The following is a 56206-nucleotide window of genomic DNA, read 5'->3' as shown; positions in this document are numbered from 1 at the left end:
GAAATCACCGAGAACGTGGCCATGCACCCGCTCCTTGTCGCCGGGATGGCCGATGCCGAGACGCAGGCGGCGGTATTCCTTGCCGCAATGGGCGTCGATCGATTTCAGGCCATTATGGCCGCCATGGCCGCCGCCGGTCTTGATGCGCGCGCGGCCTGCAAGCAAATCGAGTTCATCATGGATGACGATAATGTCTGCCGGTGCAAGCTTGAAGAAACGCATGGCCTCGCCGACGGATTCACCCGACAGGTTCATGTAGGTGAGGGGCTTCATCAGCAGAACTTTCTCACCGCCTATTTCGCCTTCGGAAATCTCCGCCTTGAATTTCCGCGCCCAGGGCGAGAAGGAAGGCAGGCGCTGCAGCGCATCCACGGCCATGAAGCCGATGTTGTGACGGTTTCCCGCATATTGGGCGCCGGGGTTACCAAGGCCTGCGATGATCTTCATGGGGCATGTCCGCTTTTTTGCCTGACGATGCTGTTGTCACCACCCCGAAATGTTCCGGCTGTCAATCTTTTTATGGATTTTTTGGATGTGGCGAGCGGGCGCTCAAGGGCTGACGAGTTTGTAGCGGTCGAATATGCTCTGTTGCGTTCCATCGGCGATCAGTCTGTCCAGGCGCGCCTGCAATTTTGCAATGACCTCGTCTGGAACGCTTTTGTTGCATGCAAGACCCAGCTGTTGCCGCGCCAGCGTTATCACTTCCCTGAACGTGCCTGGGGGTTGGCTTTTGAAAGTGCTTTCCGACATGGGCATCAGGTCGATGCGGCCTGCGTTCAGCTTGTGAAGCGTGATCTGGAAATCAGCACCGACATCCACATGCTCGAAACCGAGGTTGCCAAGAAGGACCTCGGTGTAGTCGCCACGCTGGGTGCCGACCCGGTATTTCCTCGCGTCTTCCAGACTGGAGACGTTGATATCCGCATTCTGGCGCGCCACGAGGATGTTGCGGTCGCTATGGATCGGCGAGACCCATTTGAATAGTTTTTCCCGTTCGGACGTTCTCGCCGTGGCAAAGACGCAATGCATGGCCTTCGTTGTGGCCAATGCGATTGCCCGCGCCCAGGGCATGACGGCAACCTCGTAATCGGTGCCGGTATCCTCAAGTACGATCCTGAGCTGGTCGATATAAACGCCCGCCACGCTGCCGTCGTCGTTTTGCAGATTATAAGGCGGGTAAACCTCGGTGGTCAGGAAAAGCTTGGCTGCGCTGGCCGGGCCGGCAAGAGCAAGAAAGATCAGACAAAAGCGGATCAATCCCATGGCTGCTCCCACCCGTTTACGCCTGTCGCGCCGCGGCGCGGTCTGCGCCGTTATCCGCATTCAATGCAGCTATCAGCCGTTCGATGGGCTGCGGTCGCGCAAAATAATAGCCCTGTCCGTAATCCGCGCCTATCACTGTCAGAAGCTCCTTCTGCTCTTCCGTCTCGACGCCTTCGGCGATGACGGAGCAATTCATCTTGTGTGAGATTGCGGCGATACCCTCGACCAGCATGCGGCTGCGCTGCCTTATCTCCACCGTGTCGTCGCAGATCGAGCGCGTGAAGGACTGATCGATCTTGACGATGTCGACCGGAAAGCGGCTGAGATAGCTCAGCGACGAATAACCCGTGCCGAAATCGTCCAGCGCGATGCGGCAGCCCAGCTGGTGAATGGCATTGAGGATCGCCCGGATTTGCGGATCGTCCTTCATGATGACCGCCTCGGTTATCTCAATAATCAGCCGTTTGGGAAGAATGCCGTAGCGGTGAAGGACGCCGGCGATACGGGTCGGCAATCCCGGTTCGAACTGCAGCGGCGAAAAATTCACCGCCACATAGGATTGCTCCATGCCGGGCAGGTGCGACAGTCTGGCCAGATTGGCGATTGACTGGTCGAGGATGACATTGCCGATGCGATGGATGGTGCCGTTTTCTTCCGCAAGGCTGATGATCGTGGCGGGAGAAAGCAATCCCTTTTCCGGATGGTTGAGACGCAACAGCGCCTCGAAACCCGCCGTCTGGCCCGTTGCAAGATCTTGAATCGGCTGGAAATAAGCCTCGAACCAATTGTCGGAAAGCGCCTGCGCGATATCCCGTTCCAGTTCCGCATGTTCGCGCGCCCGGTCCATGATCGAGCTGTCGAAGATCTGCGAGCCGTTCTTGCCCGTTCTCTTGCGGGTATACATGGCCATGTCGGCATTCTGCAAAAGTTCGGACGCGCTTGCGGCATGCAGCGGGTAGATCGCCATGCCGATGCTGGCGCTGAGACGGATGCTGTTGCCTTCGATCTCGAAGGGCGTGTCCAGCATGGTGCAAATCCGCTCGCAGAACAGCTGGGCGCGCTCCTCCACCTTGTCGCCGGCAAGCAGGATGGCGAATTCGTCGCCGCCCAGACGCGATGCGCTGTCCAGCGGTGTCAGCAGTGGTTCGATTTTCAGCGTGAATTCCCGCAGAACCGCATCGCCCGCCGCATGGCCGAGATTGTCGTTGATGGCCTTGAACCGGTCGAGGTCTATGAAAAGGCATGCCAGTTCGCTGCCGTTCCTGTCTGCGTCACGGATCTGCACGTCGAGAATGGCCTCGAAACCCTGGCGATTGAAGAGGCCGGTCAAATGGTCGGAAATAGCCTGCTGGCGGTTGCGCTTTTCCGACTGGCGCAACTCCGTCACGTCAGTCATGACGCAGAGATATGTGCCCTGATGTGCGTTGCCGGAATTAAGGGCTTTTTCAAGGATGAGGGCGTCCATAACGCTGCCATCCATGCAATGAAAACGCACCGTGATACCCGCATGTGCGGCGTCGGGCGAATGTTGCGCCGCCTTGCGCTGCAGGAAAAGGGACCGGTCATCCGGGTGGATGAGGTCGGCGAAATTCAGGCCGAGTATTCTGGCCCGATCATAACCGGTCGCCTGCACCCAATAGTCGCTGACCGCGGCAATCCGGTCGTATCTGTCAAGCGAGAACAGCATGGCGGGTGTGCGATTGTAGATTTCCGTCTTCCGCTCATGGGCATGCTTGATTTCCAGCTCTTCCTTTTCAAGCTGGGTCTGCATTTCGTTGAAGCTTTTTGCCAGCCTGCCGATCTCGTCCTTCGAGCGCCAGTCGACATGGTGGCGGGAGCCGACGCGGCGTGTCGCTTCTATCGCTGCCGCCAGCCGCATCAGCGGGCGGATGACCATGAAGCGGTTGCCGGCGATGGCCGCAAGAACGGTGGTGAGAATGGCGAGAATGAAAATTGTGATGAACGCCAGTTCGGTGCGGCTGAGAGAGGTCAGAAGACCGATATCGTCGTAATAGACTGTCAGTTGCCCGACGGTGACGACACCGTTTGTGGTTTTGTAGGTCACTTCGCGGGTCGTGGAGGCTGCATCCTGAATGATGTCGCTGCCGGCCGTCTGGATGATGTCTAGCTGGCCAGAGGTATCCTTGACCTCTACCATGCGGATTACGGGGTCGGAGACGAGGGTGCCGGTAATCTGATTTATGGTGTCGTCGTCGAGATCCCATAGCGGGCGGGCAAGCGCCTGCGCATTGGTTGACAGCAGGATCTCAAGGTGATTGCGCTGGCTACGGATAGCCTCGTGATAGGAGAGGGTCAGCAAAAGGGTGAAAAGCGGGGCGACCACTGTGAGAAGTGCACCGGAAACAATCGCGATAAAGCGACTTTCGACGGAATGAGCCATGTTCTATTGCAGTACCCTCTACCCCAGATAACTGCGCCCCGTTTCCGCCCCGTCCGGAGAGACATCCTTGAGGTTTTCGGCAACGGCCTTGTATCCTCACTGTATTTCTTCAACCCGTCCGGTGTTTTCACGATAACGCAATGGGCATCGTTTCATGGAATTGTTAATTCACGCTGAAACGGGACCGGCATCCTGCACGCGGCGAGAGGTTTTTGCTTTTAAAGTTCATAAAAACTAAAAGGCCCGTTCCGAAAAACGGAACGGGCCTTTTAGCTCAAATCTGTCTGGCCTTATGGCCGCAGATTATTATTCAGAAGCTTCGCCGGCTTCTTCTTCTTCTTCAGCAACGCCGCCAGCCGGAGCAACGATCGTTGCGATCGTGAAGTCACGGTCGGCGATTACAGGCGAGATGTTCTTCGGCAGCTTCACATTCGAAATGTGAACGCTGTCGCCGATCTTTAGACCGGAGAGATCAACCGTGATGAATTCCGGAATGTCGTTGGCCGGGCAGTGGAATTCCACCGTGTGGCGAACGATGTTCAGAACGCCGCCGATCTTGATTTCCGACTTTTCTTCGTTTTCGAAGTGAACCGGAACTTCAACGTTGACGAGCGTGTTGCCCGAAACGCGCAGGAAGTCGACGTGCATGGTGAAGTCGCGGACCGGATCAAGCTGGTAGTCCTTCGGCAGGACCTTGATCTTCTTGCCGTCGACGTCGATTACCGCCACAGTCGTCATGAAGCCGCCAGCGTGGATACGCTTGGTTACTTCGTTGGTCGACAGAGCGATGGAAATGGGGGCCTGCTTGTCACCATAGATGACAGCGGGAATCAAACCGTTGCGGCGAAGTTCACGAGAGGACCCCTTACCAACTCGTTCGCGCGCCTCGGCCTTGAGCTCATACGATTCTTTGCTCATGGCAATTCCTTTCGAGGTTATATGGAGAGTTCATGCCCGCAGGCGCTGAACTGGAGAGGCTAAAAGCCATCTCGCCCGCGTTGCCTCCAAGGGTGTCTACACGGGTGCGGGCGCTATAATACAAACGGAAGACAAAGACAAGAGCGGCCGTTTTCCACGGATGCTATGCTGTGATTTTATTAGACTTGTCTAATTCACTCGTGCATTGCAACTTTTAATATATGCTTATCCATTCATATAAACCGGCTGCAAACTTGGCAAGTGATAAGGCTGCCTGGAATTCCAATTGCGTAGATGACAATGCTTAAAGTTCTCCAGTGCCTTACCGTCGATCATGACTTCCGATACACCACAGCAGCGGTCCTCGTCTGCATGCTGGGAAGCTTCGTCACGATGCGTCTTTTCTCGAGGGCGCGTCAGGCGAGGGGTTGGCAAAAGGTCAACTGGCTGTTTCTGGCTGGTGTCAATGGTGGGTCGGCGATATGGACCACCCATTTCGTGGCGATGCTGGGTTATGTCGCTGCCGGGGAGGTGGGGTACGATCCCTATCTGACCGGGCTTTCGCTTCTCATCGCCATTGCCACAACGACAACCGGCTTTGCCATTTCCGCCTATGGCGGACGCACAGCGCTGGTGGAAGCGGGTGGTGCGACAGTCGGTCTCGGTATTGCGGCCATGCATTATACCGGCATGGCTGCCTATCAGATCCAGGGTATGATTTTCTGGAACCAGACCTACGTCATCGCTTCGCTGGTGCTCGGGGCTGTATTCGGCGCGCTCGCGGTCAATCGCATCGCGCGCCCAGTCAACCGGTTTTGCCAATATAGCTCTGTTGCGTTCCTCATCCTGGCCATCGCCTCCATGCATTACACCGGCATGGCCTCGATGTTGTTCGAGTTCGATCCGCGCATCGTCATTTCGGAAAGTCTGCTGCCGCCCGCCATCATGGGTGGGGGCGCCATCGCCGTGACGCTTCTCCTGCTGGCGCTCGGGCTTTCCACCTATGTCATCGACGCCCAGTCCACCCAGCAGGCGGTCGCCCGCTATCGTCATCTTTCGTTGCACGATCCGCTGACGGGCATTCCGAACCGCGCGGCATTTATCGAACATCTCAACCGCCGCACGCGCCATCTCTCCATGGGCGCACACACGGCGCTTTTGTCCATCGATCTCAACCGCTTCAAGGAAATCAACGACGTTCACGGCCATGCGGCGGGCGATGCCGTGCTGCGCGCCATTGCCGACCGCGCAAGTTCCGTTCTGAAAGCCGGGGAGTTTCTGGCGCGTATGGGCGGGGATGAATTCGTGGCGATGACCCATTCCTATTACACCCGCGCCGATGGTGCGGAATTCGCCCAGCGGCTGATCGAGCAGATCAGCAGGCCGGTCGAATGGAACGGGCAGACATTTTCGGTCGGCGCGAGTGTGGGCATATCGGTGCGCAATACCGGCGCCATCGACGCCGACACGCTGATGGCGCAGGCCGATGTCGCCATGTATAGGGCAAAAGGCGGGAATTCCGACACGATCTGCTTTTACGACAAATCCATGGATGAAGCCGCACGCGAACGCAACGCGCTTGCCGTGGCCATGCGCAGCGGTCTCGCCAACAGCGAGTTCGAGCTTTATTACCAGCAGCAGAATGATACCAAGAGCGGCAGCATCGTCGGTTTCGAGGCACTGTTGCGCTGGAAACATCCGGAACGCGGTATGATCTCGCCCGTCGAATTCATTCCGATCGCGGAGCAGACCGGCTTTATCGTCGAATTGGGCGAATGGGTTCTGCGCGAAGCCTGCGCGCAGGCGGCTCTCTGGAAAAAATCGCTTTCCATCGCCGTCAATGTCGCCCCGCAGCAGCTTGCGGACAATGATTTCCCCGAGAAGGTCGAGAAGATTCTTAGGGAGACGGCGCTTGCGCCTGAGAGGCTTGAGCTTGAAATCACCGAAGGCAGCATCATCGCCGACCACCGCCACGCGTTGATCACGATCCGCAAACTCAAGGCGCTCGGCGTCAAGATCGCCATGGACGATTACGGCACGGGCTATTCCTCCCTCTCGACCCTGCAGAGCTTTCCCTTCGACAAGATCAAGATCGACCGGGCCTTTATCGATGGCCTGTCGACCAATGTTCAGTCGGAGGCGATCGTTCGCTCCACGCTCATTCTGGCGCATAGCCTCAATATTCCGGTGCTTGCGGAAGGTGTCGAGACCAAAGCCCATATCGAGTTCCTTCGCCGCGAAGGCTGCCTGCAGGTGCAGGGCTTCTTCTTCGGCAGGCCCGGTCCCTTGACCTCCATCGCCAATCTCGTCGACGACACGTTCCTCTCGACGGAGGACGAGCCGGAGGTCACCACCACCGGCCAACGCTATTTCAAGGCGGTATGATATCAGGCGCAGCCCGCGGTTGCGCTGACGGATGCGGGTCGCAAAGTTTTTAGTTGAAACGTGAACGCTTCCAGCGCACCATTGCCGAAAAGCTTTGGGAGGAGCGAATGCCGACAGACATCGCCCATGCGGACCGCGTGTATGAAACAGCGCGCCAACGTTCCGCAGCCGCAAGTTCTCCGATCATCGCCTCATGGCGCCGTTGCATGGTCACGCACCGTCTTGCGCCGGAGGAAAACCGCAAGCCGATCTTTCTTACCGACGTCGAATTCCGCCGTGCACGCGAAAGTGCGGCGGGCCTGATTGCCGAAAGCACGGATGAACTCGACCGTATTTTTCACAGTGTCGGCAAATCCGGCTGCTGCCTGCTTTTGACAGACGCCCAGGGCGTCGCGCTGGAGCGCCGGGGTGCTGCCGGTGACGATCGTGATTTCCGGGCGCTCGGTCTCTGGTCCGGCGCCGTCTGGAGCGAAGCGAGCGTCGGAACCAACGGTATTGGAACGGCACTTGCCGACGAGCGTTCGGTGGTGGTCTATCGCGATCAGCATTTCTTCACATCGAACACGGAACTGTGCTGCACCACGGCCCCGATCCGCGACCATACCGGCCGGGTGACGGGCGCTCTCGATATTTCCACGTGCCGCGACGACATCAACGAAATGACGTTTTCTTTCGTCACGCAGGCGGTGCGGGATGCGGCCCAGCGTATCGAGGGCAATCTCTTCCGCCGGGCCTTTCCCGGCGCGCGCATCGTCGTGGTGCCTACGGGTTTCAGTCCGGCACTTTCGTTGCTTGCCGTCGATCAGGACGATCTCGTGCTTGGGGCGACGCGCGCGGCGCGCCTTGCGCTGAAGCTCGATGACCATCGCATTGCGCAGGGGCTGCCCGCCGCCGATGTCTTGCAGGAACAGCGTCACGACGGCGGTTCCGATCTTGAGGAGGCGGAACGTTCGGCTTTGCGCCGGGTTCTGTCGCGCACCAATGGCAATGTCACGCAGGCCGCGTCCCTGCTCGGCATTAGCCGCGCCACGCTTCATCGCAAGATGAAGAAATTCGACGTGCATTGAGGCTACCCGAGAGGATACCCGCTCAATTCAGCGGGATCGGAGCGGGTTTGTCGCAGATGTGAGACAATGTGCGCTGCGGAACCGCGCGGTGCCACTACCCGCCACGATCATCTAGGCCCACCTTCCTGTCATGCGGTCCGTCGCGGATCGTTTTCATCAGGGAGGATGAAATCATGAATATTCAGGTTCAGCACAAAGCTGGCGAAGCGCCCTTCAAGCTGAAATACGGAAATTTCATTGGCGGCAAATGGGTGGAGCCGAAATCCGGCCGCTACATGGACAATCTGTCGCCGGTAACGGGTCACAAGATTTGTGAGGTTCCGCGCTCCGATGCGGCCGATATCGAACTCGCACTGGATGCCGCCCACCAGGCGCGGGAGAAGTGGGGCAAGACGAGCGTTACCGAACGTTCCAACATCCTGCTCAAGATCGCCCAGCGCATCGAGGACAATCTGGATCTCATCGCACGGGCCGAAACCTGGGATAACGGCAAGCCGCTACGCGAGACCACCAATGCGGATATTCCGCTGACGATCGACCATTTCCGCTATTTCGCGGGCTGCATCCGCGCGCAGGAAGGCACGATCGGCGAAATCGACAATGACACGGTCGCTTATCATTTCCATGAGCCTCTCGGTGTCGTCGGCCAGATTATTCCGTGGAACTTCCCGATCCTTATGGCCGCATGGAAACTTGCACCGGCACTCGCCGCCGGCAACTGCGTGGTACTGAAGCCGGCGGAACAGACGCCTGCTTCTATTCTGGTGGTGATGGAGCTTATCGAAGACCTGCTGCCGCCGGGCGTGCTCAACATCGTCAACGGCACTGGTGTTGAAGCGGGCAAGCCGCTGGCGCAGAGCAAGCGCATCGCCAAGATCGCCTTCACCGGCTCCACCCCCGTCGGCAAGGAAATCATGCGTTATGCGGCCGACAATGTCACAAACATCACGCTGGAACTGGGCGGCAAGTCGCCGAACATCTTCTTTGCCGATGTGATGAATGAAGACGACGCCTTCCTTGACAAGGCGCTTGAAGGTTTCGCCTTCTTCGCGCTCAATCAGGGCGAAGTCTGCACGTGCCCGTCGCGTGCGCTGGTGCATGAATCGATCTACGACCGCTTTATGGAAAAGGCGATCAAGCGCGTTCAGGCCATCAGCCAGGACGACCCGCTCAATCCGTCGACCATGCTGGGTGCGCAGGCCTCGCAGGAACAGTTCGACAAGATCATGCGCTATCTGGATATCGGCAAGAAGGAAGGCGCAAAGGTTCTGACCGGCGGTGACCGCAAGACGCTCACGGGCGATCTTAAGGACGGTTATTACATTCAGCCGACGGTCTTCGAAGGCAACAACAAGATGCGGGTTTTCCAGGAGGAAATCTTCGGTCCTGTCGTTTCGGTCACCACCTTCAAGACGGTGGAAGAAGCGCTCGAAATCGCCAATGACACGGTTTACGGTCTTGGCGCTGGCGTCTGGAGCCGCGATACCAATATCGCCTATCGCGCTGGTCGTGGCATCGAAGCGGGCCGCGTGTGGACCAATTGCTACCACGTCTATCCGGCCGGTGCCGCCTTTGGTGGTTACAAGCAGTCAGGCATTGGTCGCGAGACCCACAAGATGATGCTCGATCACTACCAGCAGACCAAGAACCTGCTCGTATCCTACAGCCCGAACAAGGTTGGCTTCTTCTGAGTTCCTCCCCGGAAGCCGGCGACGGATCGTCCTGATTTCCGGCCGCCGGCGAGTTCCCAGGGGCTTCGGTCCCTGGGAACCCGGATGAAGTTCAGCAAAATAAAAGGCCGGAGGTTTTGCCTCCGGCCTTTTTTTACTGCGGACTATGCCGCGTCACGCTGGTCGCGGTTTCGGGTGGCACCTACGGAGAACTGGCCCACCTGTTCGGTCAGGCCATCAGCTTCGCTTGCGAGCGAGAAGGCCGCAGCCGTCGTTTCCTCCACCATCGCCGCGTTCTGCTGCGTTACATGGTCGAGTTCGTTGACGGAGGCGTTGATTTCGCCGAGGCGGCCGGATTGTTCGCGCGAAGCTGTGGCGATTTCACCGATCTGATCGTTGACCGACTGGATGCGTTTCTGGATCTGCTCGAGGCTTTCTCCGGTTTTCAGCACCAGTGCCACGCCGCTTTCCACATCGCCCGCAGAGGTGGCGATGAGCGTCGTGATATCCCGTGCGGCAGCCGCCGATTTCTGCGCGAGTTCCCGCACTTCCTGTGCCACGACCGCAAAGCCCTTTCCGGCCTCACCGGCGCGGGCGGCCTCAACCCCGGCGTTCAGCGCCAGAAGATTGGTCTGGAAGGCAATCTGGTCGATGACGTCGATGATCTGGCGGATCTTGGACGACGACGTCTCGATACGCTCCATGGCGACGATTGCTTCTTTGACGACAGCGGTGGATTTATGGGCATCCTGCATGGTTTCCGCCGTCGTTCCGACTGCGACGTCGCAGCGGGAGAGGGAAACGTTGACGGCCTGCGTCATGTCTCCAAGTGCGGCGGCTGCTTCCTCTAGGGCGGCCGCCTGGCGTTCCGTGCGTCGCGACAGATCTTCCGATGCGCTTTTCAGCTCGCCGGAGCCGGAGCGGATGGCATTGGCGCTTTCGCCGATGCTTGAGATCGTCGCATCCAGCCCCGCTATGGAGTTGTTGAAATCGACGCGCAGATGGTCGAGCGACGGCACGAAGGGTTTTTCAATGCGAAGATCGAGCCTGCCCGCAGCAAGATTGGCAAGGCCGGTCGCAAGCGCATCGACTGCTTCTTCCAGTTCCTTTGCACTTCTTGCCTTTTCCATCTCACGCTGGGCACGTTCCTCGTCCAGTTCTTCGCTTTTGCGATGGGACTCGGTTTCCATGCGCTGCTTGTCGAGAATGCCCTGGCGGAAGGATTCCAGTGCGCGCGCCATGGTGCCGATTTCGTCACCACGGGAAACGGCCTTGATCTCAATATTATGGTCACCACCGTTCAGACGTTCCATCAACCCGGCAAGGCCGGTCAGCGGCTTGGTCAGGCTGGCGGAAACGAAAATGCCGATGAGTGTCATGACGGCAAGCACCGCAAGTGTTGCAAGCGTTGCCCAGAAGGCGAGATCATTGGCCGCTGCCAGCACCTTGCCCTCCTGCTGGCCGATGGCCAGAAGATGCTTCTGTCCGAAAACGGAGACCGGACGATAGGCGTAGAAGATGCTGCCCGCAGGGGTCTTCGCCATGACCGTTCCGGCTTCGCTGGCACCTGTAAGTGCCGCGAGACTTTCGGAAACGGCGACACCAGCCCCACCGGAGAGCACGCCCGCGCGAAGTTTGCCTTCAGCGCTCAGAAGAACGGCGTCGTCGATGGACTTGCCGGTTTCCTCAGGTGTTACCACCGCACCGATACGGTCTGCGGAAATGCGCATGATGACGGCGCCCTTGCGCTGCAACTGGCCCCAGTTCGAGACCGCAAGCGGCATGCCGATCAGGGCCGAGTCATTGGTGCCGCCATCGCTGAACCCAGTTGTGCTGATGACACCGTCCTTGCCGGCCTCGATGCGGTCGAACAATTCCTTGATCGTGCTGTTTTGCGGTTCCGTCACATTGGTCAGGAAGTTCTTGCCCTTGGTCACGGAATAGATAATGAGGCCTGCCTTGTCGATGACGTAGATGTCGCTGACCCGGGTGTTGCGCCAGACGCTGGCGATGGCCGCGTTGATCGTGGCGTGGCGAATGGCATAGAGCAGCCGCAAGCCTTCACCGTTGAAGGAGGCGCGCTCCTCCTCGGATACGCCCTCGCGGCGGAATGCCTGAATGATCGCATCCTTTTCCGTCGGTACGACCGTGGTCATGGTTTCCAGCGCCTGAGCGATCGCAGCGTTCTGCGACAGCTCGGAAATGCTTTGTTCGACGCGCAGCGTATAGGCATCAAGCTGTTTGGACTGGTTTCCCGCAACCGTCTCGAGCCTGATCTTGCTGGCGTCGATCAGGCCGGACTTGCCCATTTCGTATGACAGCAGCCCAACGGCCAGGCACGAAACCAGCGTCGCGCCCGTGACGAGCGCTGCGAATTTGGCCTTGATTGACAATGATTTAGCTTTGACAGCAGTCGGATTTGCACCCGGCATCCTGTTTCCTCCCCCCAAAAGAACGTTGCGGTACCGTCGCAACAATTGTTTACGGTCGCGTTAAGCTTGGCGGGGAATTGTATGATTATTTCCCGCATACCGTGAAAAAATCCAAGGCCCTGGCCGCCATTCTCCGTAATAAAACTGCAATGGAACAGGCGCATACCGTGCGAAGTTCAACGGCTGTTCATATTCATGCAAGCTTTTCGCGCTCCTGCTCTTGCCACTATCGACGATGTTTGCGGAACACCCGCGGCTGGATATGACGGAGCCCCTTTGAGATCGATCCCGGATTTCGCGGTTATCGTACCCATGCACAATGAGGAAGCGAGCGTTGAAACGCTTGTCGCTGAGATCGTTGCTGCCTGCCAGCCGGTCGGTCCGTTCGAGATTATCGTGGTGGACGACGCATCTTCCGATCGCACGGCGGATGTGGCGCTTTCGCTTGCCGGGCGTTATCCGATGCTGCGGCTGGTGCGGCATGACCGGCAGGGCGGGCAATCGGCTGCGATCCATAGCGGTGTGCAGGCAGCGCGCGCGCCGGTTGTCTGTATGCTTGACGGAGACGGGCAGAACCCGCCGGACAATCTGCCGGCGCTTCTTGCGCCGCTTCTTGCCACGAACGCGCCGAGCCGGCTTGCGCTTGTGGCCGGGCAGCGCGTCGGCCGGCGCGATACGCTTGCAAAACGTCTTTCCTCCCGCTTCGCCAATGGCTTGCGGGCGCGGATATTGAAGGACGGCACGCGGGATACCGGCTGCGGCCTCAAGGCTTTCCGTCGCGACGCCTATCTCGCCTTGCCCTATTTCGATCACCACCACCGCTATTTTCCGGCGCTCTTCAATCGCGACGGCTGGCAGGTTGCCCATGTCGACGTCACGCACCGGGCGCGCCTTCATGGCAATTCCCATTACACCAATATCGGCCGCGCGCTTGTCGGCATCCACGACCTGATCGGCGTTGCCTGGCTGTTGCGGCGGCGCAAGCGGGCAAGTTGGGCCGAAACCTTCAAAACGGAGACATCGCCGTGAACGCACCGGCCTTATGGTCCATGCTGCATGTGAACAGCTGGAAGGAATTTCTCTGGGTCTGCACCGGCTTTATGGGCCAGATGCTGTTTACCATGCGTTTTCTGGTTCAATGGATTTCGTCGGAACGGGCGAACCGCTCGGTCATTCCGGTAGCCTTCTGGTATTTCTCCATCGTCGGCGGCCTTGTGCTGCTATTATACGCGATCTGGCGTCGCGATCCCGTTTTCATTCTGGGACAGGCCTCCGGCCTGTTCATTTATGCCCGAAATCTCTGGTTGATCCATGCAGAACGCCGCCAGCATGCATGAGGCCGCAGCTCTGCCTTACGCGCAGGCGAATGAACAGCGCCAATGGATGACGTTTGCGCTTGCGGCAATCGTGCTCGTCACCGTGCTGCGCGTCCTCGGGCTTGCTTTCAACCGCACCGATCTTTTCGTTGATGAGGCACAATATTGGCTGTGGGGCCGGGAGATGGCGTTCGGCGCCTATTCCAAGCCACCGCTGATCGGCTGGATCATTCGCGCCGCCACCACTCTGAGCGGCGGCGAGAGCACCTTCGACGTCCGGCTCGCCGCGCCGGTCATCCATGGCATAGCGGCCGCGGCGATCCTTGCGCTCGGGCGCATGATCTATGATGCGAAGCTCGCCTCGCTGGCTGCCGTCATCTATCTGACGCTGCCCGCCGTGACGCTCGGCAGTCTGCTGATCTCGACCGATACGCCGATGATGCTGTTCATCGTGCTGTCGATGATCTGCGTGCGCAAGCTTGCGGAAGCACGCGCTGCCGGTGTGTCCGCGATGCTCTGGAGCATTGCGCTCGGTCTAAGCTTCGGCCTCGGGCTGATGTCTAAATATGCGATGATCTATTTTCTGCCCTGCTTCATCGCTGCCGGCTGGCTGTGCGTGGGCTGGCGCATCCGTTGGCGTGACGCCGGTATTGCTGTAGTTGTCTGCGCCGCAGTCGTCGCTCCCAATCTGTGGTGGAATGCCGCACATGATTTCATGACCGCGCGCCACACGGCGGACAATGCCAACTGGCATGGCGTGAAGCTGAAAATCGGTCCGGCGCTCGAGTTCTTCTTCTCGCAGGCGGGTGTTGTCGGGCCGTTCGTCTTCATCGGCATGATCGTCGCGACGTTCAGGGCCAAAACCGCTGAAACCCGGGCGCTTGTCGCCCTTTCGGTGCCGATCGTGCTTCTGATAACGGCACAGGGGCTGATGTCGCGGGCGCTCGCCAACTGGGCGGTGGGGGCTTATGCCGCGGGCGTGCTTCTGGCGGTGCCTGTCCTGGCATCCCGGCGCTGGCTTACCGTCTCCACCCTTGTGCTCGGCGGCATCGTTGCCATCGCACTGCCGTTGATGACGATTGCCGGAACGGAATTGCGCTTGCCGAATGGCGACCTGGCGATGAAGCGTTATCTCGGCGGCTCGGAGCTTGTGTCGACCGGCCTTTCAAGGGCACGAGAGGCGGGGGCGGATGCAATCGTCGCTGCAGATCGCTCCATTCTGGCCGAGCTTTTTTATCAGCTGCGGGACGAAAAGCTGCTCATGCCGCGCGCTCTGCCTGAAACCGGCGTTCCTTCCAGCCACTACGCGCTTCTTTACCCGCTGAAAGCCGGAGAGGCGACAAATCCCGTCTATCTTGCGAGGGCGGACAGCCTGCCGGGCTGTCTCAATGGCCAGGCGCCGCTGTCGACCTGGGTTGCCGGGCCGGGCTCGTTCGAGGGCAAGGAAATCGGTCTCTGGCGTCTGCCGCCACAATGCATCCCGAGGGTTGCCGATGGACAATGATCTTTCGCATATGCGGATCACGATCTGGGTTACGTTCGCCACATTGGCGCTCGTCATCCTGTTCGCGACCTTCCCGTCCATCGACCTCGAGTTTTCTTCCCTGTTTTTCTCGCCCGAAGCGCGCCTGTGGGCTGGAAGCCTGCCGGTTCCGGAATGGTTTCGCGATACGTTGCGGGAGTTAACGGAACTGGCCGCACTTCTGGCCTTCATCGTTCTGGTCGGCAACATCAGGCTGGGGGCGCTGCAGCGCACGGGCTGGCGCGTCTGGGCCTTTCTCTGCGGGCCTGTGGTGCTCTGCGCCGGGCTTCTGGTAAACGGGGTGCTGAAGGCCAATATCGGCCGCGCCCGCCCGTTCAGCGTCAGCGATTTCGGTGGACATCAGCTTTTTACGCCGCCTTTCCAGTTCAGCACGCAATGTTATTCAAACTGTTCGTTTTCCTCCGGGGAAACGGCGCTCATAGCGAGCTTTTTCCTGCCGCTCTGCGCGCTTGTCTGGAACCGCCTGCAATGGGGCGGGCGTCTTTTCATGGGCAGCACTGCCGCCGGCGCCATCATCCTCATGTCCGGTCTGCGTATTGCAGCTGGCGGGCATTTTCTCAGCGATGTGGTGATGTCCGTGCTGTTTTCCGCACTGACGACGCTGTTCCTTTACCGGGCGCTGGCAATTGCCCGTCATCGTCATCTATTTACCGGCGATGCCGTTACGGCCGATGCCATCAGCCTTTGGCGCAATGGCAGCCATGCTGTTCGCACCCGCGCTCGGCGCTGGTGGCCGAAAATCAAGGCCGCCGCCACACGGCTGCAACGACCGCCGGATGCGGGCACGGCATCTTCCTGAATGGTGCAGATGGAGTGCTGCGATCTCTGCGGATGCTGAGATAGCTGGCAAAATTGATAAGCTTTCTTCTCATCATGCCAATCTTTAACCAGCATCCAGCCACGGCGCAGACGCGCCGTAAGAAAGGATCTCACGCGATCAAAGACTTGATCGCACTGGACCCCGGACTAAATCCGGGGTGACGGTATGCGGATGCAGTGATTTTGCAGATGTGCGAGAGAAACGATTGCTTCAGTCGAACAGGCCGGAAACCGACTGTTCCTGCGCGGTGCGGTTGATCGCTTCGCCCAGAAGGCCTGCAGTGCTGATCACACGGATATTGTGCGCGGACTGGACGCTGGTGGTCGGCTGGATGCTGTCGGTGATGACGAGTTCGCGCAGCTTCGATGAGGCCACGCGGGCAACGGCGCCGCCGGAAAGCACGCCGTGCGTGATATAGGCAGTGACGCTGGTTGCGCCCTTTTTCAACAGCGCTTCGGCAGCATTGCAGAGCGTGCCGCCGGAATCGATGATATCGTCGATCAGGATGCAGTCCTTGCCGGATACGTCGCCGATGACGTTCATGACTTCGGATTCACCCGGACGGTCACGGCGTTTGTCGACGATGGCCAGCAGACAGTCCAGACGCTTCGACAGGGCGCGGGCGCGCACCACACCGCCAACGTCGGGCGAAACGACCATGACGTTGTTGGTGTCGTAGTGGTCCTTGATATCGCGGGCCAGAATGGGCGCTGCGAAGAGGTTGTCGGTCGGAATATCGAAAAAGCCCTGGATCTGGCCGGCGTGAAGATCGAGCGTCAGAACGCGGTCGGCGCCGGCTTCGGTGATCAGGTTGGCGACGAGCTTGGCGGAAATCGGTGTGCGGGGGCCGGCTTTGCGATCCTGGCGGGCGTAACCGAAATAGGGAAGTACTGCCGTGATGCGTTTTGCCGAGGAGCGGCGCATGGCATCGATCATGATGAGCAGTTCCATCAGATGATCGTTTGCCGGAAACGAAGTGGACTGGACGAGAAAAACGTCCTCCCCGCGTACGTTTTCACTGATTTCTACGAAAATTTCCTGGTCAGCAAACCGCTTTACGGTGGCATTTCCCAAGGGAACGTTGAGATACTTGCAGATCGCTTCGGCAAGGTGCCGGTTCGAATTGCCTGCGAAAACCTTCATTGCGCCCGCCTGTTTCCATGCAATCGCCTTGCGCCACGGGAAAGTGTCTGCCGTAACCAAGCGTCGTTCAAGGGGAGGAACATCCGGCTGAAAAGCCTTTGCCGGATACGCCTTGTTGCCATGCGCGCCTTAATAGCGTTGTTGCTTCCGATTGCAAGAGGACTCCGTGCTTTCGCAATGATTTTCATGAAATCTCTGTGACTTCTCCCGCCGTTTCATCTCATCCCCTTTGAGACTGCTTCCATGACGAATACTCGTTGAGCGTTTTTGCGGCGATATCCTGCATGACCCTGTCGGTCGCGGCGGCCCAGGGATCGCTGCCCTTGGCTGTCACCGTTTCCTGCCCCTGCAGGCGATGGAGCCTGACACCATTGGCATCCAGAACGTCCCAGACGTAGATGATGTTGACCTTGCTGCCATCGGCGAAGGCGGAGAAATATCCCTTGAGGATGTTCTCTGCCGAATTGTCGTTCGAGGCGCGGATTGTCAGCCCCTTTGCCCGCGCCTCGGCGCCCAGTTGCCGCGAAAGCGGCGTGACGGCCTGAACGGGCGCGCCGATGATCGGCAGGAAGCGGATGGTGTTGCCGGAAGCGGCGGGGGCAAGTGCAGCCGTCTGCTGTGGAGGCGGCGGCTGGGTGCTGGCGGGTGAGTGGCCTGCAGATTGTCCGGTAGACTGGGTCTGACCAAGAGGTTCGCCGTACTCATTGCCGTTGGAAAGCGCCTGTGCCTGCGCCTGCAGGGAGTTCTGCGGTGCGTAAGCGGGCACGGAAGAGGCGGTTGCCGGTGCGCCTGCGGGCGCGCGGTCGGCGGCGGCAGCCATCTGGTCGAGATCGCCCTGCGTCACCGGTGTCGATTGCGAGCTGTTGTGCCCGACATTCACCTGCGGCGTCAGCGCCTCCGTGGTGTTGCAGGCCGACAGGGTCAACGCCAGCGCCGGAATGACGAGGACCGAAACGACAAACGTCTGGAAAGGGCGGGTAAACCCCGTCCGGCTCATGCGACGTTTCCTCTCATGTTCCGCTCCTTCTTGCCCAAGGTGGCGGCAATGTAGGGCCGGTTTTCCCGCTCTGTCAAACCCGGTGCAGATTTAAGCTGTGAGAAGATCGAGGCTATGGCGCGAGAGCGGTTCCGGCGCGCCTTGCGTGGTAAGGTAGGTCTGGCCGAGGGTCATGGCGGTGCCGGAATCAGAATCCATCACGATCATGTGCACGAACAGGGTCATGTCGCTGGCGATTTCCTGCGCGTTGCCGGCATGGAACATCTGATGCTCCATCCATGACGGTGAGAAACGCGCGCCCAGCGAATAACCGCAGGAGTTCAGGCGATGGCGGGTCAGTCCACGCTCGTCCATGACGCGGGCGTGCACGTCGAAGACATCGCCGAAGGTCTTGCCGGGCCGCAGCACTTCTTCGATGTCGGTGAGGTTTTGCAGGCAGGCGCTGTAAAGCTCCTTCTGGCGGAAGTCCTGTTCGCCGATCACCACCGTGCGCATCATGGCGGCGTGGTAGTGGGCGCTGACACCTGCCCATTCCAGCGTCAGCTGATCCTTGTCATCGAGAATGCGGCGCCCGGCCTTGTAACGGCACAGCAGCGCGTCCGCGCCGGAGCCGATGATGAATTCATTGGCGGGATAGTCACCGCCGCCGGCCAGAACCGCTCCCTGCATTGCCGAGAGGATCGCGGCTTCGTCCGCACCGGGCTTGATGAGCTCCAGTGCAGCGTCCAGAGCCTCGTCCGCAAGTCTGCCTGCCTTCCTCGCATAGGCGATCTCGGCTGGGCTCTTGATGAGCCGCAAGCTGCTGACCAGATAGGAGGCGTCGATCATCTGGCAGAAGCTGGCAAGCTGGTTGTCCAGCAGGCGGGCAACGCGCCCGGTCATGCCGTGGGTGTCGTATTCCACGCCGATCTTGGCGCCAAGGAGATCGAGATCGCTGAGGAGGTTCTTAAGATCGAGCGTCGGGTCGGCATTGGGCCGGTCGACCCAGACGAGAATATTCTCGATCGTCGAAGTATTTCGGGCCTGCCGCATATCTGCCGAACGGGTCAGAAGCATCATGGAGCCGTCCGACTTGACCACCAGCGTCTGGAAGAAGCAGTAGCCGAAGGTGTCATAGCCGGTAAGCCAGTACATGCTTTCCTGGGCGAAAAGCAGAATGGCGTCCAGCTTCTCTTCCGCCATCTTCGCAATCAGCCGTTCGCGTCGGGCATCGAATTCCGAGAGCTCGAAGTGCAGGGCCATTTAGTCCTCCAGAATTGCGATTGCGGAAATCTGCCGCCCGTAGTCGGGCTCGGCACGGTGGGTCGTGCGGCGGTAGGAATAGAAGCGTTCTTCATCAGGATAGGTGCATAGGCCGAGGTTTTCCGCTCTCACGCCCGCATTGACCAGCCGGTCCACCGTAAATTGCTTGAGGTCGAATAGCGCATGGCCGCCTTTGTCCGAAGCGGTGAAATAGGCCGCATAGGCAGGATCGAAATCGGTGAAGCGCGCCATATACTCAGGCCCGACCTCATAATTGGCCTGGCTGATGGAGGGGCCGAGAGAGGCGGAGATGCGCTCGCGGCTGGCGCCCAGCTTCCTCATGGTCTCGATCGTGTTTTCGAGCACGCCGAACAATGCACCCTTCCAGCCGGCATGGGCGGCACCCACAACGCCCGCTTCAGCATCAGCAAAGAGGATCGGGCCGCAATCGGCGCTCAGAACGCCGAGCACGAAACCCGGTGTCGCCGTTACCATCGCATCGGCCTGCGGGCGGCTGCCGTCATAGCTTTCATCGACCACAAGGACATCAGGAGAATGGACCTGATGCACGGTGGCGAGACGTTCCGGAGACAAGCCGAACCATTGCGTGACGCGCCGGCGGTTTTCCTGCACCAGTTCCGGCTCGTCATTCGAACCGAGGCCGACATTGAGGCCCTGATAAAGCCCCTCGGAGACACCGCCTTGCCGGGTGAAGAAACCGTGACGGACACGGTTTTCACTCAAGGCGGCAAGCAGGGGGCTCTGGATGGGGAGCGGCAGCGTTTCGTTCTGCATGGTGCGGGAGTTCCTTGGAGAATGTCGCTGTTGGCCAGTGGGATGCGTTAAGCGAGATGTTTCCTGTTGCCACGGCGTTGCGCGGCGTTTGTCTGGTGCAGTGTGTCTGCGTTCGCTTGCTTCGTTCTGGGCCGATGTTGGCCCAGAGGTGATTGCACTGTCAATCCACCGCGCGAAACGGCATGAGATGGAGCGCGGGACTTGAAACGGCGATGACCTTGAAAAGTTCCCCCATCCTGCCAGCCCCTTCGCCAGCGAGACGGTTGACCGCTTCGGCGATTTCAAGCGTCTGGTCGGGTGTAGCTTTTGCGGCAAGGGCGGTTGCCCGTTCCTTCAGGCCAAGACCATAAAGAAAGTCGCCCTGCCTGATGCCGCCGTTGACATGAACGCCGTTTGCCTCAGCCGTCCTGATAAGGCTTTCGAAATCGACATGGCTGGTCAGATCGGCTTGCCCGGGATGAGAAAGCGGCGGGTCGAAGGCATGGTTGCGCATGGCCTGCAATGTGTCGCCATACCCGGCGACCAGATGGCCGTAGTCGATCGCGAGTGCGGTGCCGCCATATGCGGACAGACGCTGGCAGATTGCGGTCATTACGGCTTCGCGGGCGGGTGATATCTCGAATATGCTGCCTATCGGCTGCCGTTCCGGGCCGGGCGGCAGCAGCGTCGGGTCGATGCCGGCAAGCCCAGTCGAGAAGACCAGTTCACCATCGGTACCAAGACTGACCACCCGTTCGCGGAAACCCTGCGGCGTTTTCACGAATTGGCGGATTGGGATGGCGTCGAAAAGCTCATTGGCGACGAGGAGCAGGAAACCTTCCGGCACCGCATCGAAACTGTCATGCCATGTCAGCCGTTCGGCATGCGCAGCGAGCGTCTCTTTCTGGATGGCGCAAAGGCGAGGGCTGGTCTCCACCAGATGCACCCGCATCGTCTCGTAAAGCGGTGGGGCGATGCGGCGGATGACGCGCAGCATGTCAGACATCATGGTGCCGCGGCCGGGGCCGATTTCCACCAGACGAATATCTGCGGGTGCGCCATGGCGCTGCCAGGCGTGAACCACGAAAACGCCGAGCATTTCGCCGAAAAGCTGACTGACTTCCGGAGCGGTGATGAAATCACCCGATCGGCCGAAAGGCTCGCGGCTCCGGTAATAACCGTGTTCAGGATCGGCCAGGCAAAGCGAGAAGAAATCGGTGACGCTGAGCGGGCCGTTCAGGCGGATGAGAGATTTGATGCGTTGCGCAAGCGGTGTCGTCATGGCAGGCCATTCCGCTTAAGCGCGTATTTTAGCGCGCCGCGCACGCAAGACGGCCCAGAGGCCAAGAAGGAACATCGGCGTGGAGAGTACCATGCCCATGGTCAGCCAGTTGCCCGCGAGATAACCGATCTGGGCGTCCGGCTCGCGGAAGAATTCCACGAAGATGCGCGACAGCGCGTAACCGCAAACAAAGATGCCGGTTACGATACCAGGTGTCTTGAGCGCCCTGAAAACGTAGATGGTGACCGCCAGAATGACGAGGAGAACGAGGCCTTCAAGTCCCGCTTCGTAAAGCTGGCTGGGGTGACGCGCAAACGGCCCGCCGGTCGGGAACACGACGGCCCAGGGAACGTCGGCGATACGTCCCCACAATTCGCCATTGATGAAATTGGCGATGCGTCCGAACAGCAGGCCGACAGGTGCGACGGCTGCGATGATATCGAACATGCTCCAGACAGGGATGCCGTTCTTGCGGGCGAAGAGGATCATGGCGATGGTCGTGCCGATCAGGCCGCCATGGAACGACATGCCGCCGTTCCATATCTCAAGTGCTCTTATAGGGTTTGCGGCGACGGCGCCAAGATCGTAAAACAGGATGTAGCCGATGCGCCCGCCAAGCACGATGCCGCCGGCTGCCCACAGGATGAAGTCGTCAAGATGCTGCGCGGAGATCGGCGATGTATCGTTTGGCCACAGGCGAGGCGTAAGCGCAAGGCGGCGGGCATAAAACCAGCCGAGCATGATGCCGGCGACATAGGCAATGCCGTACCAATGGATCGCCAGAGGCCCGAGAGACAGGGCAACCGGATCGATATTCGGAAATGGCATGATGGCAAGTTGGGTGGGAGCGGCTAACAATCCGTATATTCCGTCATCGTTGCTGGGCGGACAACAGAATGACCCATTGCCTCAAGGAGCCGGGCGATGATGCTCTCCGGTCTCTTTACGCGAGGAAAATGGCGATTGCCGCAGCGCCGGTCAAGATTATTCTTCAAGGGACGCTTTGCGATGCCGAAGGCCATTGCAAGCCATGTGGATTTTTCGATTTTGCTTGCAAGGCGGCTGTCGAGTGCCTACCTGAAAGGCATCAACAGCAGGGAACGGAACGCTCCCTGAACCGACGAAGGAACAGGGCCATGAGCACGACAGGCACCAATCGTTTTCTGGATGAATTCGCCAAGCTGATGACCGATGCGGCGGGCGCTGCGCAGGGAATGCGCAAAGAGGCCGAGGCTGCCTTGCACGCACAGGCGGATCGCTGGCTGAACAGCCTCGACGTGGTCAAGCGCGAGGAATTCGACGCGGTGCGCGAGATGGCGATAAAGGCGCGCGATGAAAACGATGCGTTGCGCGCTCGCATCGAGGCTCTGGAAGCAAAGCTTTCTGCTGCCAAGGATTGATTCTTTTCGCGCTTTTTCATCAATAGGTCCCGGATCGCCTGCGATTCCGGGACTTTTTGTTTGCGGGCCATGCAACCCGAAATTATTCCCTCTCGATCCGGACCTGCCTCCATCGTTAATTTTTTGAGGCCTGTGGACACTTCCAAAAAACGCAATTGCCAGAGTCGCTTATGTATCTCGCCTGAGGTGATGGGGGAGAAGATATCCACTGTTCAAAAAGTAAAAATGCTGCCCGAGGGGTGGCAGCAGGACTCGGCCATTATACACTGATTTTAAATGATGATTCGAAACGAACCTGGTAAGCTCCACACAGGGTGAATGTGTAACTCTGTTGGTGTCGGGCAATCGTCTCAAGTGTTGAATCCGGTTTGTGTGTGCGTTTTGTGCCCGGCGTTCAAAACAGAACATCCATACCGGATGAGAAGGTGCCGCATGAGCCTGATAGAATTTGAAATTGAGCGCCAGTCCAATCCCGTGGACATGATCGAGATTGTCGCCGCCTCGAACGACTGGTCGTTCGAACGTTCCGGCGAAGACGAGATCGCCATGACGGTGGCGGGCCACTGGGCCGATTATCACGTTTCCTTTTCCTGGATGGAAGATTTTGAGGCACTGCATCTGGCGTGCGCCTTCGACATCAAGGTGCCCGATCAGCGCGTCAACGAAGTCATTCGCCTGTTGTCTCAGGTCAACGGCCAGGTACTGATGGGTCATTTCGATCTGTGGCGGCAGGAAGATGTTGTGATCTTCCGCCAGTCGCTGCTTCTGGCTGGCGGTGCGGAGCCTAACAACCAGCAGGTGGAAGTGCTGCTTTCCAGCGCGCTTGAGGCATGCGAACAATATTATCAGGCATTCCAGTTCGTCGTATGGTCGGGGCTGGATGCGAAAAGTGCAATTGAAGCGGTCATGTTCGAGACCGTCGGAGAAGCTTGAAAATGGTCTACAGGGCTTCCGGTCCTCTCGTCCTCGTTGGGGCGGGCAATATGGGCGGCGCTTTGCTTTCGGGCTGGCTGAAAAAGGGTGTGCCGGGTTCGCAGGTTATCGTCATCGATCCGCGCCCCTCCGACGCCATGCGCACGACAATTGCGGAAGCGGGCGCCACGCATAGCGAAAGCGTGCCTGACGGCGTGAAGGCGGGCATTCTGTTTGTCGCGGTAAAACCGCAGATGATGGAAGCAGTGCTACCCTCCCTCAAGCCCTTGCTCGGACCCGAGGCCGTGGTGGTTTCGATTGCGGCCGGCACCACCATCGGCACTTTCGTTTCGCATTTCGGCTCGGTCGCCGCCGTGCGGGCCATGCCGAACACGCCGGCCATGGTTGGCCGTGGCGTGACGGGCGCCTATGCCAACGAATTGGTGACGCCGGCGCTAAAGGCCGTGGTGGATGGATTGCTGAAGGTCAGCGGTCCGGTCGAATGGGTGGAAACCGAAAGCGATATCGACGCGGTCACCGCGGTTTCGGGAAGCGGTCCGGCCTATGTCTTCTATCTGGTTGAATGCATGGCGGAAGCCGGTCGCAAGGCCGGTCTGCCGGCGGATATAGCCATGCGGCTGGCGCGTGAAACCGTGGCCGGTGCTGGCGAACTCCTGCATCAGTCTTCTGACGAGGCGGCGCGCCTGCGCCAGAACGTTACCTCGCCGGGCGGTACAACGGCCGCCGCACTTTCGGTGCTGATGGCCGAAGACGGCATGCAGCCCCTGTTTGACAAGGCGATCGCTGCGGCGAAAAATCGCGCCGAGGAACTGGCTGGTTGAAGACGAGCAGGCTGGCGGGAGCAGGGCATGAGCAGTGAAATTTCCTATGCCGATTTCGAGAAGGTCGATATCCGTGTCGGCACGATCGTTGAGGCAGAGCCATTTCCGGAAGCACGCAAGCCGGCGATCAAGGTGAAGATCGATTTCGGCCCCGAGATCGGCATCAAGAAATCCTCGGCGCAAATCACGGTGCACTATACCCCGGAAAGTCTGATCGGCCGGCAGGTGCTGGGTGTGGTGAATTTTCCGCCGCGCCAGATTGGCCCGTTCCGCTCCGAAGTTCTGACACTGGGGTTTGCCGATGGCAACGGCGACATCGTGCTTGCCGCGGTCGAGCGGCCGGTGCCGAACGGCGAGAAAATGTGCTGAGAAAGCGCAACAACACGCAACCCGAAGATTGCGCAGGCTTAACACTCTTTCTCCGTCATTCCGGTTCAAGGCTGGAATGACGGATGCGGGCGAGCCGCATCACATTTTTCTCTCCGCTGCTCTACGCCGGAATTTTGACGATTACCCGCAATCCGCCCATCGGGCTGTCGTCCAGCGATACGTCACCGCCATGGCTGCGGGCGATGTCTCGGACGATGGAGAGGCCGAGCCCGGTGCCAGAGGCGTTGAGGTTGCGTGCCTCGTCCAGCCGGAAGAACGGCTTGAAGACATCCTCCCTTGACGCTTCCGGAATACCCGGCCCGTCATCATCAAACGTCATGATGATGGAGCGTGGAGCCTTGCGGATGTCGATATGGAGCTTGCTGGCATAGCGCCGGGCATTCTCCGCGAGATTGGCGACGAGGCGGGAGAGGGCATTCGGGCGCGCGATGATCTGGTCGATATTATAAAGCTCGTAGCTGAATTTCTTGCCGTGCAGCTCGAAATCATAGTCGATTTTTTCCAGAAGTGCCGGAAGCTCCAGCGTGCCGACATCCTCCTCGACATCGGTGCGGGCAAAGGTGAGGTAGGCCTCCAGCATCGACTGCATATCCTCGACATCCTTGTCCAACCCTTCCAGATCAGGATTGTCGCCGGCAAGCGCGAGTTGCAGCTTGAAACGGGTGAGGATGGTGCGCAGGTCGTGGCTGACACCGTTCAGCATGGCAGTGCGCTGTTCCATCTGCCGCTCGATGCGTTCGCGCATCAATATGAAGGCAAGTCCCGCCCGCCGCACCTCGTCTGCGCCGCGTGGGGAATAGGCGCTGATCTTCTGGCCCCTGCCGAAATTTTCGGCCGCCTTGGCAAGCGCTTCGATAGGCTTGATCTGACCGCGCAGGAACAGGATGGAAATGGCGATCAGAACCAGCGATGCACCGACCATCCAGACAAGGAAGATATGCGTGTTGGAGGCATAGGCGGCGCTGCGACTGGTAAAGACGCGGAGTGTCTTGTCTTCGAGCTGGACACGTATTTCAACCAGGGAACCGTTGCCATAAGTATCGATCCAGAATGGCCGGCCGATTTGCTGGGTCAGCTGATTGGCGAGGATCGTATCCAGAATGGAAAACAACGGTTCTGGTCTCGGGGCCGGCAAATCGGCCTTCGGCTCGATGTAGATGCTGAGACCCAGCTTCTCGCGAGCGATGCGGATGACGCGCTGATAGTCGTCTTCTTCCTCATCAGTTTGCAGAAGCTCGATGATCGCTGCGATATCGCGCGTTACGGCGGAGGAAAGGCGCTCGGTAACCAGCTGCCAGTGACGCTCCATGAAAACGGCCGCGACAACGCCCTGAAGCAGGATCATCGGCAGGATGATGATAAGCAGCGAGCGCGTATAAAGCCCGGTGGGCAGCCAGTGGCGAAGCCATCTGGTAAATGCGCGCCAGGTCTTCGCTACGCCGCTGTTCCTGACAGTGATTAGAAAATCGAGGCTCGCCATGGCTGTGCGCCCGCCTTTCGTTTGTCCTTGTCAATCCACGCTCAGGCGGTAGCCGATGCCACGCACCGTTTGCAGATAGACCGGGTTGGCAGGGTCGTCCTCGATCTTGCGGCGAAGGCGGTTGATCTGCACGTCGATTGTTCTTTCGCCCACTTCGGATTCCGCCTCGACCAGCTCGTGCCGTGGAATGGTATCGCCGGCGCGAAGCGCAAAGAGCAGCATGATCTCCTGTTCGCGATCCGTCAGGCGGATCGTTTCAGCGCCGCGCCGCAATTCCTTCCTGGGGATAGAGAAGCTGTAGGGGCCGAACATGATCTGTTCGATCTTGGGCGTATCCGGCGAAGTGTTGCGCCGCAGGATGTTGTTGATACGAAGGACAAGTTCGCGCGGATCGAAAGGCTTCGCGAGATAATCATCCGCGCCGGCTTCCAGCCCAGCAATTCGCGAATCCGCCTCCGAGCGGGCGGTCAGGAGAATGACCGGCACGGATTTGTTCTCATTCAGCGACCGGGTGAGCGAAAGCCCGTTTTCCCCCGGCATCATCACGTCGAGAATGAGAAGGTCGAAACGGATGCCGACCATCTTGCGCCGGGCTTCTGCCGCATCGGCTGCGACGGAGATGCGGTATCCCTTGTCGCCGAGGAAACGTTGCAGAAGATTGCGAATGCGGGCGTCGTCATCGACGATCAGAAGGTGGGCCGCATCGTCATCAGCGGGGGGGAGTTTTGTCGTTGCCGTGGCCATCGTCAGTCGCCTTCCCCCGGTGTCGGGCTACGCATCTGCGCCAGAAACTTGCGAACGCAGGCGCGGGCGTCGGGTCCAAGCCCTTCCAGCGCACGGTCGATCCGCCGCGACTGCGGCTCGCTCAGCGCCAGCGCCAGTTCGCGCCCTGTCAGCGTCGGATAGAGCCTGCGCTGGCGGCGGTCTTCCGGGCCAGCCATCTGGCGGATATAACCGTCGTCGATCAATTGCTTGAGCACGCGGGCAAGGCTCTGCTTGGTGATCTGCAGTGTGTCGAGCAGATCCGCCACCGTCATGCCGGGCTGCCTGCTGACGAAATAGACTACCCGGTGATGCGCGCGCCCATATTCCAGTTTCGAAAGAATGACATCTGGATCGGAGACGAAATCGCGATACGCGAAGAACAGCGCCTCTATCGTATCGAAGTCGATCTTGCCGTCGTCAACCTTCGGGAGTGCCGGTGTCTGCCTGGCGGCTGCGGTTTTGAGCGATTGCGGTGGCACTGCGGTTCCTTCATATTCTGCGGCTGACATGCGTCGATGCGCCAATATTCTGTAAACATAGCCGAAAATGCGTCCGCTCGGGAGGATGCCGCGATCATTTTCTGTTGCGGTGGATAATATGCTGCGGGTGCCGGTGCAACTGGAATCCTGACTGCCATTACCGGAAATAGAAAAGAGCGCGGAAAGCCCGCGCTCTTCATTGGTTTCATGCTGCCGGTATCGAGTTCGCGTCTACTGGTAGACGTAGACAATCCGGCGCGTCGATGGCTCCACCAGAACAGGCACGTCGTTCACCTGAACGTAGCGGTACTGGTAATCAGGGATTTCCACGAGCCGGGTATCGGAGGGCAGGGTGCTGCCGACCGCTACCTCGCCATCAAAGGTGACAGTGTCCGCAGGGTGCTCGTCAATATAGGAGATGACTGTTTCGGGCGGATTGACTTCACCGACGCGGCCAAGGTTTGGGTCGCCGGGGTTGGGTTCTGCCTGTACGCTCGAGGTCTTCTCGTAAGTCACGACCGGCACGCTGATATCGGAGCGGCGCTGTTCGAGAATGACGGGAGAGCCCTCATACATGACATTCAGATAATCCGCATGTGCCCAGCCGCGCAGGCCGTTGACTTCGATTCGGCACCAGCTGCTGCCGTCCATGCAGCCATCGAGAACCGCATTGCTGCCACGGGTGGCAAGGCCAAGCTCGGGATAATCCTCGCCTGGGCCCGAACGAACGGAAACGTCCGATGCTGTTGTGGCGACCATGGCGGCGTTTGCGTAACCGGCCATCAGGGCGAAAGCGCCGCCAGCCATGAGCATTTTAAGCGTCTTGTCCATGTGTCTCACTCCTTTTAAGACTGGACCTACAACGTCGCAGCCTTCAGGGCGTTCCACATTTTTCACAGATACCTCCCGTCTCGGGCGGGAACATTTCCGATATCTAATTGAATTAGCTCATATTTTTTGGGAGTGGCAAGGTCACCGGAAACCGTTGCTTTTTCCTCCGCCATTGTGCCGGAACCGGCCGCAGGCTATAGGAGGCCGGATTTGTCAGACAGGGAGACACGGGATATGGGAAAGTTGCAGGCGGGCATTATTCCGGTCACGCCGTTCGAGCAGAACTGCACCATTCTCTTCGATGAGGATACGAAGGAAGGCGTTATCGTCGATCCCGGTGGGGATGTGGATGTCATTCTTCAGGTGGTTTCCGAAAACGGCATCGCGCTCAAGGAAATCTGGCTGACGCACGGCCATCTCGACCATGCCGGCGGCGCCAAGGAACTGCGCGAGAAGCTTTCCCTGCCGGTGATCGGCCCGCATGAGGACGATCGGCCGCTGCTCGAGAGGATCGAGACCCAGGCCGAGAAATACGGCATCAGCGGTCTTCAGAACGTTTTGCCGGACAGGTGGCTGAATGAGGGCGACATGGTATCGTTCGGGGATCATGTCTTTGAAGTCTACCATTGCCCGGGTCACGCTCCAGGTCACGTCATCTATTATAATCGCGACCAGCAATTCGCCCATGTCGGCGATGTGCTGTTTGCGGGGTCGGTGGGGCGTACCGACCTGCCGGGCGGAAACCACGAGCAATTGATGGCGTCCATTCGCGACAAGCTGCTGCCGCTGGGTGATGATGTCGGATTTATCTGCGGCCATGGCCCCGGTGGGCGGCTTGGCGAGGAGCGGCGCACCAACCCCTATCTCAAGGGGATCTGAGTTTCCGGGCGCGTATTGGCGCCTCCGGATTGGGCATAAAAAAACCCGGCATTCCTGCCGGGCTTCAACTAGAAATGAAAGCCGTTTTAGGGTTAGCCAGCAATCTGCAGATTGACTGCCTTCGGGCCCTTGCCGCGACGATCCGGTTCCGTGTCGAAGCTCACTTTCTGATTTTCTGAAAGTCCGGACAGGCCGGAAGCCTGTACGGCAGAGATATGAACAAAGATATCAGCGCCACCATTGTCTGGCTTGATGAAGCCGAAGCCTTTGTCTGTGTTGAAGAATTTTACGGTGCCAGTTTCGGCCATGCATCAGGTCCTTTTCGCTCTGCCCGCGTTCAGCTACAGGCAGCATTACAGTTTTGCCCCGCGAGGGCGTTGGCAGGCAGCTCTTGACTATTGAGAAAAAGGACCTTCACAGCGGGAAGTAATGGCGTTCTCATCCAACGTTTTTCGTCCCACCGCCCGAGGTTTATAGCGTCCCCAGTGCGCAAATTTATAGGCCTTCCCATGCTCGCAAATTGCCCGAACCGCAGTAGATTGCTGCGTTTATGGAAAATTGGCAAGCAAAAGTTTTCACGGGCTTTTTGTCGGATAAAAACCTGCGGTAGAATTCCTGCGCGTAGTCGCACATTTTTTCCGCATATTTGATAATTGATGAAATAATTGCCGGTTGCCTTCGGTTTCCGGGCAAAATTTTGAATGCGGCGGTACGATTTTTCCTCGAAACAGAAAAATCAGTTCTTTCTGCGTCAGGCCGTTCCAACGGCGGTTTTTTGCCGTTTACGCGTCAGTTCCGGCACCAGTTCGACGATCAATATAGCGGCGAAAATAATCACGCAGCCGATATAACCGGCGTTGGAAATGGTTTCCTTCAGGAAAATCGACGCCAGCAAGGCACCGAAAAGCGCCTCTGAAGAGAGAAATATCGCAGCCTGCGGCGCGGTCGTATACCGCTGGGCGACGACCTGCAAAACGAAGGCGAGGCCGGAGGATACGAGGCCGACGTATAGAATTTCCGCCAGCGACCCCTCTATGGACGCCATGCTGATGGGTTCTACCGCAAGGCCGATCATGCAACTCAAGAGAGAGCAAATCGCAAACTGAGTGCATGAGAGCGCAAGCGGCCGTCCGCTTTCGGAAACGAAACGACCTGCAAGCGTAATCTGGATTGCCCAGAAGAAGGCGCAGATGATGCTGAGAATATCGCCCTGCGTCAGCGCCTCGAATGCGCCGCCCGAGAGCAGGAATATTCCGCCCAGCATCATCAGGGCGCCGGGCCAGACGATCCAGTGGGGATGGCGCCGGTAAAGAACGACGGCGATCACGGGCACGAAGATGACGTAAAGTCCCGTCAGGAAGCTGGAATTGGTGACGGTTGTAGTCAAAAGCCCCACCTGCTGCGTCGTCGCGCCGCCGAACAGGGCGAGGCCCACAAGGATGAAGCCGCCGATTTCCCTGCGACGTGGCGGCGATTTTTTCGAGCGGTTTTCCATCAGGGCGAATGGCAGCACGGCGATGGCGGCAATGGCGAAGCGTAAACCGACGAACCAGAATGGCCCGATCGAGGCCATGGCGGACGATTGTGCGACGAAACCGCCTCCCCAGATCGCCGCGGCGAGCAGAAGCAGCATGTTGGCCTGAATACGCGTCATTGATGGCACCAGCACAGCAGGGGCCCGAAGATCATTCCGTCGCGGCCTTGGCATTTCGGGGATTTTTGAAACGTCGTTCTGACGACTTCCCCTGTGCTTTAGCAGCAACACGCCGATGCCGCAAGTCGAGGAGAGGGCGGCTTACTTGTGGCGGCGGGCCTCGTCCTTCAGGCTTCGCCGGGTAAGCGCGAGGCCGCCTATGCCGAGGCTTATGAAGGCTGCGGCGGAGAAGATAACCAGCAACAGGTGGCCGCCCGCCCGCGCGGTTGCCGTCACCTGCGGAATAGAGGATGTCTGCAGGGTGTCGATTGCCTGAGAGGCTGCATTGGCCGAGGTTGCGATCCCGGCGGCCATGGTAACGACGACAAGAAAGGCGGCAATGGCCATCCAGAGGGAAAACAGCGTTCTCTGCGCCCTTAACCGTTCAACTGATGTCCTGTCGTTGGTAAACATGGCGATCGCCTCTTGTCCCTGTTCTCAAAGGATAAAAGAGGCTTCGAAATGGACGGCTTGGAGACCGAATTCAGGCGTTCCGCAGTATTTATTGTGGCAATATCGTGGCAAAGCCGATTTCGGGACAATTTCGCTGTCAACGGCCTCAAAGGCCGCGTTTTCCGAAGGTTCGGGTCTGGCGCAGGGTATGCGGCTCGGCTGGGCGGTCTTCACGCGGGAATGCCGGTGTCGCAGCGCTTCTGTCCGACCTTGGCGAGGGTGAAAAATATCCGCTGCCGAGTTCGGGAAAGCGAGCGTCGAAACTCGTCGGTGCTAGTTCGGGTTTTGCCAAAACGTATCCCTGCATCAGCAGGACGCCGAGGTCCTCGCAGATATCCACCTGCCTGCCGGTTTCCAGTCCTTCGAACACCGGCTCTATCCCATCGTCGCGAAACTGGCTGACGATGACGCGCAGAAGGGCGGCGCCTGCCGAATTCTGCATGAAATCACGCACCCAGCCTGCCTCGAATTTCACATAGTCCGGCTTGATGAGTTTCACCCGGTCAATGTCGGAATCGCCCGCGCCATAATCGTCCAGCGCCACGCGAAAACCGATGTCATGCATATGATAGGCGAAGTCGGCGACCATCTGCGTATCGGAGACTTTTTTCTCGGAGATTTCGCAGACGATGCGGTCTGCCGTCATGCCGGCCTCGTGGGCGGTAAGGCGCATGCGCTCCACTTCCTGACGCATCTTGGCCGGGGTCTGGAACAGGCCCGGATGGAAGTTGACGAAGACGCGGGCGCGCGAACGATTGAGCCTGCCGGTATTGAGAATGTGGATCGTGCGCAGAATACTGTCGATATTCTCTATATCTTCAGGCGCCACCAGCGAGAAGAATTCACCCGGTGTCACCGGTTCGCCGTTGCGATGGGGACGCACCAGACCCTCGAAGGAATCGATGTCGAGAGCGCCGTTCATCGTTCGGCGAAAGATGGGCTGCAGGGCGGATTTCAAGTTGAAGGTGCCATAGGCCGTGGACCATGTGCCATCGACCTCGCGGACAAGACTGGAAAAGATGCTTTTGGGCGCCATTTTTCAACCAGCTACAGAGACACGACCTCTAGCCGGAGAATATAGCGCATCAAGCGTTACTTCCGGGTTAAGGAAGGTTTAAATTCTTCCCCGTGTCACATATGCTGCTTTTGACCTTGAAAGAGCGCCTGTCTTTCGACATAGAAAATGCCGCAGAAGACAGGATTTTCCGCCTCTGCCGATGTCAACCACAACAGGACCGATTAAAAATGGCCTTCCTTGCCGACATTCTCTCCCGCGTAAAGCCATCCGCCACCATCGCTGTTACCCAGAAAGCCCGTGAGCTTAAAGCGAAGGGCCGCGATGTGATCAGCCTTGGCGCCGGCGAGCCGGATTTCGATACGCCCGAAAACATCAAGGAAGCCGCCATTGACGCCATCAAGCGCGGCGAAACGAAATACACGCCCGTTTCAGGTATTCCTGAACTGCGCAAGGCGATTGCCGACAAGTTCAAGCGCGAAAATGGTCTGGACTACAAGCCGGAGCAGACCATCGTCGGCACCGGTGGCAAGCAGATCCTTTTCAACGCCTTCATGGCCACCCTCAACCCGGGTGACGAAGTCGTCATTCCTGCACCTTACTGGGTCAGCTATCCCGAAATGGTGGCGATCTGCGGCGGTACGCCTGTCTTCGTCGACACGACGCTCGAAGACAATTTCAAGCTGAAGCCGGAAGCGCTGGAAAAGGCGATCACGCCGAAGACCAAGTGGTTCGTTTTCAACTCGCCGTCCAACCCTTCGGGCGCTGCCTATTCGCATGACGAGCTGAAGGCATTGACGGACGTGCTGGTCAAGCATCCGCACGTCTGGGTGCTGACTGATGACATGTACGAACACCTGACCTATGGCGACTTCAAATTCGTCACGCCGGTTGAGGTGGAGCCTTCGCTCTATGACCGCACGCTTACGATGAACGGCGTCTCCAAGGCCTATGCCATGACCGGCTGGCGTATCGGCTATGCAGCCGGCCCGCTGCCGCTCATCAAGGCCATGGATATGATCCAGGGCCAGCAGACCTCGGGCGCCAGCTCGATTGCTCAGTGGGCGGCTGTCGAAGCGCTGAACGGCACGCAGGATTTCATTCCGGCCAACAAGAAGATTTTTGAAGGCCGCCGCGATCTCGTCGTCTCCATGCTCAACCAGGCTAAAGGCATCAATTGCCCGGCTCCGGAAGGCGCATTCTACGTCTATCCGTCCTGCGCCGGCATGATCGGCAAGACCGCGCCGTCCGGCAAGGTCATCGAGTCGGATGTGGATTTCGTCTCCGAGCTTCTGGAAGCCGAAGGTGTTGCCGTCGTGCAGGGATCGGCGTTCGGCCTCGGCCCGAACTTCCGCATTTCCTACGCCACGTCGGAAGCACTGCTGGAAGAGGCCTGCAAGCGCATCCAGCGCTTCTGCGCCGATTGCCGCTGATCGGTTTGCGATCTTGAACGAAGAAGCCCGGCAGCGATGCCGGGCTTTTTTTGTTGCGGCTAAAGCCCGAGAAACAACAGCATGATGAAGGTGGCGAAGAGGATGAAATGCGTCATTCCCTCGATCGCGTTGGTTTCACCGTCATTGAGGTTGATGGCGGCGGCAATGAGGGTGATGAAGACCATGACCGTCTGAACCGGCGTCATCGCCATGATGAACGGCTGACCGGTGTAGAGTGCGATGCCCTCCATCACAGGGACGGTGAGGATGACCGTCGAAAGCGATGCGCCCATGGCGATATTGACCACGGCCTGCATGCGGTTGCGCAATGCGGACCTGAGCGCGGTCAGGATTTCCGGTGATGCGGAGATCGTCGCGACCACGACTGCCATCAGTGCCGGTGGCGCGCTTGTGCCCTCGAGGCTCTGGCTTAGGAAGGCCGCCATGAATTCCGCCAGCACGCCGATCAGCACGACGCCCGCGATGATGAGACCGATGGAGAGGGACACGCTGCCCTCTTCCTCGTCCTCCGTGTGATCGCCGGATGGATGACCGCTGGGATGAGCCTTGCGGGGATAGGCGTAGCTGAAGAAATAGCTGTGCGGACCAACCTGCATTTTCAGGAACAGCGCATAAAGCGCGATCATTGCGACGATGGTGAAGGCGGAATAGACGTGCCAGCTTTCCTTGGGGATGAATTCCGGCACGATCATCGAGATGCCCATGGCAGTCAGGATCATGACGCCGTAGGTCTTGCCTGAATCGTCATTGTAGGGCTGCTCGCCGTGGCGAAGGCCTCCCAGCAGGGCGGCCAGTCCCAGAATGCCGTTGATGTCGATCATCACGGCGGAATAGATCGTGTCACGCACGAGCGTCGGCGAATTGGATTCGCTCATGATGATGGCAAGGATCAACACTTCCACCGCCACGGCAGACAGCGTCAGGATCATCGTGCCATAGGGGTCTCCGACCTTGGCGGCGAGGATTTCGGCGTGGTGGGCAACCCGCATCGACACCAGAACGATCATCCCGATCAGGGCGATCGCGGCAATCAGCGACGCCGTTTTGCCGGCCTCGAATATCGCATGTTCGGCCATATAGGCGACGACTGCCACCGGTATTGCCAGCAGCAACATGCGCTCCTGCTTTAAAATAGAACCCGCCATCGATTTCCCTTCCCCTGAGAGTGTGAGGCTGTGACGTATCGTCGTTAAGATCAAGCAGGATTTGCGCTTGAGTGCTTTTGGTAGGATAGTGTTACGGTCAAGGACATGCTGCTCATGCCGTGTTGTCCCCCGTCGGGTGCAATGCTTGAAGCGCGGTTGTGGTTGCGATGTCGCCTACTGAAACAGGAGGAACATGCATGACAAAAGTGGTATATGAAGTCGTGGAACATGACGGTGGCTTCGCCTACCGCATGAACGGCGCTTATTCCGAAACATTTCCTACCTATGCCGATGCGGTCGAGGCCGCGCGCATCGTTGCTGCCGAACAGCAGGTGGGCGGCGATGATGAGGAAATCAGCTATCAGGACGAACGCGGCCAGTGGCATGAGGAATACAGCCAGGGCGGCGACCGGCCGGAGGCGGAAGTGGTCGACAAGATTTCACCGCCGGCCAGACCGTTTTGATGAAGTGCGTCAACATTTCCGGTGAGAACAGCATCACCCTCCATGCTTCGCCGGTCTGTCTTGCGGATTTGCGGGCGCAAGGCCGCGCGGCATCGATGCTGTAATGGCGCTAGCGTCGTTGCGGCGGGGCGCCCGGATCGGTTTCCTTCAGGTGGGCCTTCAGGCCGTCGACAAGGGCGCTGAACACGGCACGGCATCGCGGCGAGGTCTTGAGATTTTCATGCATCGCGACCCATGCGTGCAGCGGGATGTCGGTTTTCGGAAGGACCTGGACAAGCCGCGGATCCTTGCGCGCCAGGCCGATCTGACAGACGCCGATGCCTGCGCTGGCGCGGATCATGGCAAGCTGGGCGAGGTTGCTGTCGGCGCGAATTTCGAAGGAAATTTCTTCGATATCGGGTATTTCCGGATCAAGCGAGCGCATGCGCTGGATCGCCGCCCTGATGAAAGGCGTCTTGCGGTCGAAACCGATCATACGGTGGTTGTTCAGTTCTTCCATGTTTTTCGGGATGCCGGCTCTTGCCAGATAGTCGCGTGTGGCATGAAATCCCAGACGGAAATTGCCGATATAGCGCATGACGATGGCATCCTGCTGCGGTTCGGTCATGCGGATGGCGATATCAGCCTCGCGCCGCAAAAGGTCTTCCAACGTGTCGGAGAGTGAAAGTTCTATTTCAAGCCGGGGGTGAATCTCCTGCATGGCAGCGATGATCGGCGGCAGCATTTCAACGCCGATGATGTCCGATGCGCTGATACGCACGGTTCCTTCGATCTTGCCGACCTCGCCGGAGGCCGCCCGCATAAGGGCTGCGGCCGTCGCCGCCAGATTTTCCGCATAGGGCCGGAGCGCCAGCGCCGCTTCCGTCGGCATCAGCCCGTGCGGCGAGCGGATGAACAGCGGAAAGCCGATGGCCTCTTCCAGCGCTCCGATATGGCGTCCAGCTGTCGGTTGGGTAATGCCGAGTTCGCGGGCGGCGGCGGAAAGCGAGCCGTCGCGCAGCACGCTGAGGAAGGTGCGGTAAAAATCCCAGCTGACATCGCGGCTTCTGATTATAAGATTTTGTATAGCGGCTCCACTCATTTGGACAATTTCGTATATCGCCTGATGGCCCGATACTCCAGCCCAGAAGAAGGAGTAATGGCAATGATATATGAAATCCAAGCAAATACAGCAGAGAATAACCGGCCTCTGGCGCTGATTGTTGGGGCGAATGGTGGCGTCGGCAGCCATGTCTCGAAGATGTTGTTGCAGCGCGGCTGGCGGGTGCGGGCGATGACTCGCCGATCGGCACCAGTTGATGCCGTCGATGGCATCGAGCGCGTGATTGGTGATGCCATGAACCGGGAGGATGTGGTGAAGGCGGCAAAAGGCGCCGGGCTCATCGTACATGCGGTCAATCCTCCGGGATATCGCAACTGGGACAGCCAAGTGCTGCCGATGCTCGACAATACCATTGCCGCTGCCGAGGCCTGCGGGGCAAGGATCGTGTTTCCAGGCAGCATCTATAATTTTGGCCCGGATGCCTTTCCGCTTCTGACGGAGGACAGCCCCCAAAAGCCTTTCACCCGCAAGGGCGCCTTGCGCGTTGAAATGGAGCGGCGTTTGAAAATGGCGTCGATGCGCGGCGTGCCGGTCCTGATCGTCCGCACCGGTGATTTCTTTGGTCCTGACGCGAAGAACAACTGGTTTTCGCAGATGCTGGTGCGACCGGGCAAGCCGGTTCGCAGTGTTCAGAATCCAGCAGTACCGAATGCCGGGCATCAATGGGCCTATCTGCCGGATGTTGCGGAGATAATCGGACGGCTGCTCGATCGCTCGGACGAGCTTCAGACGTTTGCCGTCTACCACATGGAGGGTGTCTGGGATTTCGACGGTCTGCAACTGGTTGGGGCAATCGAGCGGGCCGTCGGCCATCCGGTCAAGATGCGGCGGCTTTCGTGGTTAGCCGTCGGGCTGGCTGCACCGTTCGTTCCCCTGTTCCGCGAAGTCATGGAAATGAAATATCTGTGGCAGATGCCGATCCGGATGAGCAACCGCAAGCTTGTCGAATTCCTCGGCGCGGAACCGCGAACGCCGATCGATGCGGCAGTATCGGAAACACTGGCGAGCCTTGGGTGTCTCGCCGAGGTGCAGCAACCGGCGGGCCTTCATCATGCGACCGATGCCGGGGGTAGGGTGTGATGGTTACAGTGGCTAATGGATTTTCCCGGCGGCGCCGTATGTTCGCCGTGATTTCGGCAGGCGTGCCGGTGTTGATTTTCGCGCAGGTGCTGCTGGCCGGGCTGTCGATCTATTATGACGGATCGCTGCTTGTGGTTCACAAAGGGCTTGGCATGCTGATCGCCGTTCCCATTGTATCTCTGGTCGTGCTCGCCCTTCGTCATGATGACCTCCGGCCAAACCTTGGGCGCGCGCTCGTGCTGCTCGCTCTCTACTGCCTTCAGGTGGCGTTGATGAGCATCGGTCGGGAAACGGGCAGTGGCTTTCTGCAGGCGCTGCATGTGGCCAACGCCTTCGTAATGGGCGCATTTTCAGACTTTGCTGCGCGGAAGGCGCGAGGCCTTTCCTGAAACGGCAAAACGCCGCACCGCTGTGGAGCGGTGCGGCGTTTCAAGTTTAGCACTGATCAGCCAAGAGCAGGGTAGTCGGTATAGCCTTCAGCCCCGCCACCATAGAAGGTCGGCTGGTTCGGCTCGTTCAGCGGCGCGTTGTCCTTGAGGCGGCGCACCAGATCCGGGTTGGCGATGAAGGCCTTGCCAAAGGCCACGGCATCAACCTTGCCGCTTTCCACCGCCTCGATGGCGCTCTCACGGTCGTAGCCATTGTTGGCGATCCACAGGCCCTTGCCGCCCGCACTGCGATAGGCGGCCTTGAAGGTTGCGTAATCGAAGGGCTTGTCGCCCTGCTTGAAGTCGCGCGGACCACCGGTCGCACCTTCAACAACATGGATGAAGGCGAGATTGCGTTTGCCGAGTTCTTCCGCAACGTAATTATAGAGCGGCTGCGGGTCGGCCTCGAAAATGTCGTTGGCGGGCGTGACGGGGGACAGGCGAATGCCGGTGCGGCCTGCGCCAATCTCTTCTGCAACCGCATCCACGACTTCCAGGAGGAAGCGGGCGCGGTTTTCGATCGAGCCGCCATATTCGTCGGTGCGCTGGTTGGTGCTGGATTTCAGGAACTGCTCGATCAGATAACCGTTGGCGGCATGGATTTCGACACCGTCGAAACCAGCCTCAAGTGCGGCGCGCGCGCCGGTCCGGTAATCTTCAAGGATAAGACCGATATCGTCGATGGTCAGTGCGCGGGGCTCGGAGGTTTCCGCAAACGCGCCGGTGCCGTCATCATTGATGATATAGGTCTTGGACTTGGCGATAATCGCGGAAGGGGCGACCGGCTGTCCGCCATGCGGCTGAAGCGAGGTGTGGGAAATGCGTCCCACGTGCCAAATCTGCGCGACGATCTTGCCGCCGGCGACATGCACGCCATCCGTGATCTTTTTCCAGCCCTCAACCGCTTCCTTCTTGTAGAGGCCCGGAACATCCGCGTAACCCTGACCTTGCTGGGAAATCGGCGTGCCTTCGGTCACGATCAGCCCGGCTGTTGCGCGCTGCTCGTAATAGGTGGCGTTGAGATTGTTGGGAATTGCCCCCGGCGAGCGGTTGCGGGTGAGGGGAGCCATGACGATACGGTTGGCGAGTGCGATATCGCCGGCCTGTGCCGGTTCGAAAAGACTTGTCATGCGACTTCACTTTCTGGTCGGTTGGCGAAATTGCGCGGCTGGCGCGCTTTCCTAATGTATGGGCATCGGAGAGAAAACCGCCTTGCAGTTTCCGGTCCGACGCCCCGGTCTTATAAGCTTGGGAGGCTCAAAGATTGGCTTGCAGATAATTGCGGAAGGCGTCTATGGTTTCCTCGTTGCGTTCGAAAAACACCCATTGCCCAACTTTCTTTGACCTTATCAGGCCAGCCGCCTGCAAAACCGCCAGATGTGAGGAGACCGTCGATTGCGACAGGCCGCTGATCTGGAACTGATTGGCGCATACGCCCATGCTGAGCGGATGGTCCTGACAGAAGTGACTTTCAGGGCTCTTCAGCCACTCGAGGAACTTCAGCCTTGCGGGGTGTGAAAGGGCTTTGAGGATTTCCTCCGGGTTCATCTGCGTTTCTCTAATATCTGACATGTCCGATATTTATATCGATAGTTTTCGATATACAATTCACGTCTCTGTGAGGTAGTCACCCGAGCCGAGAACAGCGCGCAAAAAAATGGCCGCCGGATTTCTCCGCGGCCAATGAGTTTGAAGGTTAAAACCTCCAGAGGGGAACAGCTGTCGCGTGCATAGGCAGGCGTGACAGCTGATTGAAATATGGGAGTGGCAAGAATGCAAAACAAGGTTGCATCATGCGATATTTCGCCAAATTGGAGAAAATTCTTGCGGGTAAAAAAAGAGGGCCGCCGGATAAATCCAGGGCCCTTTAAGTGTGAAGGTCAAAAACCTCCAGAGGGGAACAGCTGATGCGGTGGAACTGGGAGGAAAAGCCACCGTGTGCATCAACTGAGAGCGATATGGTGCTTTTTTGTGCACGAAACAACTCTTTTTTGTGCAGGTCAGGCATGCGTACGATGCAGGTCTAGATATTTCCGGTATAATTTATGTGCAAAGCTGAAGTGCGGCGCGTCTGGCGCGCCGCCATCTTGGGACGGCCAACTCCATGAATTAGTATGATATTTTGTGGCGCTGGCCTATTTAAACGTCAGAAGTTCCAGTTCCGTGCCTTGGCAACGACGAAGTCGCGGAAGGCTTTCAGTTTTGCAGCGTTTTTCATCTCGTCCGGGTAACAGAAGTAGGTGTCGAACGAGGGAATATCGGCGGCAAGCGACAACTGAATCAATCCCGGATCGCGCCCGACGATGTAATCCGGCAAACAGGCGATACCTATTCCCAGCAGGCAGGCGCGCTTGATCGAGGTCTGGCTGTTGATCTGAAGATGCGGAATGCGGGTGTTGTCCGACGAGCGTCCCGCATTTTCCAGCCAGTTGACATCAAGCAGATAGTTAGGTGCCGGTTCGCCGAAGGAGATGATGCGGTGGTTGTCCAGATCCTCGATCGACTGCGGCTCGCCGTGGCGGTTGATGTAGGACGGCGCCGCATAGACGTGCATGTGCACCGTGAACAGCTTGCGCTGGATAAGGTCGGACTGTTGCGGCTGGCGCAGGCGGATGGCGCAATCGGCGTGGCGCATGTTCACATCCAGCTCCTCATTGTCGAGGATCAGCTGGATCGACATTTCCGGATAGAGCTGCAGGAATTCCTGCACCTTGTCCGTCAGCCAGCCTTGGCCGAGACCAACCGTCGTCGTCACGCGCAGCTTGCCGCTCGGCTTCTCCGTCGTTTCGGTCAGTTGCATCTTGACGGTTTCGAGCTTCAGCAACACGTCATGGGCGGTGCGATACAGCAGTTCGCCCTGCTCGGTGAGGATAAGACCTCTGGCGTGGCGGTGAAACAGCTTCACGCCAACATCCTGCTCCAGCGCGCTGACCTGGCGGCTGATGGCCGACTGGGACAAATGCAGCTTGTCGGCAGCGTGGGTAAAAGACCCCGCTTCGGCTGCGGCATGAAAAATGCGCAGTTTATCCCAGTCCAATGGCATTGCCATGCCTATCCTGCCTTTCGGTTATTCGGCTGCTACCGCAAGCGGCTGCTGCGCGGTGAGGTACCGTTCTGCTTCAAGGGCGGCCATACAGCCCATACCGGCGGCGGTGATGGCCTGACGGTATATGTCGTCGGTAACGTCGCCGGCGGCGAAAATACCTTCCACGTCGGTAGCGGTGGAATCGGGCGCGGTCCACATGTAGCCATTGTCCTTGAGCTTCACCTTGCCCTTGAACAGTTCGACGGCCGGCGCGTGGCCGATGGCGACGAAGACGCCGTCGATGGGCGTATCGCTGATCACACCGGTCTTGGTGTCACGCAGTCGCACACCCGAAACAGAGGGTGGCATTGGCGGCTTGGCGGGAGCGCCGGTGATTTCGGCGATTTCCGTGTTCCACAGGATCTTGACGTTTTCCTTGGCGAAGAGCCGTTCCTGAAGGATTTTCTCCGAGCGGAAACTGTCGCGGCGGTGCACGACGGTTACCGACTTGGCGATATGGGCGAGATAGAGCGCTTCCTCCACGGCAGAGTTGCCGCCGCCGACCACGATCACATCCTTGTTGCGATAGAAGAAACCGTCGCAGGTGGCGCAGGCGGAAACGCCGAAGCCCTGAAAGTGCTGCTCACTCTCGATACCGAGCCACTTGGCCTTTGCGCCTGTTGCGATGATCAGCGTGTCGGCGGTCCAGACCTGACCGGAATCGGTCTTGACCACGAAGGGGCGCGTGTTGGTTTCGACTTCGGTCACGAGGTCACTGACGATTTCCGCACCCACATGCGTCGCCTGCTTCAGCATCTGGTCCATCAGCCAGGGGCCCTGGATCGGATCGGCAAAGCCCGGATAGTTTTCGACATCGGTGGTGATCATCAGCTGGCCACCCTGTTCCATGCCGGCAATCAGCACGGGTTTCAGCATTGCGCGGGCCGCGTAGATCGCCGCGGTATAACCGGCGGGACCAGAGCCAATGATCAATACCTTGGTATGGCGGGCAGACATGGAAACAATCCTTTTTAAAGTAGCGGGGCCTTTCGGCAGCAGAACATTCCAGCCGCAGCACGGTGGACAGGCCGCAACCCCTTCGTTGCCCGGTATTTAAGGTTGTCTAGTGCCTTTATTCAAGGGCAGCCTTGCGTTACCAACAAGGCAGTTGTGGATGCGTGCGCAATTTTGTGACCGGCCGGCGGCATATTGTTGCGAATCCTGCGCCTGGTAGTACAAGGAAGTTCTCCGGCTTAACGAGGAACCTCTCCGTGACCAGCGTCGAACTCGATGCCATCGATCTGAAAATCCTGCGCGAATTGCAGCGCGACGGGCGCATGACCAACGTGGAGCTGGCCGAACGGGTCGGTATTTCCGCGCCGCCGTGCCTCAGGCGCGTCCGCAAGCTGGAAGAAGCCGACGTGATCGAGGGTTATCACGCCATGTTGAACGCGCCGAAGCTCGGTTTCGATCTCGTTGCCTTCTGCATGGTCGGCCTCAAGCGCCAGTCGGACAGCAATCTGAAAGCCTTTGCAGCGGCGACGGCCGGATGGTCGCTGGTGCGCCAGGCCTGGATGGTATCCGGCGAAAGCGATTTCCTTCTGCATTGCATCGCCAGAAACCTGACCGAGTTTCAGGATTTCGTCATCGAGGTTCTGACAGCGGACGAAAACGTCGACACCGTGCGCACCATGCTCACCATCCGTCAGGTCAAACGCGTCGGTCTGGTCGAAATCTGATCGGCGGACCTTTGAGTGATTGCGCCGGCGCTTACCCGCGCCGCAACGCGTCATAGATCGTGCCGAGACTGGTCGCCTCTTTTTCCAGCGGAAATGCAGTACGCACATGCGCAAGTCCGGCACGGGCATGGTCACTGGCGAGAGCAGGATCGGCAAGATAGGTTTTAATGGCATCCCGCAGGGACGCGTAGTCGCCGGCCTCAACGACCATGCCGGTCTCGCCCTTGACGATCATTTCCTCATAGGCGCCGGCATTGCTGGCAACGACAGCCGTCTCGGACGCCATGGCTTCCAGTGGTGTCAGGCCAAAGCCCTCGTTGCGTGACGGTGCGACATAGAGGGTTAGCCGCCGATACCAGGGCTTGATGTCGTCCACCTCGCCCTGAAACGCGATGCGGTCCGCAAGACCGGCTGCTGCGACATCGGCCACGAGCTTGTCGGCGAAGGCCTTGTGCTCTGCGGTCACGCGGCCGGAGATGACGGCCGTCCATTCGGGATAGTCGGGCAGAAGTTCGATCATGGCGCGCACGAAAAGGTCTGTTCCCTTCTGGTGGCGCACCCGTCCGAAACATCCGATGAGAAATTGCCCCGGCAGGCCGGTCGAAGCGATCGTATCCTCCGGGCCGGTTGCGGGATGAAACAGCTCGGTATCGACGCCATGCATGACGACGCTGTGTGGTACTTCCAGAAACGAGCCTGAGCGGCCGCTTGTCGCGACGACCGCATCCATTTTCGAAATCAGAAAGCGGGTATAGGCGGAATGTCGCCTTTGCGCCGCCGAGGTGAACATCAGCTTCACCTTCATGCGCAGCACGTCACGCATGAGAATGCCCGGCAACATTTCGAGATTGCGGCGGGCGTGCCAGATGCGCGGACCGCTGAGCGGGCCGTTTTGCCAGAGCCGCCACAGATCACGGAAGCGCACATGTGGCAGATGCTGCGGCAGGCCGGGGCCGATGACGGCCACTTTCTGACCCAGCCGGTTTTGTACCGGAATAAGCTGAACGATGGTGGAGGTAACGCCGGAGAGCCTGCGCTTGAAGTTCGGCGCAAGCACCTGCACATCTTTCAGACTGGCGTGGGACAAGATGGGCTTCCGTCTTTGCGGCTAAGGCAGGATGTTCAGTTCAGGATATCAATGCAATGCGCCCGAGGGGCGCATTGCATGAAAGGGCAGATCAGCCCCACTGTACGGCGAGAATCTCGTAACCCTTGGCGCCGCCCGGTGCGTTGACTTCGATGCTGTCACCGACTTCCTTGCCGATGAGGGCGCGGGCGATGGGCGAGGAAATGGAAATCCGTCCAGCCTTCACATCGGCTTCCTGGTCGCCAACGATCTGATAGATTCTCTCCTCGTCGCTATCCTCGTCGATAAGCTTGACGGTGGCGCCGAACTTGATCTTGGAACCGGACATCTTGGAAAGGTCGATGACTTCCGCGCGTGCGGTCAAGTCTTCGAGTTCAGTGATGCGGCCTTCGTTATGGCTCTGGGCTTCCTTGGCAGCGTGGTATTCGGCATTTTCCGAAAGGTCGCCATGGGCGCGCGCCTCCGCAATTGCCTCGATGATACGGGGACGCTCCTCCTGCTGGCGAAAGCGCAGCTCCTCCTGCAGCTTGATGAATCCACCGTGCGTCATCGGTACTTTTTCTACCATTTTTTTATCCTTCGCAGTCCTGTCGCTTTACTTGCAGACACAAAAAGAAACAGGTTCCGGAGGGGAACTTCGGAACCATGCCAAAATCATAACTAAGCCGACTATATCAGAAGACGACAACGAAATGCCAGCAAATTTGAGACGGGCATTTTCTTGCATTCGTTCAGGGCTTTAACAGATGAGATTGACATTTTTCAATAGAACATATAGTGAACATAACCATGAAGAAGTCAATCAGGCAACGGCTGGCCATTCTTTCCGATGCGGCCAAATACGATGCGTCCTGTGCCTCCAGCGGCACGACGAAACGCAGCTCTGCTGCATCCGGCGGACTTGGCTCCACAGAGGGGTCAGGCATATGCCATGCCTATGCACCGGACGGGCGTTGCATTTCGCTCCTGAAGATACTGCTCACCAATTTCTGTATCTATGATTGCGCCTATTGCATCAATCGTTCTTCGAGCAATGTCGAGCGGGCGCGGTTTACTGCCGAGGAGGTGGTGTGGCTGACGCTGGAGTTCTATCGGCGCAACTATATCGAGGGGCTGTTTCTCTCTTCCGGTATTATCCGCTCTTCCGATCACACGATGGAAGAGATGGTGCGGGTGGCGCGGGAACTGCGCGTCACGCATGGCTTTCGCGGCTACATCCATCTGAAATCCATTCCCGAAGCATCGCCAAAGCTTATTGAGGAAGCGGGGCTTTACGCCGACCGGCTGTCGATCAACATCGAATTGCCGACTGATAGCGGCGTCAGCCGTTTTGCGCCGGAAAAGCAGCCCGCCAATATTCGCCGCTCGATGGCTGATATCCGCCTGAAGATTGAGGAGGCGGGGGAGCCGACTGTCAGGACGCGAAAGACCAAACGTTTTGCGCCTGCCGGACAGAGCACGCAGATGATCGTTGGGGCGGATGGGGCTGATGACAGCACCATTCTGTCCACCAGCGCCCGGCTTTATGGCAGCTATGGTTTGCGGCGCGTCTATTATTCGGCTTTCAGCCCCATTCCGGATTCGTCGAAGAACCTGCCGCTCATCAAGCCGCCTTTGATGCGGGAACACAGGCTTTATCAGGCCGACTGGCTTTATCGTTTTTATGGGTTCGACATTGGTGAAATAACCGCGATCGGCGGTAACGGAATGCTCGATCTCGATATAGATCCGAAGCTTGCCTGGGCGCTGAAAAATCGCGACCGTTTTCCAGTGGACGTGAACGTGGCGGATCGCGAAATATTGCTGCGCGTGCCCGGCTTCGGTACCAAGACGGTCGCCTCGATCCTGTCTTCACGCCGGTTTCGCCGATTGCGGCTGGAGGATATCGCCCGCTTCGGCGTTTCCCTGAAAAAGGTGAAGGCCTTCATCGTTGCCGAGGGCTGGACGCCGGGCAAGCTGACTGAACGGCCGGATTTGCGAGCGATGTTTGCTCCGCAGCCCGAACAATTATCGCTGCTGTGATGTACGGCCCGGTTCTGGAAGGGCGGGGCGATTTCGGCGAGTGGCGTGATGCGGCGCGCGCGGCTCTCGCCGCCAATGTGCCGCCGGAGGCGATTGACTGGCGGTTGCGGGATGAGAAAGCCGGGCTTCTCGATTTTGCCGGAGAGCCTTTGCCGGCGGCCCGTGCGGATGACGTGCAGGTGTCCGTTCCAGCCTCCTTCGTGACGTTGGCGCAAGCGATTATCTGTCATAGCGATCCGGGTCGTTTCGCACTGCTTTACCGGTTGCTGTGGCGGCTGAAGCGGGATCGCGCCCTGTTGCAGTTCAAGTCCGATGCGGATGTTTCCGAAGCCCGGCAGCTTGAAAAATCGGTCCGCCGCGATTGTCACAAGATGACGGCCTTTGTTCGCTTCAAGGAATTATCCTTGCCGCAGGGGAAGGGCGCGCGGCGGCGCTTCGTCGCATGGTTCGAGCCGGATCACTTCATCGTCGAGCGCACTGCCCCGTTTTTCCAGCGGCGGTTCACGGATATGGACTGGCTGATCGCGACACCGAACGGTTCCGCGCGGTGGGACGGAAACGTGCTGGAGACATCGCCGCAGGCCGCGTCCAAGCCTGAGCTGACGGATGAAACGGACGAGCTGTGGCGAACCTATTATGCCAATATATTCAATCCGGCGCGTCTGAAGATAAAAGCGATGACGGCAGAGATGCCAAAGAAATACTGGAAAAATTTGCCGGAAGCCGAGCTTATTCCAGGTCTCGTTCTCGGTGCCGAGGCGCGGGTGCTGGAGATGGCGGCAAAGGCTGCGAGCCAGCCGCAACCATTCCATCACCGCCTGCAGGCCGCGGCCTCGGCGCGTGAAGAGCCGCCACCGGCGCCGGACGGTACTCTCGCTTCATTGGCGCGGGAGGCTGGCCAATGCACGCGCTGCGCCCTGCATTGCAAGGCAACGCAGACAGTATTCGGCATGGGACCTGAAGATGCGAAAGTGATGATCGTCGGGGAACAGCCGGGAGATCACGAGGATCTTGCCGGAAAACCTTTCGTCGGTCCCGCTGGTCAGCTGTTCGACCGGACGTTGGTTGAAGCCGGTATTGACCGTAAAAAGCTTTATGTCACCAACGCCGTCAAACACTTCAAATACGAGGCCCGCGGCAAGCGGCGCATTCACCAGCGACCGGATGCGGGCGAGGTGCAGCAATGCCGCTGGTGGCTTAACAAGGAAATCGAGCTGGTACGGCCGAAGCTTATCGTTGCCATGGGTGCAACTGCGCTTTATGCGCTGACAGGCGGAAAGGAAAAGGTCTCCGAGGTTCGGGGTCGCCCGATACCGATGCAGGAGGAGCGGACGCTTTTTGTCACGGTGCACCCTTCCTATCTTCTTCGCCTTCCAGACTCGCAGCAGAAGGAGGCGGAAATGCAGAATTTCAGGAATGAAATTGATTTTATAAGATTGTTCTAATAGAATGTTCTGTGTGTTTTTACGTTATATTGGATGATCATCGATGTCTTCATCGATATGATTAAATTTTTGTTTATTGTTATTTTTATTGAAATTTTATACTTGATACCATAATTCAGATATTTATATTTATTCATTGCGTGGATGTATGATGCTCGGCGAGCTAGATCTTGCAACAGTGATACTGATGCAAAAGTGTTCTTACATTGTTGGAATGCTGAGTTTTATATATCTGAAGCTCACAAATCGTGGTTTGCACGGCCCGACAGCTCTTGCAGCAGGCTTCGCAGCCATGGCTGCCGGCTCCACGCTCGCTGGGTACGGCGAATGGGGAATAATGTCTCCGGCCTTGTGGCAATTCGGCAGCATCGTCTTCGGTATCGTGGGTTATGCGCTGATCTGGCTTGGCCTGAAAATCGTGAGCGATGGACGTGCTGCCAGCAGGGGGACAGTATCAGCTGTCTGTTTGATTGCCTTGCTGGCAATTGTCCTTGCACAGCAGGTGGCTGACAATAACGCTTATCGTGCGGCCCTGTTCAACGGTTGTGCGGCTGTGGCCTATCTTGCGGGAGCGGGCGGGCTTTTTGCGCGGTGGCGCAAGGAGCCACTCCTGTCCCGCTTCGCGTTGGGCGCGATTGCGGGTATTTCCGGCCTGATTTCGTTGTCGGTGGCAAAGAGCGTGCTTTTGCCCCAATACGCCGCCATCGATCTGGTCAATGCGTTTTTCTTGATCATCATGTTGAACTTCGCCATTGCGCTGTTCGTGATGATGCTGGTAGCCGAGCGGTCAGAGCGCAAATTGCTGGTTCTCGCCAACACCGATCCTTTGACGGGCGTCAAGAACCGTCGTTTTTTCTTCCAGGCCATGCCGGTGGTGCCGGGTCCCCACGATGCGGCGATGCTGCTCGATATCGACCACTTCAAATCAATCAACGACCGCTTCGGCCACGCCGTCGGCGACAGCGTTCTTCAGGAAGTCGCGAAGCGTATCGGCGGCAGCATACGCGGTGGTGACGTGCTGGCGCGTTACGGTGGCGAGGAGTTCATCATCTTCCTGCCGGGTGCCGGTGTTCAAAAGGCTTGCATGATCGGAGAACGCATTCGCGATGCGATTGCGATAACCGAAGTCGATTGCGGCGGTTTGCGTGTCGGCGTGACGATCAGCATCGGCGTCGCAACCAGCGGCGATATGCGCTGCGATCTTCAGACCCTGGCGGAAATGGCGGACCGCGCCCTTTACCGCGCCAAGACGGATGGGCGCAATTGCGTGCGCGAAGCCCTGGCGGCGTGAGGCTTTTGAGCTTTTTGTGAGACAATGCAAAACGCCGCAGGCATGACCCGCGGCGTTTCCATGATCTTCGTTGTCGGCTGATTTTACAGGAAGTAGCTCTGCAAGGGCTTCACTTCCAGATTGCCGGCCTTAAGCGCCTTGATGGCAAGGGCTGCTGCTTCCGCACCGGCCATCGTCGTGTAGTAGGGCACCTTCTGCATCAGCGTTGCGCGGCGCAGCGACTTCGAGTCGGAAATCGCCTTGTTGCTGTCGGTGGTGTTGATGACCAGCTGGACCTGCCGGTTGCGGATGGCGTCTTCGATATGCGGACGACCTTCCTGCACCTTGTTGATCTTCTCGGCGTTGATGCCCTGTTCAGCAAGGAAACGCTGGGTGCCGCCGGTTGCCAGTACCCTGAAGCCGCTCTCGACCAGAATACGGATTGCGGGCAACACGCGGTCCTTGTCGTCGTCGCGCACCGAGACGAAGACGGTGCCGGAGCGCGGCAGGTCGACGCCGGCGCCGAGCTGGCTCTTGGCGAAGGCGAGTGCGAAATCGGTGTCGAGGCCGATGACTTCGCCGGTCGAGCGCATTTCCGGTCCGAGCAGAATGTCGACGCCGGGGAAGCGGGCGAACGGGAAAACGGCTTCCTTGACGGCGATGTGCTTCAGGTTGCGCGGATCGGGTTTCTTGCCGTAAGCGGCAATCGCCGCATCAAGCTTTTCGCCGGCCATGACGCGGGCAGCGATCTTGGCGATCGGCGCACCGATGGTTTTTGCAACGAAGGGCACCGTGCGCGAGGCGCGCGGGTTGACTTCGAGAACGTAGATCGTGCCGTCCTTGATCGCGTACTGAACGTTCATCAGGCCACCGACGTTGAGCGCCTTTGCAAGCGCCGTCGTCTGGCGTTCCAGCTCGTCGAGGGTTTCCTTGCTCAGCGAACGGGAAGGCAGCGAGCAGGCCGAGTCGCCCGAATGGATACCGGCTTCTTCGATGTGCTCCATGATGCCCGACACGAAGACGTTTTCGCCGTCGCACAGTGCATCGACGTCGACTTCGACGGCGTTGGTCAGGTAGCTGTCGAACAGAAGCGGGTTCTTGCCGAGCAGGGTGTTGATCTGGCCGGTCTTGTCGTTCGGGTAACGCTGCTTGATGTCCTCTGGCACGAGGCCCGGAACCGTATCGAGCAGATAGGTCTGGAGCTGGCCTTCCGAATGGATGATCTGCATGGCGCGGCCACCCAGAACATAGGACGGACGCACGACCAGCGGGAAGCCGATTTCCGAAGCGACGAGGCGCGCCTGTTCAACCGAATAGGCGATGCCGTTGTTCGGCTGGGCGAGGTCGAGCTTCATCAGAAGCTTCTGGAAGCGGTCGCGGTCTTCGGCAAGGTCGATCATGTCAGGCGCGGTGCCGAGGATCGGGATACCGTTCTTTTCCAGCGCTTCGGCCAGCTTCAGCGGCGTCTGGCCACCGAACTGCACGATGACGCCGACCAACTCGCCCTTTTCCTGTTCGGCGCGCATGATCTCGATCACGTCTTCGGCCGTCAGCGGTTCGAAATAGAGGCGGTCGGAAGTGTCGTAGTCGGTCGAAACCGTTTCCGGGTTGCAGTTGATCATGATCGCTTCGAAGCCTGCATCCTTAAGCGCGAAGGCGGCATGGCAGCAGCAATAGTCGAACTCGATGCCCTGGCCGATACGGTTCGGACCGCCGCCGAGGATGACGACCTTCTTGCGGTCGGAAACCTGCGCTTCAGAGCGGGCGGCGCCGACGAAGGGGATTTCATAGGTCGAATACATGTAGGCGGTGGGCGAGGCGAATTCTGCCGCGCAGGTATCGATGCGCTTGAAGACCGGGCGAACATTGAGGCTGTTGCGCAGCTCGGCCACTTCCTTCGGGCGCTTGCCCGTCAGAATTGCCAGGCGGGCGTCGGAAAAGCCCATGGCTTTGAGCATGCGCAGGTTCTCTGCGTCCTGCGGCAGGCCTTGCTCACGGACACGGGCTTCCATGTCCACAATTGCCTTGAACTGGGCGATGAACCAGGGGTCGATCTTCGAGTTTTCGTGGACTTCCTCTTCCGTCATTCCCATGCGCAGCGCCTGGGCGACCATGCGCAGGCGATCCGGCGTCGGCGTGCCGATGGCGGCGCGGATGGCGTTCTTGGAGCCTTCGCCCTCTTCAAAGCCGGGGATTTCGATTTCATCGAGACCGGTGAGGCCGGTTTCCATGCCGCGCAGCGCCTTCTGCAGCGATTCTGCGAAGGTGCGGCCGATGGCCATGACTTCACCGACGGACTTCATGGCCGTGGTGAGGATCGGCGAGGCGCCCGGGAACTTCTCGAAGGCGAAACGCGGGATCTTGGTGACGACGTAGTCGATCGACGGTTCGAACGAGGCAGGCGTCGCGCCGCCGGTGATATCGTTTTCCAGCTCGTCGAGCGTATAGCCGATGGCGAGCTTGGCGGCGATCTTGGCGATCGGGAAGCCGGTCGCCTTGGAGGCGAGAGCGGACGAGCGCGAAACGCGCGGGTTCATTTCGATGACGACGAGGCGGCCGTCTTTCGGGTTGACGGCGAACTGCACGTTCGAGCCGCCGGTTTCCACGCCGATCTCACGCAGCACCGCAATCGAGGCGTTGCGCATGATCTGGTATTCCTTGTCGGTCAGCGTCAGCGCTGGCGCAACGGTGATGGAATCGCCGGTGTGGACGCCCATCGGATCGATGTTTTCGATGGAGCAGATGATGATGCAATTGTCCGCGGTGTCGCGGACCACTTCCATCTCATATTCCTTCCAGCCGAGAACCGATTCTTCGACCAGCACCTCGGTGGTCGGCGAAGCGTCGAGGCCGCCCGAGACGATGTCGAAGAATTCGGAGCGGTTATAGGCAATGCCGCCGCCGGTGCCGCCGAGCGTGAAGGACGGGCGGATGATGGCGGGCAGGCCGACATGGTCGATCGCCTGGGCGGCGATTGCAATCGCATGCGCCATGTAACGTTGCTTGCGGTCGGTCTCGCCAAGGTTCCACTGGTTTTCCAGATCGTCCAGCGCCTTGTCCAGTTCCGTACCGGAAAGCTTCGCCTTGAGTTCGGCGCGGGCAGCTTCGTGCTTCTTGCGGTCGGCGTCCTTGATTTCAGTGGCGTTGGCCAGCATGGACTTCGGCGTCTCAAGGCCGATGCGAGCCATGGCCTCGCGGAAGAGGGCGCGGTCTTCGGCCATGTCGATGGCTTCGGGCTTGGCGCCGATCATTTCCACATTGTAGCGGTCGAGAACGCCCATGCGCTTCAGGGACAGCGCGGTGTTGAGCGCGGTCTGGCCGCCCATGGTGGGCAGCAGCGCGTCCGGACGTTCCTTGGCGATGATCTTGGCAACGACTTCCGGGGTGATCGGCTCGACATAGGTTGCGTCGGCAAGGCCCGGATCGGTCATGATGGTGGCCGGGTTGGAGTTCACCAGAATGACCCGGTAACCCTCTTCCTTCAGCGCCTTGCAGGCCTGGGTGCCGGAATAGTCGAATTCACATGCTTGGCCGATGACGATCGGTCCTGCGCCAATGATGAGGATGGACTTGATATCTTGGCGCTTCGGCATGGCTCTCTCGTTCCGCGTTTTGGTTGCGCAAAACACCAGCCAGGGTGAAAGATCACCGGCCGGGGCGCGCAATTCAAAGTTTTCAGGCTAGAAGCGGCTTATAGGCAAATGTTTTTGAGAACGGAACCCCATAAATTCCGGAATCGACAGAAACTCTTAACCCGCCGGTGTATGCGCGGCGAAACGGGCCTGCACGGCCGCGCTATGGGAGCGGCTGACGGGTATTTCCGAGCCGTCTCTTGTAATGACGTGCAGACGGCCAGCCTGTTTACGCAACGAGACGACGTCGGAAATGGCAATCCAGTGGGAACGGTGCACCTGCAAGCCTTCCGTGAGGCCTATTTCTTTCAGCGCATCGGCAAAACGCAGCAGAACGAGCTGATGGCCGCGCGTGGTGACGATTTCGGTATAGTGGTCCTGCACCGACAGCCGCAGCAATTCTCCGCGCTTTTGCGGCGGCAGCCGCTCCAGCAGCGGCGCGATGCTTTTCACCTCACCTTTGGCATCTCCATTCGGGTCCGCAACGGCATCCGTTGCCGTTGCGCGTGACTGGCAGGCCGTGAGGTAGCTCAGCAGGCAAAAGATGGCGCAGAGCGGCAGGGCCGACATGCTGCTTTTCAGAAAGGCGGCGAAACCCATTTCCCTGCCGGAAAAGATTTGGTTCATGATGGAAAGCAGCAGCCCGATGGGCAGGGCTGCCGTCAGCGAGCCGATCATCATGCGTGTCAGCATATTTTCAATGCTGCTGGCAAGGATGGTGTTGGCGAGGATGGAAAAGGATATTGCGAACGTCCATGCGCCAGCCTGAACGATTGTCCAGTAAAGCAGCCGGTCGGCGAAACTCATGGTCTCACTTGTCCCGAAAGGGCCGGTCAGAATGAAGATCGCCAATATGGCAAGGAAGGTCAGCCACAGTCTGCGCGATTGCAGGATGGCGTGCATTTCACGAAGCGTGGACTGCAAAGAGAGGTGATCCACGAAGTTTTCCTGCGGTTGACGCCAATGCGTTTTTCTTTCGCGCATGTTTTGCCGAAGTTAGCGATAATTTCAACCGGGTCAAAAAGCTTCACCATGTCACTTCAGCCTTTGCTAGACGCACCGCTTGCCGTGCAATTCCATGTCGCCACCGTTGTTCCGGCCGCGATTCTCGGCGCCTTCATTTTCCTTCGCCCCAAAGGAACCGCCATCCACCGGCTACTCGGCAGGATTTGGGTGACGCTGATGGTCATGACGTCCGTTTCGACCTTCTTCATTCATGAATTGAGGGTGTTTTACGGTTTCAGCCCGATTCATCTTTTATCGGTTCTCACCATATATGGCTGTCTGCAATCGGTCCTTTTCGCGCGCAGGGGCGAAATCAGGCGCCATATGAGGATCATGCAGAGTGTTTATCTCGGCGGTATCGTCATCGCAGGCGGTTTCACCTTCGTTCCGGGGCGGATCATTCACGAGGTTGCTTTCGGTGACGGTCAGCCGGGTCTTGTGGTGCTTTTCGCGGGCGTGTTCGTGTTTGCCCTGCTGTCTCTGACCGTCTTCACGCAAAGGCGGCGAACCTCCTGAACGAATGCACCCACCTCCGCTTTCTTCCGGAACAAGATGTATTATAGTGCCGTTATAAGGTTGCCTGTTGAGGCGACGTTTGCGGAGAGAAAAGCATGGAATGGAGAGGGCGCCGCCAGTCGGACAATATCGAGGATCGGCGCGGCATGTCGGCGGGATCGGGGCCATCCGGCAACGATCCTTTTTCGCGTGGCGGAATGCGCGTGCCGATCGGGCGCCGCGGCGGCGGTATCGGCATTGGCGGTCTTCTGCTGATCCTGCTGATCAGCTGGGTGCTTGGCATCAATCCGCTGACGCTGCTTTCGGGCGGAGACATTTCACTGGATGGGGGCGGTACCACGCAGCAATCCGGCCAGCAGGCGGGCACTCGGCCGCAGGGCCAATCGTCCGACGAGACGACGGCTTTCGTGCGCACCGTGCTGGCTGAGACGGAAGATACCTGGAGCGGCATTTTCCAGTCCGCCGGCGAGACCTATCAGAAACCGACCCTTGTGCTGTTTTCCGGGCAGGTTGCGTCTGCCTGCGGTTCTGCCTCTGCGGCCAGCGGCCCGTTCTATTGCCCTGGTGACCGCAAGGTCTATCTCGACACCAGTTTCTTCAGTGAACTGGACAAGCGTTTCGGCGCGTCTGGCGATTTCGCGCAGGCTTACGTGATTGCGCATGAGGTGGGCCACCACGTCCAGAACCTGACCGGTGTCCTGCCGGAGTTCAACCGCCGCCGCCAGTCCATGAGCCAGGTGGATGCCAACAAGATGTCGGTGCGTGTGGAGCTTCAGGCCGATTGTTATGCCGGTATCTGGGGCAAGTTCACCGAACAGAAGGGAATTCTGGAAACCGGTGACCTTGAGGAAGCGCTCAACGCTGCTCACCAGATCGGCGACGACACCCTGCAGAAGCAGACTCAAGGATATGTGGTGCCTGACAGTTTCAACCACGGCACGTCGGCGCAGCGCATGGAATGGTTCAAGCGCGGCTTCCAGAACGGACGCGTCGAGGACTGCGACACCTTTTCGGCGAATATCTGATAATCAAATGAACGAGGGGGCTTTTCAGCCCCCTTTTTATTCAGCGCATCAAGAGCGCCACGACATACATGCCGAGGGCGAAGATGGTATGGGCCACAAGGTTGAGTAGGCGAACCTTCGTGGGATTCGGTGTCTTCGATGCCGCCCAGCCGATGCCGAGGCCAGGTTGCAGCAGGAACCAGCCCGCGCCGACTGTGACGATGCCCACGATCCAAGGCTGAATGAAGGACGGCTCTGAAAACCACGAGGCCGGCACTATCAGGGCGAGAATGATGCCGTAGAGAATGCCGACGGCATAATGCGAAATCCAGCCGAGCGCCAGTTCATGCTCGTAAGGTGCGGCCGTGGCGATGCTGTCGTGAAATATCCTGCCCTTCGGCAGATGCCAGAACCAGCGGCCGACCGGCGCCCAGTTCGGGGCGGACTGGCCAAAAAACCGGTGCAGCACAATCGCCCATATATCCATAAACACGGTGCCACCAACCCCCATGGCAATACCGCGCCAAATCAAATCCAGCATAGATCCCTCCGCAAATCATGATCGACCAAGCTCTAGCTGATCGTGTGAGTGGCGTGAACAGGGTTTTTCGCGTGCTGAGGGCGGACAAGAAAAATGGCCGGATCGCTCCGGCCATAATGAATACTGAAACGTCTCCTCCGTCATGCCGGACTGGATCCGGGGTAACGGTGCGATGGTCTCACAAGTGAGCTATTCTCGCTCTACGCGGCACGCCCATATTCAGCCTGCCGCCGCGTTGCCGTGGCGAGCTGGAACTGCGCAAGCAATTCGTTGAGCGCCGCCGCTTCCGAGGCGAGGCCGTGGCTTGCCGCAGTCTGTTCTTCGACCATGGCGGCATTCTGCTGGGTGCCCTGATCGATGGTGTTGATGGCGGTGTTGATTTCCTGAAGTCCGGTGGACTGTTCGCGCGACGACGTTACGATGGCGTCGATGTGGCGGTTGATCTCCTGGACTTCGCGCACGATGGTTTCCAGCGCCTTGCCGGCATTGCCGACGAGATCGACACCGGATTGCACCTGTGATGTTGAGGCGTTGATCAGCGTCTTGATTTCCTTCGCGGCATTTGCCGAGCGCTGGGCAAGCTCGCGCACTTCCTGTGCGACGACGGCAAAACCCTTGCCTGCCTCACCGGCGCGGGCGGCTTCCACGCCGGCATTCAGCGCAAGCAGGTTTGTCTGGAAGGCGATTTCGTCGATCACACCAATGATGTTGCTGATCTCCGACGACGATTTTTCGATGCCTTCCATGGCGCGAACAGCGTCCTCGACGATGATGCCGGACTGCTCGGCATTGTTGCGCGTGCGGTCGACCAGACGGCCTACCTCTTCGGCACGGCGGGCGGAATCCTTGACCGTC

General features: G+C 58.8%; 53 protein-coding genes (2 of these 53 running past the window's edge). 22 read left to right on the top strand and 31 right to left on the bottom strand.

Annotation, left to right across the window (positions count from 1 at the left end; genetic code table 11):
* The 4 genes from pth to ACZ5A6_RS09490 all read right to left on the bottom strand — a co-directional run.
* Positions 1-447: the 5' portion of an aminoacyl-tRNA hydrolase gene (pth, locus tag ACZ5A6_RS09505; protein WP_003513491.1), read on the bottom strand. Its footprint begins 270 nt before the window's first position; only the first 447 of its 717 coding nucleotides appear in the window; the start codon lies at positions 445-447; its stop codon lies off the left edge, out of view.
* Positions 448-549: 102 nt separating this feature from the next.
* Positions 550-1263 (bottom strand): substrate-binding periplasmic protein, encoded by a 714-nt coding sequence (locus ACZ5A6_RS09500; RefSeq protein WP_111798773.1) that lies wholly within the window; start codon positions 1261-1263, stop codon positions 550-552.
* A 16-nt stretch (positions 1264-1279) separates the two neighbouring features.
* Entirely contained in the window at positions 1280-3664 is a 2385-nt protein-coding gene (locus ACZ5A6_RS09495) for an EAL domain-containing protein (RefSeq protein ID WP_174061040.1), read from the bottom strand.
* Between the two features lie 306 nt (positions 3665-3970).
* Positions 3971-4582, bottom strand: a complete 612-nt coding sequence (locus tag ACZ5A6_RS09490; protein ID WP_013636594.1) for a 50S ribosomal protein L25/general stress protein Ctc — start codon at positions 4580-4582, stop codon at positions 3971-3973.
* Between the two features lie 300 nt (positions 4583-4882).
* Between ACZ5A6_RS09490 and ACZ5A6_RS09485 the strand changes: the two genes are divergently transcribed.
* From ACZ5A6_RS09485 to adh, 3 genes are all read left to right on the top strand, one after another.
* Entirely contained in the window at positions 4883-6967 is a 2085-nt protein-coding gene (locus ACZ5A6_RS09485) for a putative bifunctional diguanylate cyclase/phosphodiesterase (RefSeq protein ID WP_026330768.1), read from the top strand.
* A 107-nt stretch (positions 6968-7074) separates the two neighbouring features.
* Complete coding sequence (locus ACZ5A6_RS09480) at positions 7075-8034, top strand: helix-turn-helix domain-containing protein (protein WP_013636592.1); 960 nt, start codon at positions 7075-7077, stop codon at positions 8032-8034.
* A gap of 173 nt (positions 8035-8207) precedes the next feature.
* Positions 8208-9725, top strand: a complete 1518-nt coding sequence (adh, locus tag ACZ5A6_RS09475) for an aldehyde dehydrogenase (protein WP_003513477.1) — start codon at positions 8208-8210, stop codon at positions 9723-9725.
* A 143-nt stretch (positions 9726-9868) separates the two neighbouring features.
* On the opposite strand, the gene ACZ5A6_RS09470 is transcribed toward adh, so the two are convergent.
* A complete protein-coding gene (locus tag ACZ5A6_RS09470; RefSeq protein WP_464110917.1) occupies positions 9869-12136 on the bottom strand; it encodes a methyl-accepting chemotaxis protein in 2268 nt (755 codons plus the stop codon).
* 189 nt (positions 12137-12325) lie between these two features.
* On the opposite strand from ACZ5A6_RS09470, the gene ACZ5A6_RS09465 reads away from it, so the two are divergent.
* Genes ACZ5A6_RS09465 through ACZ5A6_RS09450 form a run of 4 tightly spaced genes read left to right on the top strand, consistent with a single transcriptional unit; the run spans position 12326 to position 15794 of the window.
* A complete protein-coding gene (locus ACZ5A6_RS09465; protein ID WP_026330769.1) occupies positions 12326-13165 on the top strand; it encodes a glycosyltransferase family 2 protein in 840 nt (279 codons plus the stop codon).
* Between the two features lie 20 nt (positions 13166-13185).
* Entirely contained in the window at positions 13186-13473 is a 288-nt protein-coding gene (locus tag ACZ5A6_RS09460) for a lipid-A-disaccharide synthase N-terminal domain-containing protein (protein ID WP_019565216.1), read from the top strand.
* Positions 13448-14956, top strand: a complete 1509-nt coding sequence (locus ACZ5A6_RS09455; RefSeq protein WP_003513470.1) for an ArnT family glycosyltransferase — start codon at positions 13448-13450, stop codon at positions 14954-14956. Before ACZ5A6_RS09460 ends, ACZ5A6_RS09455 begins: the two co-directional genes overlap by 26 nt.
* Positions 14946-15794: a phosphatase PAP2 family protein gene (locus tag ACZ5A6_RS09450; RefSeq protein ID WP_003513468.1), complete on the top strand. Its 849-nt coding sequence runs from the start codon at positions 14946-14948 to the stop codon at positions 15792-15794. The genes ACZ5A6_RS09455 and ACZ5A6_RS09450 overlap by 11 nt, the downstream gene beginning before the upstream one ends.
* A 231-nt stretch (positions 15795-16025) precedes the next feature.
* Here the strand turns inward: ACZ5A6_RS09450 and ACZ5A6_RS09445 are convergent, their stop codons facing one another.
* The 6 genes from ACZ5A6_RS09445 to lgt form a co-directional block, all read right to left on the bottom strand.
* Positions 16026-16958 carry a ribose-phosphate pyrophosphokinase gene (locus ACZ5A6_RS09445; protein ID WP_003513466.1) on the bottom strand — a complete coding sequence of 311 codons (933 nt, stop codon included), beginning with the start codon at positions 16956-16958 and terminating at the stop codon, positions 16026-16028.
* 220 nt (positions 16959-17178) lie between these two features.
* Positions 17179-17955 carry a hypothetical protein gene (locus ACZ5A6_RS09440; RefSeq protein WP_003513464.1) on the bottom strand — a complete coding sequence of 259 codons (777 nt, stop codon included), beginning with the start codon at positions 17953-17955 and terminating at the stop codon, positions 17179-17181.
* 90 nt (positions 17956-18045) lie between these two features.
* The gene (locus ACZ5A6_RS09435; RefSeq protein WP_111800992.1) at positions 18046-19197 is read right to left on the bottom strand and encodes a M24 family metallopeptidase; all 1152 of its coding nucleotides are present in this window, start codon (positions 19195-19197) and stop codon (positions 18046-18048) included.
* A complete protein-coding gene (gene pgeF / locus ACZ5A6_RS09430) occupies positions 19198-19992 on the bottom strand; it encodes a peptidoglycan editing factor PgeF (RefSeq protein WP_003513461.1) in 795 nt (264 codons plus the stop codon).
* A gap of 160 nt (positions 19993-20152) precedes the next feature.
* Positions 20153-21253, bottom strand: coding sequence for a class I SAM-dependent methyltransferase (locus ACZ5A6_RS09425; RefSeq protein ID WP_019565221.1), 1101 nt, complete (start codon positions 21251-21253; stop codon positions 20153-20155).
* 15 nt (positions 21254-21268) lie between these two features.
* Positions 21269-22081: a prolipoprotein diacylglyceryl transferase gene (gene lgt, locus ACZ5A6_RS09420; protein WP_029658791.1), complete on the bottom strand. Its 813-nt coding sequence runs from the start codon at positions 22079-22081 to the stop codon at positions 21269-21271.
* A 308-nt stretch (positions 22082-22389) separates the two neighbouring features.
* On the opposite strand from lgt, the gene ACZ5A6_RS09415 reads away from it, so the two are divergent.
* The 4 genes from ACZ5A6_RS09415 (at position 22390) to ACZ5A6_RS09400 (ending at position 24776) form a co-directional block, all read left to right on the top strand.
* Positions 22390-22653 (top strand): accessory factor UbiK family protein, encoded by a 264-nt coding sequence (locus ACZ5A6_RS09415; protein ID WP_003513446.1) that lies wholly within the window; start codon positions 22390-22392, stop codon positions 22651-22653.
* 432 nt (positions 22654-23085) lie between these two features.
* Complete coding sequence (locus ACZ5A6_RS09410) at positions 23086-23586, top strand: type III secretion system chaperone family protein (protein ID WP_006311131.1); 501 nt, start codon at positions 23086-23088, stop codon at positions 23584-23586.
* Positions 23587-23588: 2 nt separating this feature from the next.
* Positions 23589-24407, top strand: coding sequence for a pyrroline-5-carboxylate reductase (proC, locus tag ACZ5A6_RS09405; protein WP_174061042.1), 819 nt, complete (start codon positions 23589-23591; stop codon positions 24405-24407).
* A gap of 27 nt (positions 24408-24434) precedes the next feature.
* Positions 24435-24776 carry a tRNA-binding protein gene (locus ACZ5A6_RS09400; RefSeq protein WP_003513443.1) on the top strand — a complete coding sequence of 114 codons (342 nt, stop codon included), beginning with the start codon at positions 24435-24437 and terminating at the stop codon, positions 24774-24776.
* Positions 24777-24897: 121 nt separating this feature from the next.
* Here the strand turns inward: ACZ5A6_RS09400 and ACZ5A6_RS09395 are convergent, their stop codons facing one another.
* From ACZ5A6_RS09395 to ACZ5A6_RS09380, 4 genes are all read right to left on the bottom strand, one after another.
* Positions 24898-26277 carry an ATP-binding protein gene (locus ACZ5A6_RS09395; RefSeq protein WP_003513442.1) on the bottom strand — a complete coding sequence of 460 codons (1380 nt, stop codon included), beginning with the start codon at positions 26275-26277 and terminating at the stop codon, positions 24898-24900.
* 30 nt (positions 26278-26307) lie between these two features.
* Positions 26308-27021 carry a response regulator gene (locus ACZ5A6_RS09390; protein ID WP_003513441.1) on the bottom strand — a complete coding sequence of 238 codons (714 nt, stop codon included), beginning with the start codon at positions 27019-27021 and terminating at the stop codon, positions 26308-26310.
* A gap of 2 nt (positions 27022-27023) precedes the next feature.
* Positions 27024-27551 carry a MarR family winged helix-turn-helix transcriptional regulator gene (locus ACZ5A6_RS09385; protein WP_003513440.1) on the bottom strand — a complete coding sequence of 176 codons (528 nt, stop codon included), beginning with the start codon at positions 27549-27551 and terminating at the stop codon, positions 27024-27026.
* A 201-nt stretch (positions 27552-27752) separates the two neighbouring features.
* A complete protein-coding gene (locus ACZ5A6_RS09380; protein WP_003513439.1) occupies positions 27753-28352 on the bottom strand; it encodes a DUF1236 domain-containing protein in 600 nt (199 codons plus the stop codon).
* Positions 28353-28586: 234 nt separating this feature from the next.
* Between ACZ5A6_RS09380 and ACZ5A6_RS09375 the strand changes: the two genes are divergently transcribed.
* A complete protein-coding gene (locus ACZ5A6_RS09375; RefSeq protein ID WP_003513437.1) occupies positions 28587-29231 on the top strand; it encodes an MBL fold metallo-hydrolase in 645 nt (214 codons plus the stop codon).
* A gap of 92 nt (positions 29232-29323) precedes the next feature.
* Here the strand turns inward: ACZ5A6_RS09375 and ACZ5A6_RS09370 are convergent, their stop codons facing one another.
* From ACZ5A6_RS09370 to ACZ5A6_RS09355, 4 genes are all read right to left on the bottom strand, one after another.
* Positions 29324-29539: a cold-shock protein gene (locus ACZ5A6_RS09370; RefSeq protein ID WP_003494703.1), complete on the bottom strand. Its 216-nt coding sequence runs from the start codon at positions 29537-29539 to the stop codon at positions 29324-29326.
* Between the two features lie 443 nt (positions 29540-29982).
* Positions 29983-30885 carry a DMT family transporter gene (locus ACZ5A6_RS09365; protein ID WP_065687153.1) on the bottom strand — a complete coding sequence of 301 codons (903 nt, stop codon included), beginning with the start codon at positions 30883-30885 and terminating at the stop codon, positions 29983-29985.
* A gap of 141 nt (positions 30886-31026) precedes the next feature.
* A complete protein-coding gene (locus ACZ5A6_RS09360; protein ID WP_083211489.1) occupies positions 31027-31338 on the bottom strand; it encodes a hypothetical protein in 312 nt (103 codons plus the stop codon).
* A gap of 145 nt (positions 31339-31483) precedes the next feature.
* Positions 31484-32413 (bottom strand): EAL domain-containing protein, encoded by a 930-nt coding sequence (locus tag ACZ5A6_RS09355; protein ID WP_038491745.1) that lies wholly within the window; start codon positions 32411-32413, stop codon positions 31484-31486.
* Positions 32414-32622: 209 nt separating this feature from the next.
* Between ACZ5A6_RS09355 and ACZ5A6_RS09350 the strand changes: the two genes are divergently transcribed.
* The gene (locus ACZ5A6_RS09350) at positions 32623-33825 is read left to right on the top strand and encodes a pyridoxal phosphate-dependent aminotransferase (protein WP_003513431.1); all 1203 of its coding nucleotides are present in this window, start codon (positions 32623-32625) and stop codon (positions 33823-33825) included.
* Positions 33826-33884: 59 nt separating this feature from the next.
* Here the strand turns inward: ACZ5A6_RS09350 and ACZ5A6_RS09345 are convergent, their stop codons facing one another.
* The gene (locus ACZ5A6_RS09345) at positions 33885-34991 is read right to left on the bottom strand and encodes a calcium:cation antiporter (protein ID WP_174061043.1); all 1107 of its coding nucleotides are present in this window, start codon (positions 34989-34991) and stop codon (positions 33885-33887) included.
* A 197-nt stretch (positions 34992-35188) separates the two neighbouring features.
* Between ACZ5A6_RS09345 and ACZ5A6_RS09340 the strand changes: the two genes are divergently transcribed.
* A complete protein-coding gene (locus tag ACZ5A6_RS09340; protein WP_003513427.1) occupies positions 35189-35455 on the top strand; it encodes a DUF2188 domain-containing protein in 267 nt (88 codons plus the stop codon).
* Positions 35456-35564: 109 nt separating this feature from the next.
* Here ACZ5A6_RS09340 and ACZ5A6_RS09335 read toward each other — a convergent pair whose 3' ends face one another.
* Positions 35565-36536, bottom strand: a complete 972-nt coding sequence (locus ACZ5A6_RS09335) for a LysR family transcriptional regulator (RefSeq protein WP_019565231.1) — start codon at positions 36534-36536, stop codon at positions 35565-35567.
* A 63-nt stretch (positions 36537-36599) separates the two neighbouring features.
* Here ACZ5A6_RS09335 and ACZ5A6_RS09330 point away from each other — a divergent pair, with 63 nt between their 5' ends.
* Complete coding sequence (locus tag ACZ5A6_RS09330) at positions 36600-37637, top strand: NAD-dependent epimerase/dehydratase family protein (protein ID WP_174061044.1); 1038 nt, start codon at positions 36600-36602, stop codon at positions 37635-37637.
* A complete protein-coding gene (locus tag ACZ5A6_RS09325; RefSeq protein WP_038491736.1) occupies positions 37637-38026 on the top strand; it encodes a DUF6220 domain-containing protein in 390 nt (129 codons plus the stop codon). Before ACZ5A6_RS09330 ends, ACZ5A6_RS09325 begins: the two co-directional genes overlap by 1 nt.
* 56 nt (positions 38027-38082) lie before the next feature.
* Here the strand turns inward: ACZ5A6_RS09325 and ACZ5A6_RS09320 are convergent, their stop codons facing one another.
* The 4 genes from ACZ5A6_RS09320 to trxB form a co-directional block, all read right to left on the bottom strand.
* Positions 38083-39195, bottom strand: a complete 1113-nt coding sequence (locus ACZ5A6_RS09320) for an alkene reductase (protein ID WP_038491733.1) — start codon at positions 39193-39195, stop codon at positions 38083-38085.
* A gap of 127 nt (positions 39196-39322) precedes the next feature.
* On the bottom strand, positions 39323-39613 hold the full coding sequence (locus ACZ5A6_RS09315; protein WP_003513408.1) for an ArsR/SmtB family transcription factor: 291 nt from the start codon (positions 39611-39613) through the stop codon (positions 39323-39325).
* A 598-nt stretch (positions 39614-40211) separates the two neighbouring features.
* Positions 40212-41108 carry a LysR family transcriptional regulator VtlR gene (locus ACZ5A6_RS09310; RefSeq protein WP_003513405.1) on the bottom strand — a complete coding sequence of 299 codons (897 nt, stop codon included), beginning with the start codon at positions 41106-41108 and terminating at the stop codon, positions 40212-40214.
* 24 nt (positions 41109-41132) lie between these two features.
* On the bottom strand, positions 41133-42107 hold the full coding sequence (gene trxB / locus ACZ5A6_RS09305) for a thioredoxin-disulfide reductase (RefSeq protein WP_003513403.1): 975 nt from the start codon (positions 42105-42107) through the stop codon (positions 41133-41135).
* A gap of 254 nt (positions 42108-42361) precedes the next feature.
* Here trxB and ACZ5A6_RS09300 point away from each other — a divergent pair, with 254 nt between their 5' ends.
* Positions 42362-42829, top strand: a complete 468-nt coding sequence (locus ACZ5A6_RS09300) for an Lrp/AsnC family transcriptional regulator (RefSeq protein WP_003513401.1) — start codon at positions 42362-42364, stop codon at positions 42827-42829.
* 31 nt (positions 42830-42860) lie between these two features.
* Here the strand turns inward: ACZ5A6_RS09300 and ACZ5A6_RS09295 are convergent, their stop codons facing one another.
* Positions 42861-43916, bottom strand: coding sequence for a glycosyltransferase family 4 protein (locus ACZ5A6_RS09295; RefSeq protein WP_174061045.1), 1056 nt, complete (start codon positions 43914-43916; stop codon positions 42861-42863).
* 91 nt (positions 43917-44007) lie between these two features.
* Positions 44008-44484 carry a transcription elongation factor GreA gene (greA, locus tag ACZ5A6_RS09290; RefSeq protein WP_003513396.1) on the bottom strand — a complete coding sequence of 159 codons (477 nt, stop codon included), beginning with the start codon at positions 44482-44484 and terminating at the stop codon, positions 44008-44010.
* Positions 44485-44705: 221 nt separating this feature from the next.
* On the opposite strand from greA, the gene ACZ5A6_RS09285 reads away from it, so the two are divergent.
* The 3 genes from ACZ5A6_RS09285 to ACZ5A6_RS09275 all read left to right on the top strand — a co-directional run bounded on the left by ACZ5A6_RS09285 (position 44706) and on the right by ACZ5A6_RS09275 (position 48674).
* Positions 44706-45938 (top strand): putative DNA modification/repair radical SAM protein, encoded by a 1233-nt coding sequence (locus tag ACZ5A6_RS09285; RefSeq protein ID WP_013636565.1) that lies wholly within the window; start codon positions 44706-44708, stop codon positions 45936-45938.
* Entirely contained in the window at positions 45938-47383 is a 1446-nt protein-coding gene (locus tag ACZ5A6_RS09280) for a UdgX family uracil-DNA binding protein (protein ID WP_174061046.1), read from the top strand. The genes ACZ5A6_RS09285 and ACZ5A6_RS09280 overlap by 1 nt, the downstream gene beginning before the upstream one ends.
* 151 nt (positions 47384-47534) lie before the next feature.
* Positions 47535-48674: a GGDEF domain-containing protein gene (locus ACZ5A6_RS09275; protein WP_464110916.1), complete on the top strand. Its 1140-nt coding sequence runs from the start codon at positions 47535-47537 to the stop codon at positions 48672-48674.
* A gap of 83 nt (positions 48675-48757) precedes the next feature.
* On the opposite strand, the gene carB is transcribed toward ACZ5A6_RS09275, so the two are convergent.
* Positions 48758-52246 carry a carbamoyl-phosphate synthase large subunit gene (gene carB, locus ACZ5A6_RS09270; protein ID WP_065702531.1) on the bottom strand — a complete coding sequence of 1163 codons (3489 nt, stop codon included), beginning with the start codon at positions 52244-52246 and terminating at the stop codon, positions 48758-48760.
* Between the two features lie 156 nt (positions 52247-52402).
* A complete protein-coding gene (locus ACZ5A6_RS09265; RefSeq protein WP_019565240.1) occupies positions 52403-53269 on the bottom strand; it encodes a LytTR family DNA-binding domain-containing protein in 867 nt (288 codons plus the stop codon).
* Between the two features lie 48 nt (positions 53270-53317).
* Here ACZ5A6_RS09265 and ACZ5A6_RS09260 point away from each other — a divergent pair, with 48 nt between their 5' ends.
* Together ACZ5A6_RS09260 and ypfJ are read left to right on the top strand one after the other, a co-directional pair.
* Positions 53318-53806: a DUF2306 domain-containing protein gene (locus ACZ5A6_RS09260; protein ID WP_112673545.1), complete on the top strand. Its 489-nt coding sequence runs from the start codon at positions 53318-53320 to the stop codon at positions 53804-53806.
* Positions 53807-53901: 95 nt separating this feature from the next.
* The gene (gene ypfJ / locus ACZ5A6_RS09255) at positions 53902-54831 is read left to right on the top strand and encodes a KPN_02809 family neutral zinc metallopeptidase (protein WP_003513383.1); all 930 of its coding nucleotides are present in this window, start codon (positions 53902-53904) and stop codon (positions 54829-54831) included.
* Between the two features lie 40 nt (positions 54832-54871).
* Here the strand turns inward: ypfJ and ACZ5A6_RS09250 are convergent, their stop codons facing one another.
* A complete protein-coding gene (locus ACZ5A6_RS09250; protein ID WP_174042785.1) occupies positions 54872-55351 on the bottom strand; it encodes a DUF2938 domain-containing protein in 480 nt (159 codons plus the stop codon).
* A gap of 200 nt (positions 55352-55551) precedes the next feature.
* Positions 55552-56206: the end of a methyl-accepting chemotaxis protein McpU gene (mcpU, locus tag ACZ5A6_RS09245; protein ID WP_065659165.1), read on the bottom strand. The gene runs 1436 nt beyond the window's last position; the window shows 655 of its 2091 coding nt (coding positions 1437-2091); its start codon lies beyond the right edge, outside the window — the gene reads right to left on this strand; it ends in the stop codon at positions 55552-55554.

Source organism: Agrobacterium sp. 6Ca8 (assembly GCF_055382765.1).
Note: the sequence above shows the minus strand (reverse complement) of the source record. Positions and strands in the feature narration are given on the sequence as shown.

Coding starts and splice junctions, on each gene's coding strand:
- ACZ5A6_RS09500 (WP_111798773.1), bottom strand. CDS start 1,263: ATGGGATTGATCCGCTTTTGTCTGATCTTTCTTGCTCTTGCCGGCCCG.
- ACZ5A6_RS09495 (WP_174061040.1), bottom strand. CDS start 3,664: ATGGCTCATTCCGTCGAAAGTCGCTTTATCGCGATTGTTTCCGGTGCA.
- ACZ5A6_RS09490 (WP_013636594.1), bottom strand. CDS start 4,582: ATGAGCAAAGAATCGTATGAGCTCAAGGCCGAGGCGCGCGAACGAGTT.
- ACZ5A6_RS09485 (WP_026330768.1), top strand. CDS start 4,883: ATGCTTAAAGTTCTCCAGTGCCTTACCGTCGATCATGACTTCCGATAC.
- ACZ5A6_RS09480 (WP_013636592.1), top strand. CDS start 7,075: ATGCCGACAGACATCGCCCATGCGGACCGCGTGTATGAAACAGCGCGC.
- adh (WP_003513477.1), top strand. CDS start 8,208: ATGAATATTCAGGTTCAGCACAAAGCTGGCGAAGCGCCCTTCAAGCTG.
- ACZ5A6_RS09470 (WP_464110917.1), bottom strand. CDS start 12,136: ATGCCGGGTGCAAATCCGACTGCTGTCAAAGCTAAATCATTGTCAATC.
- ACZ5A6_RS09460 (WP_019565216.1), top strand. CDS start 13,186: ATGCTGCATGTGAACAGCTGGAAGGAATTTCTCTGGGTCTGCACCGGC.
- ACZ5A6_RS09455 (WP_003513470.1), top strand. CDS start 13,448: ATGCAGAACGCCGCCAGCATGCATGAGGCCGCAGCTCTGCCTTACGCG.
- ACZ5A6_RS09450 (WP_003513468.1), top strand. CDS start 14,946: ATGGACAATGATCTTTCGCATATGCGGATCACGATCTGGGTTACGTTC.
- ACZ5A6_RS09445 (WP_003513466.1), bottom strand. CDS start 16,958: ATGAAGGTTTTCGCAGGCAATTCGAACCGGCACCTTGCCGAAGCGATC.
- ACZ5A6_RS09440 (WP_003513464.1), bottom strand. CDS start 17,955: ATGAGCCGGACGGGGTTTACCCGCCCTTTCCAGACGTTTGTCGTTTCG.
- ACZ5A6_RS09435 (WP_111800992.1), bottom strand. CDS start 19,197: ATGGCCCTGCACTTCGAGCTCTCGGAATTCGATGCCCGACGCGAACGG.
- pgeF (WP_003513461.1), bottom strand. CDS start 19,992: ATGCAGAACGAAACGCTGCCGCTCCCCATCCAGAGCCCCCTGCTTGCC.
- ACZ5A6_RS09425 (WP_019565221.1), bottom strand. CDS start 21,253: ATGACGACACCGCTTGCGCAACGCATCAAATCTCTCATCCGCCTGAAC.
- lgt (WP_029658791.1), bottom strand. CDS start 22,081: ATGCCATTTCCGAATATCGATCCGGTTGCCCTGTCTCTCGGGCCTCTG.
- ACZ5A6_RS09415 (WP_003513446.1), top strand. CDS start 22,390: ATGAGCACGACAGGCACCAATCGTTTTCTGGATGAATTCGCCAAGCTG.
- ACZ5A6_RS09410 (WP_006311131.1), top strand. CDS start 23,086: ATGAGCCTGATAGAATTTGAAATTGAGCGCCAGTCCAATCCCGTGGAC.
- proC (WP_174061042.1), top strand. CDS start 23,589: ATGGTCTACAGGGCTTCCGGTCCTCTCGTCCTCGTTGGGGCGGGCAAT.
- ACZ5A6_RS09400 (WP_003513443.1), top strand. CDS start 24,435: ATGAGCAGTGAAATTTCCTATGCCGATTTCGAGAAGGTCGATATCCGT.
- ACZ5A6_RS09395 (WP_003513442.1), bottom strand. CDS start 26,277: ATGGCGAGCCTCGATTTTCTAATCACTGTCAGGAACAGCGGCGTAGCG.
- ACZ5A6_RS09390 (WP_003513441.1), bottom strand. CDS start 27,021: ATGGCCACGGCAACGACAAAACTCCCCCCCGCTGATGACGATGCGGCC.
- ACZ5A6_RS09385 (WP_003513440.1), bottom strand. CDS start 27,551: ATGTCAGCCGCAGAATATGAAGGAACCGCAGTGCCACCGCAATCGCTC.
- ACZ5A6_RS09380 (WP_003513439.1), bottom strand. CDS start 28,352: ATGGACAAGACGCTTAAAATGCTCATGGCTGGCGGCGCTTTCGCCCTG.
- ACZ5A6_RS09375 (WP_003513437.1), top strand. CDS start 28,587: ATGGGAAAGTTGCAGGCGGGCATTATTCCGGTCACGCCGTTCGAGCAG.
- ACZ5A6_RS09370 (WP_003494703.1), bottom strand. CDS start 29,539: ATGGCCGAAACTGGCACCGTAAAATTCTTCAACACAGACAAAGGCTTC.
- ACZ5A6_RS09365 (WP_065687153.1), bottom strand. CDS start 30,885: ATGACGCGTATTCAGGCCAACATGCTGCTTCTGCTCGCCGCGGCGATC.
- ACZ5A6_RS09360 (WP_083211489.1), bottom strand. CDS start 31,338: ATGTTTACCAACGACAGGACATCAGTTGAACGGTTAAGGGCGCAGAGA.
- ACZ5A6_RS09355 (WP_038491745.1), bottom strand. CDS start 32,413: ATGGCGCCCAAAAGCATCTTTTCCAGTCTTGTCCGCGAGGTCGATGGC.
- ACZ5A6_RS09350 (WP_003513431.1), top strand. CDS start 32,623: ATGGCCTTCCTTGCCGACATTCTCTCCCGCGTAAAGCCATCCGCCACC.
- ACZ5A6_RS09345 (WP_174061043.1), bottom strand. CDS start 34,991: ATGGCGGGTTCTATTTTAAAGCAGGAGCGCATGTTGCTGCTGGCAATA.
- ACZ5A6_RS09340 (WP_003513427.1), top strand. CDS start 35,189: ATGACAAAAGTGGTATATGAAGTCGTGGAACATGACGGTGGCTTCGCC.
- ACZ5A6_RS09335 (WP_019565231.1), bottom strand. CDS start 36,536: ATGAGTGGAGCCGCTATACAAAATCTTATAATCAGAAGCCGCGATGTC.
- ACZ5A6_RS09330 (WP_174061044.1), top strand. CDS start 36,600: ATGATATATGAAATCCAAGCAAATACAGCAGAGAATAACCGGCCTCTG.
- ACZ5A6_RS09325 (WP_038491736.1), top strand. CDS start 37,637: ATGGTTACAGTGGCTAATGGATTTTCCCGGCGGCGCCGTATGTTCGCC.
- ACZ5A6_RS09320 (WP_038491733.1), bottom strand. CDS start 39,195: ATGACAAGTCTTTTCGAACCGGCACAGGCCGGCGATATCGCACTCGCC.
- ACZ5A6_RS09315 (WP_003513408.1), bottom strand. CDS start 39,613: ATGAACCCGGAGGAAATCCTCAAAGCCCTTTCACACCCCGCAAGGCTG.
- ACZ5A6_RS09310 (WP_003513405.1), bottom strand. CDS start 41,108: ATGCCATTGGACTGGGATAAACTGCGCATTTTTCATGCCGCAGCCGAA.
- trxB (WP_003513403.1), bottom strand. CDS start 42,107: ATGTCTGCCCGCCATACCAAGGTATTGATCATTGGCTCTGGTCCCGCC.
- greA (WP_003513396.1), bottom strand. CDS start 44,484: ATGGTAGAAAAAGTACCGATGACGCACGGTGGATTCATCAAGCTGCAG.
- ACZ5A6_RS09285 (WP_013636565.1), top strand. CDS start 44,706: ATGAAGAAGTCAATCAGGCAACGGCTGGCCATTCTTTCCGATGCGGCC.
- ACZ5A6_RS09280 (WP_174061046.1), top strand. CDS start 45,938: ATGTACGGCCCGGTTCTGGAAGGGCGGGGCGATTTCGGCGAGTGGCGT.
- ACZ5A6_RS09275 (WP_464110916.1), top strand. CDS start 47,535: ATGCTCGGCGAGCTAGATCTTGCAACAGTGATACTGATGCAAAAGTGT.
- carB (WP_065702531.1), bottom strand. CDS start 52,246: ATGCCGAAGCGCCAAGATATCAAGTCCATCCTCATCATTGGCGCAGGA.
- ACZ5A6_RS09265 (WP_019565240.1), bottom strand. CDS start 53,269: ATGCGCGAAAGAAAAACGCATTGGCGTCAACCGCAGGAAAACTTCGTG.
- ACZ5A6_RS09260 (WP_112673545.1), top strand. CDS start 53,318: ATGTCACTTCAGCCTTTGCTAGACGCACCGCTTGCCGTGCAATTCCAT.
- ypfJ (WP_003513383.1), top strand. CDS start 53,902: ATGGAATGGAGAGGGCGCCGCCAGTCGGACAATATCGAGGATCGGCGC.
- ACZ5A6_RS09250 (WP_174042785.1), bottom strand. CDS start 55,351: ATGCTGGATTTGATTTGGCGCGGTATTGCCATGGGGGTTGGTGGCACC.